The sequence below is a fragment of the Priestia sp. VA7 genome (assembly GCF_055710015.1).
Genome location: NZ_JBVQPN010000001.1, coordinates 1,202,307 through 1,253,776, shown reverse-complemented (window position 1 = coordinate 1,253,776; position 51,470 = coordinate 1,202,307). Strand labels below are relative to the sequence as shown.

At 34.0% G+C, this 51,470-nt stretch carries 49 protein-coding genes and 5 pseudogenes; 17 read left to right on the top strand and 37 right to left on the bottom strand.

The window, feature by feature from the left end:
• Positions 1–734: magnesium/cobalt transporter CorA (gene corA / locus AC0C45_RS06665; protein WP_472927975.1), on the top strand; the 734-nt coding region annotated here is incomplete at its 5' end.
• A gap of 128 nt (positions 735–862) precedes the next feature.
• On the opposite strand, the gene AC0C45_RS06660 is transcribed toward corA, so the two are convergent.
• Both AC0C45_RS06660 and AC0C45_RS06655 read right to left on the bottom strand, forming a co-directional pair.
• The gene (locus tag AC0C45_RS06660) at positions 863–2,218 is read right to left on the bottom strand and encodes a TrkH family potassium uptake protein (protein WP_034649972.1); all 1,356 of its coding nucleotides are present in this window, start codon (positions 2,216–2,218) and stop codon (positions 863–865) included.
• A 772-nt stretch (positions 2,219–2,990) separates the two neighbouring features.
• On the bottom strand, positions 2,991–3,422 hold the full coding sequence (locus AC0C45_RS06655; RefSeq protein ID WP_013056457.1) for an ASCH domain-containing protein: 432 nt from the start codon (positions 3,420–3,422) through the stop codon (positions 2,991–2,993).
• A gap of 172 nt (positions 3,423–3,594) precedes the next feature.
• On the opposite strand from AC0C45_RS06655, the pseudogene AC0C45_RS06650 reads away from it, so the two are divergent.
• A pseudogene (locus AC0C45_RS06650) lies at positions 3,595–3,702 on the top strand (M4 family metallopeptidase); the annotation flags it as partial.
• 950 nt (positions 3,703–4,652) lie between these two features.
• Here the strand turns inward: AC0C45_RS06650 and aroQ are convergent.
• The 13 genes and pseudogenes from aroQ to AC0C45_RS06585 all read right to left on the bottom strand — a co-directional run bounded on the left by aroQ (position 4,653) and on the right by AC0C45_RS06585 (position 18,157).
• Complete coding sequence (gene aroQ / locus AC0C45_RS06645) at positions 4,653–5,126, bottom strand: type II 3-dehydroquinate dehydratase (protein ID WP_047933882.1); 474 nt, start codon at positions 5,124–5,126, stop codon at positions 4,653–4,655.
• A gap of 29 nt (positions 5,127–5,155) precedes the next feature.
• Entirely contained in the window at positions 5,156–5,548 is a 393-nt protein-coding gene (locus AC0C45_RS06640) for a VOC family protein (protein WP_016766258.1), read from the bottom strand.
• A gap of 20 nt (positions 5,549–5,568) precedes the next feature.
• On the bottom strand, positions 5,569–6,507 hold the full coding sequence (locus tag AC0C45_RS06635) for a ketopantoate reductase family protein (RefSeq protein ID WP_034649970.1): 939 nt from the start codon (positions 6,505–6,507) through the stop codon (positions 5,569–5,571).
• A gap of 22 nt (positions 6,508–6,529) precedes the next feature.
• A complete protein-coding gene (locus AC0C45_RS06630; RefSeq protein WP_013084300.1) occupies positions 6,530–6,958 on the bottom strand; it encodes a MaoC family dehydratase in 429 nt (142 codons plus the stop codon).
• Between the two features lie 44 nt (positions 6,959–7,002).
• Positions 7,003–8,565: an acyl CoA:acetate/3-ketoacid CoA transferase gene (locus AC0C45_RS06625; protein ID WP_472927974.1), complete on the bottom strand. Its 1,563-nt coding sequence runs from the start codon at positions 8,563–8,565 to the stop codon at positions 7,003–7,005.
• A 35-nt stretch (positions 8,566–8,600) separates the two neighbouring features.
• Positions 8,601–9,496, bottom strand: a pseudogene (locus AC0C45_RS06620) (shikimate dehydrogenase).
• A 286-nt stretch (positions 9,497–9,782) separates the two neighbouring features.
• Positions 9,783–10,673 (bottom strand): LysR family transcriptional regulator, encoded by an 891-nt coding sequence (locus AC0C45_RS06615; protein WP_016766261.1) that lies wholly within the window; start codon positions 10,671–10,673, stop codon positions 9,783–9,785.
• A 547-nt stretch (positions 10,674–11,220) separates the two neighbouring features.
• Positions 11,221–12,219, bottom strand: a pseudogene (locus AC0C45_RS06610) (NADP-dependent oxidoreductase).
• Positions 12,220–12,619: 400 nt separating this feature from the next.
• The gene (locus AC0C45_RS06605) at positions 12,620–14,236 is read right to left on the bottom strand and encodes an FAD-dependent monooxygenase (protein WP_237892706.1); all 1,617 of its coding nucleotides are present in this window, start codon (positions 14,234–14,236) and stop codon (positions 12,620–12,622) included.
• A 604-nt stretch (positions 14,237–14,840) separates the two neighbouring features.
• Positions 14,841–15,272: a VOC family protein gene (locus tag AC0C45_RS06600; RefSeq protein WP_472927973.1), complete on the bottom strand. Its 432-nt coding sequence runs from the start codon at positions 15,270–15,272 to the stop codon at positions 14,841–14,843.
• Between the two features lie 224 nt (positions 15,273–15,496).
• On the bottom strand, positions 15,497–15,865 hold the full coding sequence (locus AC0C45_RS06595; protein WP_016766264.1) for a hypothetical protein: 369 nt from the start codon (positions 15,863–15,865) through the stop codon (positions 15,497–15,499).
• Positions 15,866–16,525: 660 nt separating this feature from the next.
• A complete protein-coding gene (locus AC0C45_RS06590; RefSeq protein ID WP_237892707.1) occupies positions 16,526–16,693 on the bottom strand; it encodes a helix-turn-helix transcriptional regulator in 168 nt (55 codons plus the stop codon).
• 363 nt (positions 16,694–17,056) lie between these two features.
• Positions 17,057–18,157: a major royal jelly family protein gene (locus tag AC0C45_RS06585; protein WP_237892708.1), complete on the bottom strand. Its 1,101-nt coding sequence runs from the start codon at positions 18,155–18,157 to the stop codon at positions 17,057–17,059.
• A gap of 425 nt (positions 18,158–18,582) precedes the next feature.
• Between AC0C45_RS06585 and AC0C45_RS06580 the strand changes: the two genes are divergently transcribed.
• Both AC0C45_RS06580 and AC0C45_RS06575 read left to right on the top strand, forming a co-directional pair.
• A complete protein-coding gene (locus tag AC0C45_RS06580) occupies positions 18,583–19,368 on the top strand; it encodes an SDR family NAD(P)-dependent oxidoreductase (RefSeq protein WP_237892709.1) in 786 nt (261 codons plus the stop codon).
• 374 nt (positions 19,369–19,742) lie between these two features.
• On the top strand, positions 19,743–20,231 hold the full coding sequence (locus AC0C45_RS06575) for a CBO0543 family protein (RefSeq protein ID WP_237892710.1): 489 nt from the start codon (positions 19,743–19,745) through the stop codon (positions 20,229–20,231).
• Positions 20,232–21,011: 780 nt separating this feature from the next.
• Here AC0C45_RS06575 and AC0C45_RS06570 read toward each other — a convergent pair.
• From AC0C45_RS06570 to AC0C45_RS06530, 9 genes and pseudogenes are all read right to left on the bottom strand, one after another.
• Positions 21,012–22,289, bottom strand: coding sequence for an MFS transporter (locus AC0C45_RS06570; protein ID WP_237892711.1), 1,278 nt, complete (start codon positions 22,287–22,289; stop codon positions 21,012–21,014).
• Between the two features lie 129 nt (positions 22,290–22,418).
• Entirely contained in the window at positions 22,419–23,390 is a 972-nt protein-coding gene (locus AC0C45_RS06565; RefSeq protein ID WP_034649937.1) for a sugar phosphate isomerase/epimerase family protein, read from the bottom strand.
• Positions 23,387–24,565 (bottom strand): Gfo/Idh/MocA family protein, encoded by a 1,179-nt coding sequence (locus AC0C45_RS06560; RefSeq protein ID WP_171776820.1) that lies wholly within the window; start codon positions 24,563–24,565, stop codon positions 23,387–23,389. Before AC0C45_RS06560 ends, AC0C45_RS06565 begins: the two co-directional genes overlap by 4 nt.
• 187 nt (positions 24,566–24,752) lie before the next feature.
• On the bottom strand, positions 24,753–25,934 hold the full coding sequence (locus AC0C45_RS06555) for a levoglucosan dehydrogenase (protein ID WP_016766273.1): 1,182 nt from the start codon (positions 25,932–25,934) through the stop codon (positions 24,753–24,755).
• A gap of 131 nt (positions 25,935–26,065) precedes the next feature.
• Complete coding sequence (locus AC0C45_RS06550) at positions 26,066–26,887, bottom strand: sugar phosphate isomerase/epimerase family protein (RefSeq protein WP_237892712.1); 822 nt, start codon at positions 26,885–26,887, stop codon at positions 26,066–26,068.
• A gap of 352 nt (positions 26,888–27,239) precedes the next feature.
• The gene (locus AC0C45_RS06545) at positions 27,240–28,241 is read right to left on the bottom strand and encodes a LacI family DNA-binding transcriptional regulator (RefSeq protein ID WP_237892713.1); all 1,002 of its coding nucleotides are present in this window, start codon (positions 28,239–28,241) and stop codon (positions 27,240–27,242) included.
• Positions 28,242–28,434: 193 nt separating this feature from the next.
• On the bottom strand, positions 28,435–29,145 hold the full coding sequence (locus AC0C45_RS06540) for a LytR/AlgR family response regulator transcription factor (protein WP_034649929.1): 711 nt from the start codon (positions 29,143–29,145) through the stop codon (positions 28,435–28,437).
• Positions 29,120–32,107 (bottom strand): substrate-binding domain-containing protein, encoded by a 2,988-nt coding sequence (locus tag AC0C45_RS06535; RefSeq protein WP_472927972.1) that lies wholly within the window; start codon positions 32,105–32,107, stop codon positions 29,120–29,122. The genes AC0C45_RS06540 and AC0C45_RS06535 overlap by 26 nt, the downstream gene beginning before the upstream one ends.
• 334 nt (positions 32,108–32,441) lie before the next feature.
• Positions 32,442–32,721, bottom strand: a pseudogene (locus AC0C45_RS06530) (arsenate reductase/protein-tyrosine-phosphatase family protein); the annotation flags it as partial.
• 258 nt (positions 32,722–32,979) lie between these two features.
• Here AC0C45_RS06530 and AC0C45_RS06525 point away from each other — a divergent pair.
• From AC0C45_RS06525 to AC0C45_RS06505, 5 genes are read left to right on the top strand one after another with little or no spacing between them, the layout of a single operon-like run.
• The gene (locus AC0C45_RS06525; protein WP_034649925.1) at positions 32,980–33,225 is read left to right on the top strand and encodes a hypothetical protein; all 246 of its coding nucleotides are present in this window, start codon (positions 32,980–32,982) and stop codon (positions 33,223–33,225) included.
• 16 nt (positions 33,226–33,241) lie between these two features.
• A complete protein-coding gene (locus AC0C45_RS06520) occupies positions 33,242–33,610 on the top strand; it encodes a spore coat protein (RefSeq protein ID WP_047933511.1) in 369 nt (122 codons plus the stop codon).
• 18 nt (positions 33,611–33,628) lie between these two features.
• The gene (locus AC0C45_RS06515; RefSeq protein WP_128820072.1) at positions 33,629–34,765 is read left to right on the top strand and encodes a zinc-dependent alcohol dehydrogenase; all 1,137 of its coding nucleotides are present in this window, start codon (positions 33,629–33,631) and stop codon (positions 34,763–34,765) included.
• Positions 34,766–34,782: 17 nt separating this feature from the next.
• On the top strand, positions 34,783–34,977 hold the full coding sequence (locus tag AC0C45_RS06510; RefSeq protein ID WP_013084323.1) for a hypothetical protein: 195 nt from the start codon (positions 34,783–34,785) through the stop codon (positions 34,975–34,977).
• An 18-nt stretch (positions 34,978–34,995) separates the two neighbouring features.
• Positions 34,996–35,295: a spore coat protein gene (locus AC0C45_RS06505; protein WP_029324473.1), complete on the top strand. Its 300-nt coding sequence runs from the start codon at positions 34,996–34,998 to the stop codon at positions 35,293–35,295.
• A gap of 381 nt (positions 35,296–35,676) precedes the next feature.
• Here the strand turns inward: AC0C45_RS06505 and AC0C45_RS06500 are convergent, their stop codons facing one another.
• From AC0C45_RS06500 to AC0C45_RS06490, 3 genes are all read right to left on the bottom strand, one after another.
• Positions 35,677–36,495 carry an STAS domain-containing protein gene (locus AC0C45_RS06500; protein WP_013084325.1) on the bottom strand — a complete coding sequence of 273 codons (819 nt, stop codon included), beginning with the start codon at positions 36,493–36,495 and terminating at the stop codon, positions 35,677–35,679.
• A gap of 78 nt (positions 36,496–36,573) precedes the next feature.
• Positions 36,574–36,756: an STAS domain-containing protein gene (locus tag AC0C45_RS06495; RefSeq protein WP_236691144.1), complete on the bottom strand. Its 183-nt coding sequence runs from the start codon at positions 36,754–36,756 to the stop codon at positions 36,574–36,576.
• Positions 36,757–36,934: 178 nt separating this feature from the next.
• Positions 36,935–37,309, bottom strand: a complete 375-nt coding sequence (locus tag AC0C45_RS06490) for a hypothetical protein (RefSeq protein WP_228459503.1) — start codon at positions 37,307–37,309, stop codon at positions 36,935–36,937.
• 489 nt (positions 37,310–37,798) lie between these two features.
• Between AC0C45_RS06490 and AC0C45_RS06485 the strand changes: the two genes are divergently transcribed.
• The gene (locus AC0C45_RS06485; RefSeq protein WP_237892718.1) at positions 37,799–38,359 is read left to right on the top strand and encodes an MEDS domain-containing protein; all 561 of its coding nucleotides are present in this window, start codon (positions 37,799–37,801) and stop codon (positions 38,357–38,359) included.
• A 378-nt stretch (positions 38,360–38,737) separates the two neighbouring features.
• Complete coding sequence (locus tag AC0C45_RS06480) at positions 38,738–39,169, top strand: CBS domain-containing protein (RefSeq protein WP_237892720.1); 432 nt, start codon at positions 38,738–38,740, stop codon at positions 39,167–39,169.
• 88 nt (positions 39,170–39,257) lie between these two features.
• Here AC0C45_RS06480 and AC0C45_RS06475 read toward each other — a convergent pair whose 3' ends face one another.
• On the bottom strand, positions 39,258–39,941 hold the full coding sequence (locus AC0C45_RS06475) for a YsnF/AvaK domain-containing protein (protein WP_330898823.1): 684 nt from the start codon (positions 39,939–39,941) through the stop codon (positions 39,258–39,260).
• Positions 39,942–40,448: 507 nt separating this feature from the next.
• On the opposite strand from AC0C45_RS06475, the gene AC0C45_RS06470 reads away from it, so the two are divergent.
• Together AC0C45_RS06470 and AC0C45_RS06465 are read left to right on the top strand one after the other, a co-directional pair.
• Positions 40,449–40,724, top strand: a complete 276-nt coding sequence (locus AC0C45_RS06470; protein WP_047933518.1) for a hypothetical protein — start codon at positions 40,449–40,451, stop codon at positions 40,722–40,724.
• A gap of 262 nt (positions 40,725–40,986) precedes the next feature.
• Complete coding sequence (locus AC0C45_RS06465) at positions 40,987–41,331, top strand: YflT domain-containing protein (RefSeq protein WP_047933519.1); 345 nt, start codon at positions 40,987–40,989, stop codon at positions 41,329–41,331.
• 274 nt (positions 41,332–41,605) lie between these two features.
• Here the strand turns inward: AC0C45_RS06465 and AC0C45_RS06460 are convergent, their stop codons facing one another.
• Both AC0C45_RS06460 and AC0C45_RS06455 read right to left on the bottom strand, forming a co-directional pair.
• Entirely contained in the window at positions 41,606–42,292 is a 687-nt protein-coding gene (locus AC0C45_RS06460) for a TrkA C-terminal domain-containing protein (RefSeq protein WP_047933520.1), read from the bottom strand.
• Positions 42,293–42,479: 187 nt separating this feature from the next.
• The gene (locus tag AC0C45_RS06455) at positions 42,480–43,937 is read right to left on the bottom strand and encodes a hypothetical protein (RefSeq protein WP_237892722.1); all 1,458 of its coding nucleotides are present in this window, start codon (positions 43,935–43,937) and stop codon (positions 42,480–42,482) included.
• 205 nt (positions 43,938–44,142) lie between these two features.
• Between AC0C45_RS06455 and AC0C45_RS06450 the strand changes: the two are divergent.
• A pseudogene (locus AC0C45_RS06450) lies at positions 44,143–44,373 on the top strand (DUF421 domain-containing protein); the annotation flags it as partial.
• Positions 44,374–44,534: 161 nt separating this feature from the next.
• On the opposite strand, the gene AC0C45_RS06445 reads toward AC0C45_RS06450, so the two are convergent.
• From AC0C45_RS06445 to AC0C45_RS06430, 4 genes are all read right to left on the bottom strand, one after another.
• The gene (locus AC0C45_RS06445) at positions 44,535–44,789 is read right to left on the bottom strand and encodes a hypothetical protein (protein WP_230586520.1); all 255 of its coding nucleotides are present in this window, start codon (positions 44,787–44,789) and stop codon (positions 44,535–44,537) included.
• 83 nt (positions 44,790–44,872) lie between these two features.
• On the bottom strand, positions 44,873–45,097 hold the full coding sequence (locus AC0C45_RS06440; RefSeq protein ID WP_237892723.1) for a hypothetical protein: 225 nt from the start codon (positions 45,095–45,097) through the stop codon (positions 44,873–44,875).
• Positions 45,098–45,366: 269 nt separating this feature from the next.
• The gene (locus AC0C45_RS06435) at positions 45,367–45,594 is read right to left on the bottom strand and encodes a hypothetical protein (RefSeq protein ID WP_034649913.1); all 228 of its coding nucleotides are present in this window, start codon (positions 45,592–45,594) and stop codon (positions 45,367–45,369) included.
• A gap of 158 nt (positions 45,595–45,752) precedes the next feature.
• Positions 45,753–46,604, bottom strand: a complete 852-nt coding sequence (locus tag AC0C45_RS06430) for a YihY/virulence factor BrkB family protein (protein WP_034649912.1) — start codon at positions 46,602–46,604, stop codon at positions 45,753–45,755.
• A gap of 183 nt (positions 46,605–46,787) precedes the next feature.
• Here AC0C45_RS06430 and AC0C45_RS06425 point away from each other — a divergent pair, with 183 nt between their 5' ends.
• A complete protein-coding gene (locus AC0C45_RS06425; protein WP_171776808.1) occupies positions 46,788–47,849 on the top strand; it encodes a mechanosensitive ion channel family protein in 1,062 nt (353 codons plus the stop codon).
• Positions 47,850–48,002: 153 nt separating this feature from the next.
• Here the strand turns inward: AC0C45_RS06425 and AC0C45_RS06420 are convergent, their stop codons facing one another.
• Together AC0C45_RS06420 and AC0C45_RS06415 are read right to left on the bottom strand one after the other, a co-directional pair.
• Positions 48,003–48,209 (bottom strand): hypothetical protein, encoded by a 207-nt coding sequence (locus tag AC0C45_RS06420; RefSeq protein WP_171776807.1) that lies wholly within the window; start codon positions 48,207–48,209, stop codon positions 48,003–48,005.
• 328 nt (positions 48,210–48,537) lie between these two features.
• Positions 48,538–49,491 (bottom strand): cation diffusion facilitator family transporter, encoded by a 954-nt coding sequence (locus tag AC0C45_RS06415; RefSeq protein WP_047934102.1) that lies wholly within the window; start codon positions 49,489–49,491, stop codon positions 48,538–48,540.
• A gap of 388 nt (positions 49,492–49,879) precedes the next feature.
• Between AC0C45_RS06415 and AC0C45_RS06410 the strand changes: the two genes are divergently transcribed.
• Together AC0C45_RS06410 and AC0C45_RS06405 are read left to right on the top strand one after the other, a co-directional pair.
• Positions 49,880–50,158 carry a GlsB/YeaQ/YmgE family stress response membrane protein gene (locus AC0C45_RS06410; RefSeq protein WP_034649906.1) on the top strand — a complete coding sequence of 93 codons (279 nt, stop codon included), beginning with the start codon at positions 49,880–49,882 and terminating at the stop codon, positions 50,156–50,158.
• A 502-nt stretch (positions 50,159–50,660) separates the two neighbouring features.
• Complete coding sequence (locus tag AC0C45_RS06405) at positions 50,661–50,915, top strand: hypothetical protein (protein WP_034649904.1); 255 nt, start codon at positions 50,661–50,663, stop codon at positions 50,913–50,915.
• Positions 50,916–50,960: 45 nt separating this feature from the next.
• Here AC0C45_RS06405 and AC0C45_RS06400 read toward each other — a convergent pair whose 3' ends face one another.
• Positions 50,961–51,437, bottom strand: coding sequence for a hypothetical protein (locus AC0C45_RS06400; protein WP_034649900.1), 477 nt, complete (start codon positions 51,435–51,437; stop codon positions 50,961–50,963).
• Positions 51,438–51,470 lie beyond the last annotated feature (33 nt).

The following is a 51,470-nucleotide window of genomic DNA, read 5'->3' as shown; positions in this document are numbered from 1 at the left end:
TTTTAGTTCTGCATTATTTAAATAGCAACACGTTAGATGTTGAAGAAGTAGACTTGTTTATTGGGGAAAATTATCTTGTGACCTTTCACTTTAAACCGGTACTCAGTATTGAAACAGTACGACAACGCCTTTTACAACATCCTAGTGGATTTAATAAAGGAGTGTCCTATATTGCTTATGCGGTTCTAGACCAATTAGTGGATGATTACTTCCCAATTGTGTATGAAATTGAGGATAAATTAAATGAAATTGAAAGCAGAGATGCCAAAAAATCAATTGCTTTACTGATGAATGATGTTTTTGATATCCGAAGTGATTTATTAAAGCTCAGAAAAACCATTCTTCCTATGCGTGACTTGCTATATCGAATTATTAATTCTGAACGTTTATATATACCTGCGGAGCAGAAAGCCTATTTCAATGACATCTATGACCACTTGATAAAATTAACAAGCATGGTGGAAGCCAATCGAGATATGACATCGGATATGAGAGATAATTACCTTTCACTTAACGCCAATCGGATGAACTCCATTATGATGACATTAACGATTATTTCCTCTATTTTCATCCCCCTTACATTTGTCGTAGGGTTATATGGGATGAACTTTGATCATATGCCAGAACTTCACTGGCACTACGGGTATTATATTGTTTTAGGAATTATGGCTTTAATGACAATTGGCATGATTCTCTGGTTTAAACAAAAAGGCTGGTTTAATGTAAATAAATAACCTCAACAATATGCTGACGTATCTTCCAAAAATGCTTAGTTAAAAGCAGCCCTAAAGAAGGGGGCTGCTTTTTAAGATTTCCAATAATTACGAATATGTTGACCAAAGCATATATTTAAAATAGATTTTTAACCAATAAGAATCTTTTCTTCTGCATACCGAATTTTAGCTTGCTTATTTGAGCGAATTGCAAGTACGAACCCAATAGTAAGAGGACCTACTCTACCAATAAACATCATAACCGTAATGAGAATTCGGCCGATAGGACTTAAGTCGCCTGTAAAGTTAGCACTTAATCCAACTGTTCCAGAAGCAGAAAACGTTTCAAACAAAAGAGTAGCCATATCTACACCTTTTTCTGTAATTGTAAGTAGAAAGAAAATAATAGAAACAAAAATAATTCCAGAAGTAGTAATAGAAAAAGCTCTATAAACAAGTGATTTAGGAATTCGGCGTCGAAAAACATTAATCTCTTCTTTATTTGTCAATACTGACCATAAAGCAAACAATATTAAGACAAACGTCGTTATTTTGATTCCACCACCTGTCGAACCTGGCGCTGCTCCAATAAACATAAGCCCCATCATATACACTTTTGAAGGTAATGTGAGCGCCCCAATATCCACGGTATTAAAACCAGCAGTACGAGGAACTACTCCCTGAAAGTATGCTGCCCACCATTTATCGCCCATGCTCAATTCACCTAAAGTATGAGGATTATGATATTCTAAAGCAAAAATAATCAGTGTGCTTACGACATTTAAGAGGATAGTTGAAACTAATACAATTTTAGTGTGAAGAGAAAACTTCCTTATATTTCGTTTTCGAAAAATATCTGCAATGACAAAAAATCCAGTCCCTCCTATTATGAAAAGTGACGTAATCATAATATTTACGGTTGGATCTCCTACCCATTTACTTAAATTATCTGGTTCCAAACCAAATCCTGCATTGTTAAAAGCAGAGACAGAATGGAATATGCCATAATAGATTGCTCTTCCCCAGCTCATTTCTTGTGACCAACGAATAGCTAGGATAAGGGCTCCAATCCCTTCCACAGCCAATGTAATTAGCACAACACGTTGGACTAATGCAATAACGCCTTGTAGCGAAAAAGCATTTAGAGATTCCTTAAGTATTAGCCTTTGTTGTAATCCGATTTTTTTACCTAGCACAATAAACATGAGTATACCAATAGTCATGAATCCCCAGCCACCAACTTGGATGAGCACAAGCAAAATGAGCTGTCCAAATAAAGTAAATGTAGTCCCCGTATCTACAACAGCTAGTCCGGTTACACATACAGCAGAAGTGGCTTCAAAAAGAGCATCAATAAAGCTTAAATGATGTCTATCACTCGTGGCAGCAGGAATCATTAATAAGCAGGTGCCGAGTAATATTAATCCTAAAAACCCGACGAACAAAATACTTGCAGGTTCCAGATGCTTCACTTTATGTTTTTTACGTGGCTTAGAAATTATCATATTACATTTCCCTTCAAAATATTTTGAGTAAAGATTTATTATATATCATACCCATTTATTTCAAAAGATGGTCATTGCTTTTATTGCCTTCAGTGCTTACGGTAAAATCCATTGTGCAAACTAATTTTTGTATATGATATATGTTTGATTACACTCAATATTTAATTAAGAGAACATAAAAAAAGAGCACATCCAAAAGGTTTGCTCTTTTTTATTGTTTAAATCTTACGCTGTTTGTACTCATTTCTTTTCTACTGCTTTTTGTTTCGTTATATAAGCAGCAGCTAAAAAAAGAAAGAACCACTCGTTCTTTGCCAAAGGCAAACAGAACGTTCCTTTTTTAACATTGCATTTTATCTGTTTATGTACTATTTCATTTAGTATCTATATTGCTGTTAGTTTTCAAGGATTTGCACCTTAAGAAAAATTTATTAGAATTGGGGAATACGTTATTAGTCTGGCCAGATTTGTAGATTCATATACATATATCTTCAAAAATAAATCTTGTATCCGACTATAATTTTATAAAATAACTTTAATATTTATCATAATCTGTTATGTAAATATTAAAGTATTTTATATATTATTAATGTTTTGTCATTTACACTTAATGACGACAAATATGAACTTTTTCGAACTTTATTATTTTCTATTAATTCACGAATCACAATATATAGATGTCTGAAAAAATAAAGAAGGTAGAAGATTTTATGCGTGAAAAGTGGGTTCCTGAAGGAGCCGATTCAGGGCATCGTGTGCAATGTATCAGCTCCTATAAAATTAAAACATGCTCCCATAATCCTAGCTTTCCCTTTGCTGGAATAAATTCATCCAGCATCTGCATATCCTCAACTACCCAGGCATAACCTCCCACTATAAAGTTACCCATAAAATAGTCATTCCCTGATACGATTCGACCATCCTCCAGAATGGCCCATGTCTCATTGTTTTCAGTTACCTTCAAACAATCTACAAGTTTGCATACAGCAATAATCTGGCCAGTTGGAAGATTCTCTGGTGTGTATCCGTGCTTACCAAGCAACGACTTTATGGCTATATGGTTAGAGACGTCTTTATCTATTTTTTTACTTGTGTGAATGGCAAGTGGCCCCCGATAATTCGTTCTCCATGACCTTGTTTCATATGTTGCCTCTCTAAGGACAAAAAGGCTTGCCCACGGCTGGATCATTGATAAAACCTTCATTCTGACAGCCTCCAATCTATAGAAGTTTATTTTGAGTATAGAGTGTCCCTTTCAAGGAATATTATGAACAAAAGGCAGAATATCAGTTCACGGAGATCCAATTTATGAGGTATGAGTCATGACTAGTGATCATTAATATCATATATTAATCAGCGAACTATTTTTGTTGGGTTTTACAAACTCACTAGATGTGATTGGGCACGAACTTACACATGTAGTGACCCAGTTCACAAGCGGGCTAGAATATGAAAAGCAACCTGGAGCTTTAAACGAACAGATTTAACATGATTTTTTATACCAATTGTGGAAGTTTACGTAACGGAAGGAATTCAACTTGTGAATCGGTTCAACTAGGCGTAAGTAAAATTAATATTTATAGTGATATGAAGTATGCATATTTTGCAAAAGCACGCGAAATTCTAAGTACTACCGAATACTGGGATCCACTTTATTTTCCGAAAAGCCAAACAAAAAGCGTTTGTCAGGTTGAAGGGTGCAATGGTAAACACAAGAGTTTAGGTTATTGTTCGAAGCATTATAAACGATTTAGAAGTCATGGGGACCCTTTTTTAGTTGCAACAACACATGGAGAGATTAAAAGGGTAAAAGATTAAATTTGTCATAATTAAGGTTCAGAAAAAGGGAACCTGAAAAGGGTTCTCCTTCTTACTATGAATTATATTATATTGGTCCAGTAGTACAATATTAGATATGTAAATAATAAATTATTTACGATATATTTATGGTTTTAAACTTTACACTTATTGAAGAAAAATAGACGCTTTTATTTCTTGTTAAATACTATCTTATCTTCTATCTTTCTTTTAATAAATTTATATATTAAAAGTAACTAAACAGTAATTATATAATTACTTGATATTAATATGTTTTTAATAAGATAAATTTAATTAAAAATACAAAATCAATGTACTTTATATATTTACTCCAGTTAGCATAAAAGGTTGTATTATAATATACACAATAGAAAATCTCCATATTTACCCATAAAAAAAGTAAAGGTTTAACCTTTACTTTTAACAAGATACTTTATCATTTACTTGTAATAGATGATACAGCAGCATGGATTTGGAAAGCATAAAAGTAAATATGGCTCTGGTGTGAAAAATTCAAAGTGCTTGAAAGTAAATTGAATTTTTTACACCAGAACCAGATAGATGATTAACTTCTTCATACTATTTGAAATTAGACTTGCCCATTTCTTGTTTGCTTCTAAATAGAAGTACTAAGTTCTCCTTTTCTATTTTTTTCATCCATTAAGGTTTTTGCAGCTCTTAACGCTAAAAGATAGCTATCAAAGCCAAAACCGCAAATTTGTCCCTGCGCAATTTCCGCAAATACAGAATGATGTCTAAATTCATCTCGGGCATGAATATTAGACATATGAATCTCAATAAACGGGACTTCAAGAATGTCCAAAGCGTCTCTTAATCCATAACTATAGTGGGTCCATGCACCAGCATTAATGATCACTGCATTCACTTTATCAAAATACCCTTGATGAATTCGATCAATCATTTCACCTTCTGAATTTGTTTGAAAAACCTCTAATTCAAGTCTCAGCTCTTTAGCTAGTTGAAACATACTCTCATTAATTTCATCAAGAGTAATAGATCCATAGATTTTAGGATTTCTTTTTCCAAACATATTATGGTTTATCCCATGCAACATCAGTACTTTCCCCATCATAATCACTCCAATGCTATTTAAAATAGTTAGTCTTCCATCCATGGATATACAGTTAATGCTTCTTCAACGGAACCTTCTTTTGCCTGGATCAGTTCCAGATTTAAACCATCCGGAAGGACCACCCAATTATGTCCTTTAGGTAATTCGGTAACATTCCATTTATAAACTTCTTCCATAGCAGCCTCTAAATCTTCCACCATGATTCCTAAATGCGCCAGTCTTCCTTCGACACCTGAGAAGTTAGGATCTGCGATCAGTTGAACTCCACCAATAGTCCATATTTGTCTAGGGTTATCTTTTCCCCCATCCATTTTACGAATCGACATATTTAATGCCTCTTTAAAAAAACGAATGTGCCAATCAATATCCTTTACACGAATAGCTGAATGTTCAAGATATGCTTTTTTCTGATAGGGCAAATTTCAGTCATCCTTCCTTATCAAGAATTTATGTATTTTTCCACCCAAGTTTCAATCCCTTTTACGTTCGCAACCAACGCTTTATTAACTGGTGTTGCGACATTACTTTTCTCTCCCCATCGGACAATTGCTCCATTGATATAATCGATTTCTGTTTTTTGGCCTTTTTCAAGACTTTGCAGCATGGATGTTTTAAATTCATATGGTAATCCTGCTGCTGCTTTCAACCAAATATCTTCGGGGTCCTCCGTTGATAAAATAATGCCGTTTGCTTTAGCAACATTTATACCCTCTAAAATAGCTTCAAAAGCACAATCTCTAATTTCAGGAATTTGGTATAAATCTCCATATGGTAATTTCGTAATACCACATAAAGCCCCCGTTGCCACATTAATTAAAAGTTTGTCCCAAATCATTCCTGTGGTATTACTACTAACCTCTGTTAATAACCCACATTTTGTCAATATATCTGCGACTCTCTGAATCCTTTTTGTTTTTTCGCCATTCATCTCACCAATAAAAGTAATCTTTCCCTTTGTTCCGGCAATCACATGTCCTGGTCCAAGTAATACGCCGCCAACATAAGTTTTTCCACCGATAACACGATCGTTGCCGATAACCTCGGCAATAGTTTCCTCATTTCCAAGACCATTTTGCAATGACATGACCAATGTATCTTCCCCAATAATGGATGAAGCATTTTCAATCGCATTTCTTGTATGAAAAGACTTCACCAATACTATTACAAGATCCACTGCTCCAATTCCCTCACAGTTTGTTTGGGCATTTACCCTAACAGCCCTATCATTCGTTCCATCCCTAAGAATCAGCCCCTTTGTATTGATTGCATTCACATGATCAGCCCGTTGATTTATTAAATAAACATCTTGCCCTCCCTCCGCCAGAGTGCCACCAATGGAACTTCCTAAAGCACCTGCGCCAAGTACACAGATTTTCATTTATCTCACTCCTTTGCATTGTTTAATTTTCAAAAAACTTTAATATATGCTGTGCCACCACGCACAATTCTTTATTTTGATTGTAAATTTCAACCTTGGCATATGACTTCAATGATTCTTGATTAACTTCAGTAATCGTATATACAGCTGTAACTGTATCGCCAAAATATACTGGTCTTGTAAAACGTAAACGATCGTAGCCATAGGACACACTTGGCATTTCTGATCTCGCTTGGGTTTGAATTAATGTTGATGCCGTACTTCCAAGTGCAAAAGTTAATACCCCATGTACAATCCGCGTTTTATATGGCGTTGTTTTCATAAATTCTTCATTCATATGCATTTGACTAAAATCCCCGGTAATCCCAGCAAACAAATAAACATCTGATTCACTAATTGTCTTGGTATAAGAAACCGTATCTCCTACTTCAAAAGGAACTTTCTTACTCATAATCTTCCTCCTAGCAATCATTTAATATAGTATGAACAAATCTCTTATACTTTCATTTGCTCCCAATCCTTTTTAATTCCCATATCCTCTGCAAAAAATAATCTGCTATGCATTTCTTTTAACTCAGCAGAAATTTGAGGTCTAAATGACATTTTCTCAATGATTTGAGTTTCTATATCAATTCCAGGTGCAACTTCACATAATTCCAGTCCGTCTGTTGTTAAGCGGAAAACAGCTCTTTCCGTGATATAGAGAACTTCTTGTCCTCTTTTTAATGCATCCCTTCCATTAAAAGTAAGCTCTTCAAGTTGAGGAAGAAGTTTCTTAAATCGGCCTTCTTGTTCAATTTGCAGCTTACCTTTTTCAATCTTCGTTTTAAGGCCGCCGGCTGTCAGTGTTCCACAAAAAACAATCTTTTTTGTATTTTGACAAATATCTATAAACCCGCCTGTTCCCATGATTTTCCCATTAAATTTATGCACATTGACATTTCCTGCTTGGTCCAGTTCTGCAAAGCTTAAGAAGCAGACGTCAAGACCACCGCCATCATAAAAGTCAAACTGTGAAGGCATATCTAACAATGCATGGGTATTGATGCTTGCTCCAAAGAAAATGCCTTGTGCTGTGACACCGCCGATTGGTCCAGTTTCCACCGTTAAGGTAAATTGTTCATCAACACCTTCTTCACGAGCTACACTTCCAATTCCATCGGCAATTCCAACACCAACGTTTCCCACATTTCCTGGTTTAACTTCAAACAATGCACGCCGAGCGATCATTTTTCGATGATTAAGCGGAAGCCGGGTAACTTCACTTGTTTCCGCGATATAATCTCCTGACATAAAACGATTAACTCCACCCGTGTACAGCTGTGATTGTTCTTCATCAACAACGACAATATCGACGTTGTAGCCTGGAATTTTTATCGATTTTGGATGAAGAGTATTTGACTTTACTACCCTTTTTACTTGTGCAATAACAAGCCCTCCATTGTTATGGACAGCCTGGGCCATCGCTAAAGTATCCAGATACGCAATTTCATCTTCCATACTGATATATCCTTCACGATCTGCAGTTGTTCCGCGGATAATGGCAACATCAGGTCGAATCGCTGGATAGAACAGCCACTCTTCACCATTAATTTCCATTAATTTAATAAGATCTTCTTTGGTACAATCATTTAGTTTTCCACCCTTTTGCCGTGGGTCAATAAATGAACCTAAGCCGACATGGGTTAATATTCCAGGATGTCCAGCTGCAGCGGCTCTAAATAATTGACAAAGTACGCCTTGCGGGAAATTATATGCTTCGATTTCATTATTTTCAGCCATTTCACAGAGTCTAGGGGATTGTCCCCAATGTCCTCCAACTATTTTTCGTACTAGTCCCTTTTTGGCAAGTGGTGACATTCCTCTGTCCGCCCGGTCGCCTAATCCTGTTGTATGGATAAACGTTAAATCTTTTGGCAAGTGTGTTTCTTCATATCTTTTTGACAATGCTTCTATAAGCTTAGTAGGCTCTAATAGACCCCCACCAGCTCCACAGATAGCAACTATTGCTTCATTGGGGATATACTTTACAGCCTCTTCAGCACTAAGTACTGTCACTAAATTCCCCTTTTTCTTTGGCTTTTCCAAGATAGTCACTTCCTTTCTGTTTTTTGAAACATTTGTTCCTTTACATAATCAACAGGCATTTCTTCACATGTCCAAAGTTCGAATGCTTTAGCTCCCTGCCATAGCATCATGCCCAATCCATTGATTGCTTTACAGCCAACAGATTCAGCCATTTCAAGCAATTTCGTCTTTCGGGGATTATATTATAACGTCTGAAACGATTAACTCTGGACGAAGCCATGATGAGTCTAGGATTATACTCTGTCCTTCAAGAGGATTCATCCCAACCCCGGTTGCATTTGTTAAAATATCACTGCTTCCAATAGACGATCTAAGAAGTTCTGTATCTTCGATATGATGAACCGTTGCCTTACAATTACCATCGATTTCATTGTTAATAATGTCCGCATTTTTTAAAGCCCGTAGATATGATTCATCCTCGCGGTTGAAAATGTAAATTTCAGATGCACCGTCAATAGCACATTGAATCGCTACAGCGGAGCCAGCACCTCCCGCGCCCATAAGTGTCATTTTCTTTCCTTGAATGTCTACACCACTTTCCTTTAATCCACGTACGTACCCTATACCATCTGTGTTATAGCCAATTAATTTTCCATTTTCATTCACGACGGTGTTTACCGCACCAACAAATCTTGCAGCTGGTGTTACCTCATCTAAGTAAGGTAAAATTTTCATTTTGTTAGGCATAGACACGTTAAAACCACGCATGTTTAGTGCACGGAATCCTGCCAATACCTCTTCTATTTGTTGATTCGCCACTTCAAAAGCCATATAAACGTAGTTAAGACCTAGTTTACAAAATGACGTATTATGGCATCACCGGTGATAAAGAGTGTCCAATCGGGGTTTCAATTAATCCTATTAATTGAGTTCTTCCATCAATTCGTCCTTGATCTGCCATAAAAAAACTTCCTTATTTAGATTAATCTAACTTCTTCATAACCAATACCTATGAAAACGATTACAAGTTGATCATTTAAAAAACTTAATTAAATATGAGCTTACTGCCTTTTGAAATCATTTTATTATACGTTGCAATCAATAATCCAATTGGTAATTATTATTCACTTATAGGTTTTGTCTATAATTTATCAAAACAAAGTGTATTTATTACTAATGAAACAGAGAGAGCTAATTATAACAGTTTATCTTTGTCATAATTAGCTCTCTTTTAATTACTATTTCAATCAAATTTGCTGATTATTATTTTCTATGATAAAGTCTCGAAACTGTTGAACAATTGGAGGCAAATATCTGTTTTTTCTAACTGCCATGTAAATAGACTGCTGATAAATAGGCTCTTTAGTAGGAAGGATTTTTATATCAAAATAGTTCAATGTGGAAACAAGCGGAAGAATCCCAATACCTTGATTTGCTTCGACTAAACCTATCAATGCATTATCTTCTGCTACCTCACAAGAAATTTCAGGGACAATCCCTGCTCCTGCAAACAATTTATCTAAAATCGGTCGCAGGCCACTGTTTTTATTAAAGCAGACAAGCTTGTAACCTGCGATATCTTTTAATTCAACAAATTCGCGTTCTGTCAGTGGATGATTCTTATTAGTGATTAACACGATCTCTTGTTTGGCAAGCGGTAGCAATTCAATATCTGGTTCATTTTCAATGTTAGTGCAAAACGCAATATCATAATTTTCTTCCTTGAGACCTTTAATGACCATTTGTGTTGTCCCCTGATAACAGGAAAAAGCAATTTCCGCATTAGAGTTTTCATTTACAAACTGTTGAATCAATGACGGTACAAAATTGGTTCCCAATGAATAAATAAAAGCAAGGTCAATTACACCAGAGGTTGTACTTATCAATTTTTGAAGGTTTCTCTCCCCCTTTTCAATTTCAGTTAGTCCTTTCTCAACATACGGTAAAAACGATTGTCCAAATTTGTTTAACTTTACATTACGCCCTTTTCTTTCAAAAAGCTTAACACCTAACTCTTTTTCAAGTTCTGAAATAGCTTGGCTAAGACTGGGCTGTGTAATAAATAGCTGCGAAGCTGTCCTTGTAAAATGTTCCGTTTTAGCTAATAATCGAAAATATTGTAATTGTTTAAGATTCAAACGTGCCAATCCCTTTCAAAAGGATTAATCTCACAAAAATATGTTATTAATCACTTTTTATTTTTTTTCTTCTCTTTTTATTATTTTACTATGATGTTTCAAATACAATAAATTTTCACTAGATTGATCTAAAGTGGTTCTTTATTAACATAAAAATCAAATCTCAATATGTAATTAAGTAGATTTGATGCTATCTGTAAGAACAAAAAAAACACAAACCACTATATATGGTTTGTGTTTTTGGAGCTAAGAAATAGCATTAAAAGAAAGATTGTCTAATAACATAGTAACAATTTAACGCTTTAAAGAATTATTGTATTCATAAAAATTGTACAGAAAATATATAAGCATTTAATGTTAACACATTTTAAATAATGTAATCTTTATTAAAGACACAAGATGAAAGTTTTTTATTTTCAATTTTATTTATCTTATTAAAAACACATTAACGTTACATACTGGTATTTTTTCTATTATTCCTTTTTTCTTTTTCATGCCTAAAAGAAAAAAAGGAAAGTTAGGATATATTTTTTGCTCCGTTTGACAACTATCTTATTTTTAATATTATTTTCCCTTTCGCCCTTCCTGACTCCGCATATTCCATCGCTTTTTGAGCATCTTTAAAAGAAAAAACCTTATCAATTATAGGTTTGATTTTACCAGTCTCAATAAAATTTGCGATTATACGTAGTTGTTCTCCACTTGGCTTCATAAACAAAAACGTATATTGAACATTATGCTTTTTTTCAAGCCCAGTAAGTTTATGACTTGCTGCTCAAAACAACAACGTCTTAAAAAAACCGGAACCATATTCTTTACCAAAACGAGCATTCGGTAAACCCGAAACGGAAACAAGTTTTCCTCCGTCTTTTATAATACCAAATGATTTTTCGAGTATCTCGTCCCCAAGTGTATCAAATACTGCATCATAGTTTTTCAGTATTTCCTCAAATTTTTCTGTCTTGTAATTTATAATTTCATCTGCACCAAGAGATTTTACTAAATTCGCACCAGCTTCACTGGCAGTCGTTGCAACAGTGGCACCCATTAATTTAGCCAGTTGAATAGCAAAGGTACCGACACCACCAGCCCCAGCTTGAATTAAAATCTTTTGTCCCTTTTTTAATTGCAAAATGTCTGTTAGCGCTTGATAGGAGGTTAACCCGACCAGTGGAATCGATGCTGCTTCTTCAAAGTTCAAATTTTTAGGTTTTAATGCGATATCATCTTCATGAATAGCGATATATTCAGCAAAAGTACCGATTTTACTCTTACGTGGACGTGCATATATTTCGTCACCAGCTTTAAAACGAGTCACTTTTGCGCCAACCTTTGCAACGACACCAGAAAAGTCATTCCCTAAGATAATAGGCATCTTATATTTAACTAATAATTTCACTTTCCCATCGCGTATCTTAAAATCAATAGGATTAATACTAGCTGCATGAATTTCCGCGAGTACCTCATACTCACCAATTTCAGGCGTGGGCATTTCCGCCAAATGCATTGGAACTTTCCCATACCTATCAATAACCATTGCTCTCACAGCCTATACCTCCAATAATCAGTTTAACGGTTTAAGTTGATGAACCATATAACTGAATACAACAATATACTATTGTTATATTAGGTGCAATATTGAGAAAGCAAATCGAGACGAATACATCTTAGAGGAGAAGCAACATTAACTTTTTATGATCAGCAACTAAAAAAGGGGACTATGTTTGATGATTGCTCTAAGAAATAAAGCATTTTAGTATTCCACTTGATCCGTTAATTAAGATAAATGCTAGTTAACATAGTCACCATCTTAGGAACCAGACAAAAAATAACCCTTGTGACAAGGGTTATTTTTTATCTCAACAATTTTTGTTTAGTTTAAATATTTAATTATCATTACTTAATCTTTAACTAATTTTAAATCAGGAACATGCTTATTAATTTATCTACCATAGTATGCTAGCCATGACCTGCTTAAGAAGCAGATGAGGATTTGATGCCCCCTCTTTTGTACGCCATGCTACAAAACCGTCTGGTCTTATCAATACAGCTCCTTGAGAGGTAACATCGTACAATGCTTCCCAGCTATCCTCATACTCAACACAATCTCCTTGTGAACCGATTCCATAAACGTTAATAGGGACACCTAAGTGAGAAGATACATTTCGGGCAGCAGTGCGCCACGGGCTATTATCTTTTCCCGTAAATAAGACGAAATTTTCTCCTATTAAATCCAAGGTAGATATACGCTTACCTTGATACCTCAACCACATATGTGGAGCACGTGTACCTGGTTTTCCGTTTAGCTCTAATTGGTCCATTCTATGTGTTGTATCGGAGTTTTCCTCAATAATGGCTGTTGAGTTATATTTATACCCTACAGTAACTGCAAGATGATCCATATTATTGAGGGTGCTTACACCTTTCTTAATAACACTGAATAACAAATTACTTGCATATTCCGTTGTTACTTCTGCAGCATAGTGTCTTTCATCATGATAAGTTTGGAGCAATCGTGAATGGGCTTGTTTGTGTATCACTGCAGCTAACTTCCAAGCTAAATTATGAGCATCTTGAATACCTGTATTCGAACCAAATCCTCCCGCAGGTGGCATAAGATGCGCTGCGTCTCCAATTAGAAAGACTCGATTATCTTGAAAACGAGTAGCTGTCTGTTCTGCAGCTGCCCAAGGTAAAATACTGAAGATGACAATATCAAGATTTGAAACCCCTATAGCTTTTTTTAAAATCTCACAGCATCGCTCTTCAGAAAAATCTTCTGGACTTTCGCCATTTGTGGGATTATAGGCCACGTGGTAAATCCATTCATCTCGATTGTTAACGGTGATGAGCGCACCAAATACCTCTGGATTTAGGATTTGAATCCAGCCAAACTGGCTAGGCTTTAGAAAGCGACTTAGATCAGCTTGAAAATAGATATTAATATAATGTCCGCCGATGACTCCTCTTCCTGTAGTTGGAATTTTTGTATGTTGACGTATTGTGCTTTTAGCGCCGTCTGCCGCCACTAAATAATCACTTCGAATCTTTTCTTTTGTTCCTGTCTCTCGGTTTATTATAGTGGCTGTTACTCCTAAATCACCTTGTTGATACTCTATAAGTTCAGTATTATAGCGTATATGCCCTTTTCCCTCTTTAGCAGCTTGAAGAAGGATAGGCTCTAGTTCAATTTGATAACAAGATGCTGGCTTTGAAGGGCTCACCTTTTCAAAATTTTCTATTCTCTCTTTCTCAAGAGCCTTTTGGGAGTTCTCCGCAGTTTCTAATTTCTCAGGATCTATGCTTTTGATTGTCTCTACCGCAATCCTTCCGCGAATATTATCTAATGGTTCACTAGCAGTCCGAATAGCTGCCTCCAATCCAAGTTGTCGAAATATTTCCATTGTACGAAATGTAATCCCTCCGGCTTTTGGATGGATAGCTGTACCAGTGTGTTTTTCAATGAGTAAATAATCAACGTTATGACGTGCCAAAAAGAGAGCAGAGGTGAGTCCACTAAGACCTCCCCCTACTATTAAAACAGGAACATGTTTGTGTATCATAGAAATTTTCCTTTCAATTTTAAATGTACCCATGGGCCTTACTGAATTCAGTAATCAAACTATAATATAAAAAAAAATGAAATTGTAGACTGTTTTTAGGTTATGTTTTATAATGATAATAGAGTACGCCCCCAAATTAGGGGCGTTTTTTTCTATGACTTTTAAAAGAATACTCATTAATGTTAACGGAAACAACAGACACTTCCTGACTTTATACATATTCCATTCCATATTATCTTACTGTCTGTGTCCTTATATTTTATACATGTTAAGTTCTCATAATGGATTTTATCGGTATGAAATAGAAAAGAAACCGTTTAATTTTAATAAAAAGAAACCGTTTAATTTTTTTGCTTTCTCAAAATGATTTAATAGGTTATAATAAATACCTACAAAAATATTAAATGATATGTAAGTAACAAGCAATTACACCCTTAATATTTAACTAAAAGAAAAACCCACCATTCAAATTAGGTGGGTTTTTCTTCTTTAAATATATGTGATGCACATCCTTAGTTAACATAAAACACATTCCGGAACCCAACCAAGAAAAGCTTGCAGGAGAAGAACTCTTGAGATAATAAGAATAACGGCTTTTCATTAATTACTCATTATCAGCAGATTGTGTGGAAATTTGCCAAGTAACACCGAATTTATCTGTTACTTGTCCATATGATGGGCTCCAAAAAGTTTCTTGAAGTGGCATTCCTACTTGACCACCTTCTTTCAGCTTTTCGAACACTTCTTTTGATTTTTCTACACTGTCTATAGTGATAGCTACCGTTACTTGTGATCCAATTTGGTATGGTTGACCCGGGGATGTATCAGAAAGCATCAAATCATTATCACCAACTTTTAAGTGCGCATTCATTACACGGTCTATTGCTTCTATAGGAGTAGGGAATTCTGGATTTCCGGGCATTTCTCCGAACGTTTGAACTCCAATAACTTTTGCATCCAATGCTTTTTCGTAAAATTTAACAGCTTCTTGTCCATTACCGTTCATAACTAAATAAGGATAAATTCCTAAAACCATTAAAAACACCTCTTTTAAAATTTTAGTTAGACTTTACTAAATCAAAGTTAGATGAAAAAAGAACTCACGTTTGATTTAGTCATAACTCTCACTACGTATCTATACAACAAATTCATTGGGTTATCCTGCAGCGTTAGTTTATTAAGAAAAAAAGATACACGTACATCTGCAAACGTAGAATTCTATGTACACCATATACAAACCTAGTTACCATAAAACCATTTCTAGGAATCTAAAACCTCTTTTAGTACAACTTTAAATTTTGGTCTAAATACTAAATCCATAATCGTTATAAAACGGTCAATTCCTTGATCTATAAATAATCGAATTGCTTTGCTTTCTTTATTATCATTCATGATCTCAATCTTTGTAACCGATTCGAGACTGTAGTAAAAGATCTCATCACCTTCTAAATCCTTTACTGAAAGCGAGAAAGAATTATAAAATGGTGAGATTTTCACTTCAAACCTGTTCATTTCGCTCGTAAAGATAAAAGTGGATTCATCGTACAAAAAGCTCTCATTTTGGTCTTTTTTAAGTGGAATACATTCAAATAATGAAATAAAGTCTAATTCTTCGGGACAATCTCGCATTTGTTTCCTCCTTGGTCGTAACTATCTATTTAATTAGCTCCTTTTGCACAGTATTAAAAAACAAAAATCCCTCAATTATTTTCCCATATACTTTAATACTCTTCGATTACCTTATGGATATTCCATACAAAGTTATTTAATATAATCACAGTGATTGGTAGCATTTCTAAAATTAATGTTTAAAATGGATGGTTTATGAAGGAATAAAACAGCCTACGTATAGTAGGCTAATCATCATTAAATACTTATTTTACCTTACCTATTATAAGTAAGGCCAATGCATAACAAAAGCTAGCCAATAATGAAATAGCAGCTAGTGTTAGCTATTTAAATGAAAGTGAAAGTAGTAATGGCAGCTTTGAAAAAGCTAGTACAGTAGATGCAATTGATTTGTTATTGCAAAATCCAAAAGACCGTTCAAAACGAGTGTATCGAGATTTTTATTTTGATGATGATGTGTTACGTATTATTGATCGAGTCCCAAAAAATTATAAATCAGAATTAGTGAATGAAGCTCTGAGAAAAGTGTTTAAGGAAAAGGGATTAATAGACTAAAAAAAAGCAGCATTAATCCTGCTTTTTCTAGCCTTAAAGGCATTTATATGATTATGAAATGCGTATTATCTTCTGTGAAGGTTCTTGATGTAGATTTTGAAATTGCTAAACAGCGTCTGTCATCGATTCAGTATTCAATTTCTTTAAGATACTTTTTCTTTGATTGTTAATGGTGCTTTCTTCTGTATGAAAAAGGCTTTGTATTTTTGAAATAGAATAACCATCAATAGCAAAAGCAAAGACTTCTTGTTCTACTTTAGTAAATTGGTTCATAAAGAATTTCTCTTTAAGGATTTTGCATTCTTCTTCTACATTCTTCAGTCGAACAACTTCATTAACTAAAGAGGTGTTATGTTAACTAGATATGTATGCAGTATTCATGTTATTAAATAAGCTTATAAGGATTACCATGCTTGAGATCCAAACGAACAGATCCGTTTGGATTTAAATAATATTAATACTGCATTGAATTTACCAATATTGTAAAAAAATTCATGAAGCAGTTTAACACTAACCAAATAAACTGTTTCTATTAAACCATTTTGATGTTATTTGGCAGAAGTAAATAAAGCTAATACTTCTTGCTTACTCGTGTTTGTTTTACACTATATAATGAAAACAATTAATTGACTATTTTTATGATGAAAAGGTTGGAGCAGGAAATTCATCAATTTTGATACGAAGTAAACTATAAGGTTTCTCTCGTAAGTCTTTTCCATAATGAAATCTAGGCTGTCGATGTAATTGGTTCACAATGACATACAAATATTGATCCGGACCGATTGAAAAAGTATCCGGCCACAAAATTCTCGGATCATGTGCGATAGTTTCCATTATGCCATTTGGAAATATCTTACGAATACTGTTGTTTTCGTAATCTCCAGCATAAACAGTTCCCTTTGCATCGGTGATCATTCCATCAGAAGCACCTTTTTCTCCCCAATACTCCACATGATAAATTAAATCTTTATCTGGTATAGTTCGGTTCCTTAGAACTTCTGTTGGAATCGAGAAAAGATGACGACTGGTTAGTGGACAAAAAAATAAAACTTTGCCATCGGGAGAAATCGCTATTCCATCAGAAGCCAATCTAAATGGGGAAGTTGAGCCATCTATGTTTCTATTCATCAAAATTTCACCTTCTACCTTCGGTAAAAAATAGGGATCGGGTGAAGTTGATTTTGCTCCATTTAACCGTCTAAACGCGTTTCCATTTGATAAATCTACGACAATAATAGCTCCTGGTCCTTTTGAAGAAGAATCTGTTATATAGGCATAACCTGCTTTTCCAACACGAAAATCAAAACGGACATCATTCAGATAAGTTGTAGGTAGAACAACATCTTCTGTAAAGGTATATACTTTTCTTATTGTATTGGTTTCTAAATCAACAGCGACTAATTTCGCTCCCCCCTTAATAGGTTCAGAAAAATTGGGTGCTGCTGTATCTAATATCCAAAGCGTTCCCCTTCCATCAGCGACTACACTTTGGACACTGATGAAAGTCATTGTGATATTTCCGGAGTTAACCAAATTGGTTTGTAAATTGGGATAAGACTGCAATTTATCTTGAACAATTTCCGCCACTGTAAATTTAACATCGTCTCCCCATTTCGGAAAGCAAATGAAAATACGACCGGTTTCTGAAACAGTAACACCTGTAGGCATAGCCCCATAAAATGCATAAACTAGCTCTAAATTACCGAAATATTTTTCACTAGGTAACATAGGTTTCATAATATCCTCCTCAAACATTCAAACGGGATATCTCATATATATGATTTATATTTTTTCTAATGCATGTTTCTTAATAAGGTTTTCTATACGAAAAGATGATTGAATTAATTGTTTTCGAAATTTAATAAGTCTCTCAGAAGGAAGGAAACATTTTAATTTAAAGGTCTCCAGATGAAGTAGAATTCAATTAGCAGGTAGCGAAGTTCAATATTCCCAAATCAACGGTAAGCTGTTATAAATAAGAAATTAGGAAAATTTTCTTTTTTGACTTTATGAAGAAATGTATTTAAGCTAAACCGCCTCTTTAGCAATTTAAGTCCCCTACTCTTTTATCATAGCTTTGCTTTTTAAAGAAATTTTGTATAAAGTGATGATTACATAGAATACTGTATCAGTCAGTGGTTTAATAACATTTCGGAGGGAAAATGCCAATGAATACAAAAGAGTTAAGAAATATCCATGCACTCGTAACAGGTGCTTCAAGCGGCCTAGGATTTTCCATGGCGGAGGCTTTGCTTCAAGGTGGCGCCACGGTGGCGTTAGCTTCTAGAGGTGGAACTAAATTGGATCAAGCAGTAGAGAAATTAAAGCGCGAGGGTTATCCTGCTGTTGGAATTCCTTTAGATGTTCGATCAGAACAATCCGTCAATAACGCGGTCGAATGGGTGAAAAGAGAATGGGGGAAACTCGATGTTCTCGTCAATAATGCGGGAATTGGGATGAGGACAGTAAACCCGCGTTTTTTAGTCGAGCCTCAGCCATTTTTCAAAGTAACACCAGAGGGGTTTCGAGATTTAATTGACATCAATCTCACAGGATATTTTTTAGTAGCTCGAGGGTTTGCTCCTTTAATGATGGAACAAGGTCATGGGCGAATGATTAATATTTCTATGAACCATGAGACTATGAAAAGAAAGGGTTTTGTACCTTATGGACCATCGAGGGCAGCTACTGAATCACTCTCATATATAATGGCCGAAGATTTAAAGGAATATGGAATTATGGTGAATATGCTTTTACCGGGTGGTGCCACTACTACCGGGATGATTCCGGACGAAGTTCGAAAAGAGATTGAATCAAAATTCCAGCTATTAGATCCAAGTGTTATGGCCGAGCCGATTGTTTTTTTAGCCTCAGCTGCTGCAGAGGGAATCACAGGTGAAAGAATAATTGCCACCGATTTTCAAGACTGGCTTCTTAAAAGAAAATAAGTTTTTAATCACAGGGGCGGATCCTTTCCTCTTTGAAAAAGTAGAGCTGTCCCTATGATTATTCTTTTATATTTTATAGAATGTCCAGCTCCAGCACGGGTATCAGCCAATCCGTCAAGAAGACTAAAGAGCAAACCTTCTCGCCAGCTTGTCTAGAGTCACGGTGACCGTTTCTATTTCAAATAAGTGGGAAAGCGATTGTACATATTAAGCATTTGCTACCCGTTAGTTTAAGTAAAAATGTTCATAACCAGGAAACAATTTTATATCAAAATAGAACCTTGCTTATTCACTGTTTACTAACCTAATTATGGAATTTCCTTAGTATAACCTTCTGCATTAAAGATAAACTATCTTTGTGGAGGTGCTAAACATTGGGTCGAAAATTTGAAATAAACCTTATAAAATTCCTTTATCTCTTTGGTATTAGTTCTTTTATATATTTAATAAAAAAACCACTTGCAAAGGAATGGCTCCTTGTTTTCTTTATAAAAAGTTACTATGCATCATTGGTCGATAATCTGATTGTAAAAAGAGGCTATGTTCAATATCCCACCCGATTTCCAAAACAAGTTAAAACAAGCGTGTTGTTTGATTACATACTTTTCCCAATTACTTGTGTCTTTTATAATCAACTAACTAAGGATTCCCGCATCATTCAGTGCCTTTTAAAAGTTCTGTATTTCAGTATACCTATGACTATTGCTGAGCTGTGGCTAGAAAAAAATACACGCCTTATTAAATATAAAAATGGATGGAATTGGACAACTACTTTTTATTCTCTCTCTTTTTCCTTATTATTGGTTAGATTTACAATGTCTGTTATAAGACGTATTTTTAATAATGAGTACGATTTATCTTAGATAGTGCTTGTTAATCAACAACAAGAGGCAAAAAAATATAGGAACATTTGAAGAATGATTAAATCTGCCTATTTGTTTCAATTATTCGCAATTTCTTCTCTACATTAACTTAAATATCCTACTGATTTTCTGTTAATAAACACCAAAAACGGTCAGTTGTATGGAGAATTTTTTTTAATGCGTTAAAGATATCAATCGTTTCTTTAGTCACTTCGATAATTTTGTATGTAGTTACAATTCGATTGTTTCTTTTATCAGTTGATACAGCAAGTACTTTTGGTATTATAATTAAGGTTACTGTGCCTATTCTAGCTTTAGCTACAATCTTAGAGTTTATTTATTCTTTCTCTATCAACAATAGAAGAAACACATCAAAAAAGAGAGCTTTACTCTACAAGAGCAAATAGGTAATTGCTTTATTAAATGTGGAGGAGATCGCTGACTAAGAATTAGAGCAGCAGGGCTAAGAAAGAAGAGTTATTTATTAATTTTGCATATGAACAACCTTAATACAATGGATACTTTATTTCTGCAATTATCTCATTTGATTCACACACTTTAGGCAGAGATTCTTTAAATGGGAGTATAAAATAACTCATGCATTGCTAACATCTCTAAAGAATTCACCTGTTAACTTGTCCATTAGGAAAATAAAAAAATCCATGAAATCATTTGAATTTCAAGGACTTTTTTATTATGTTTGTTATATGATATCCACTCACTTTAGTAATTCGTTAAAACAGTATAAAATCCTGTCTGCCATATTGATTGTCCTTACTTTCAACCGACTTGTTTCTCAGGTGAATAACTGCTCTTGTTTTGTTTTTCTTCACCTGGTAATTTCATAAATATCATCAAAATAGCACTAACAAAATACAAACCAGCAAATATCCACATGACTCCGTGTACACCCATGCTACCAATGAATGTTCCTACAATTGCAGGTGCAATAAAGTAAGACATTCCAGCCCCAAAACTTACAATAGCCATAGCTGAGCCTTTCTTTTCGGGTGCTAATGAACTTACTAGAGCAGAGAGTGGTACATAACCACATAGAACGATTCCAAAAATTATGCCTACCACAGTTAATGCCCAGAAATTATGCCCGAACATTTGAGGAGTATAAAGCATAACCAGAGTCATTACACCGCAACCGACACTGCCAATCCACATAATTGTCTTTCGCCAACCTAACCATTTGTCACTGATATAAGGAATGACTAAGTTAAAAGAGATATTGGCCACCCACATAGTTCCCCATACTTGTAACCATTCTTCTGTACTGTATCCATATTCAGAGGACAAGTATAGAGGGAAAAAGATTGGAAGAGCACCTACGCCGGTGGAGTTTATTATACGAACCACTCCGCCTATTGCGATTTTTGGCTTTTCAATACAAATAGTTAGTCCACTGAGTAAACTTTTCAATTTTTCCTTGCCATTACCCTCACGTTCATGTACTTGGCCTTTTACAACAACAACTCCAATTAATCCACCGATTAACACCCATACGACCGCACTCCACATTAATCCGATATATCCGATTTTCGGAATCATATAAGCTGGAAAATAACTTCCAACAACATAAAGACCGCCACTCCATGCTGCCCAAAATAGCCCTATTGCCGTAGCTAAAATACGTTCAGGACTGCGATACGTAACCCAAACTAAAAACGAATAGCAAAATAAAGGATAACCAAATCCTCTAATAGCATAAGTCGGTAACATAACTGCATAATTATGCGGTTTTAGACCATATTCAATAAAAAGAATTTGACCTAATAACCAGATAACCAAGCCTGCTATCATAACCTTTCTTGGTCCCCATGCTTCTGTAAGGACACCAGAAAAGTAGGAGGCGATTGCTAATATAGCTCCGTATGCTGCAAAGAGAGTAGAAGATTGTTGAACGGTTAAGCCATGTTCAATAAGATACGGTGAAAGCCAACCATGTTCGAGACCATCTCCTACCATAAAAATTAGAGTTGCGATATAGCCCCAAATCATAGCTGATGGAAGACCTTTGGTGTTTTTCTCTCTTTTTGAAATCGCATTCATTTTAATCACCTCAAAATTATATATTTAACAATGCTGATAGTCACATTTACTCATTAGATGGTTTTCTTCAATGGTTAATGATAAATACCCGGATGGGTATTTATCATTAATTATATAGAAAATATACTGTTACGCCCACCACATTTCAGTTAATTGTTCTTTAAATTGTGCGCCTTTTAATAAAGAGATGGCCTTACTTAATCCTTCATCTAACGAAGCTAGCATATCTTCATGTTCAATAGATATCACATAGTCATATCCTACCGCACGAAGCGCACTCACCATATCTTTCCATACTTTTTCGTTTTGCCCATATCCTACGGATCTAAATGTCCACGAACGATTCAAAGTATCACTGTAATGTTTTGTATCTAATACCCCATTAACACTAATATTTGCCTGATCCAAATACGTATCTTTTGCATGAAAATGAAAAATAGCCTCTTCTCGACCAAGTTTTTTAATGGCTTCTACTGGATTAATCCCTTGCCAAATCAAATGGCTTGGATCAAAATTAGCTCCAATACTTGGCCCAGCATGCTCTCTTAATTTCAAGAGAGTTTCAGGGTTATACACAACAAACCCCGGGTGCATTTCAAGCGCAATTTGATGGATACCGTGTGACTCTGCAAATTTCACTTCCTCTTTCCAGTAAGGAATGACTACTTCATTCCACTGCCAATCTAGGATTTGTGTATATTCCTGTGGCCAAGAGCAGGTTACCCAGTTCGGATTTTTGGCACCTGGGTGGTCACCTGGGCACCCAGAAAATCCATTAATCACCGGCACTTCTAAACGTTCAGCTAATAAAACTGTTTTTCTCCACACGTCATGAGCCTTTTTGGCAACCATCTTATTTGGATGCAGTAAATTTCCATGACAACTTAGACCACTTATTGTAAGTCCTCTACTTGTAAGGGCAGCTTGAAATCTTTTTAATTTCTCTGGGCTCTCTAGTAATTCATCGGGATTACAATGACTGTTTCCTGGATAATTGCCTGTGCCCAATTCAACGGCCTCTACACCCATTTCACATAGTTTGTCCAGCATCTCTTCAAAAGGCAAGTTTTGATAAAGAACTGTAAACACCCCTAATTTCATGCACGTACCTCCTGCTTTACCTTCACTTTCATCCATTTTTGTTGTTCATGACTTGCCAAAATGGCGTCGGTAATGCACATGGACATATGTCCATCTTCAAATGTCGCGAAAGTGGCTTTATCACTTAAAGGATTTTTACCTTCTCGAATAAAGGTATAGAAATTCAACAATCCATTTTTTAATGCATCTGGCCAGCCTTCATTATGGCCCCCCGGATGATGAATGGACGATTTTGCTTCAGGATTAAATAAAGTAGGATCTGCAAGAAGAGTTTGATTTGGTTGATCTCGATAGCCAATCCACAGCTTTTCTGGTTCTTCTTGATTCCAAAAAGCAGAATTTTGACTGCAAGCGATTTCGAAGCTTAGTCTATTTTTTCGCCCTGCACTTACTTGAGACACAGTAAATAAGCCTTTTACCCCGTCTTCAAAACGTACAAGAACAGATGCATAGTCTTCTGTGTTAATCGGAACATCTTCATATGCTTCTTCTTGTCCTTTTTGTCCCCCAAAAGTAGATCCTTGAGAAGTAGATTTTTTTCTTACTGGTATAACAGTTGCTAAATCAGCAAAAACTTCGACGATTTTTTTACCTGTTACATATTGAACTGTATCACACCAATGAGAACCGATATCCGCTACCGCTCGTGATTTCCCTCCGACTTCGGGAGCTAAACGCCAATTAAAGTCTGTTTCGAACAATAACCAGTCTTGTAAATAACTTCCGTGCACTAAGTTGACTTTCCCTAACTCACCGTTTCTGATCATTGTTTCTAATTGTTTTACAATCGGAAATTGGCGGTAGTTAAAGTTTACGCCATGTACGACCTGGTGCTCTTTAGCTAATTTCAATAGCTCGGCTGATTCTTCACTAGACATAGCTAATGGTTTCTCCGATAACACATGTTTGCCTGCTTGAATAATTTCTTTATTAATTTGAAAGTGAAGGTGATTAGGTGTACAGTTATGAACAACTTGAATATCACTGTCTTTTAACATGTCACGATAATCCCCATAAGCTTTCGGAATTCCAAGTTCAACCGCTTTTTGTTCTGCTACTTCCTGGCCATGTTCTGCTAATCCAACTACTTCTACAAAACCGAGTCTTCTGATAGCCTCAATATGAGTAGGTCCAATAAACCCTGTCCCAATAACTCCAACTTTTATTTTTTCCATTTCTTTCTCCACCTTAATAAACTGTATTTTCCATGATTTCTTTTACTTACGTAGTAGCTAAAAAGAGAATTAAAACCTTTATATATAGCCGTTTGCTGACTTGCCTCTATTGATCCGAATCACAAATCAACAACTCTATTTCTAATAAAGGCTAGTCTACTAGGACTAGCCACTACTAAACTATTGCTTAAGCTTTCACTAAATTTTCTGTAAGATTAACCCATACACCTTTTTCAGCTGATTCAAGGATAGCATCTGAAATAACGGCGATTTGATAACCGTCTTCAAAATCTGGTGATACGCTTGTATCTTCAGCGATTGATTTGAGGAAATCATATGTTTCAATAATTTTTGTTTCCCCGTACCCAATTCCTAATGCTGGGATTGGCCATAGACCTTCTCCATATGGATGTGCAGGTCCTGTATAAACCGTTCTGAATCCGCGGCTATCACTTGGATCATCGGAGAAACATACTTGAAGCTCATCACGGCGTTCATAGTTAAAGTATAATGAACCTTTCTCTCCGTGAATTTCAAATGTTAAGAAGTTGTTGCGACCCCAGGCATTACGAGTCGCTTCAATGCTTCCAACTGCGCCGTTATCAAATTTAATTAAAGTTGAAAACTCATCGTCTACATCAACTTTACCTTTTGGTACATCAGTTTCTGCTTTTACAGTTCCTAGTTTATCTACCCCGCCACTTTGAATCGGTCTTTCACCAATCCATGTCTTTGCAATAGCCATTACTTCTGAAATGTCACCCACAAGATATCTTGCAAAGTCAATCACATGTGTTCCGATATCACCTAATGCACCTGAACCAGCTCGCTCTTTTTGGAAGCGCCATGATAAAGGCGAGTTAGGATCCGCAGACCAGTCTTGCAGGTATGTGCCTCGGAAGTTTAAAATCTTTCCGATTCTTCCTTCCTCAATATATTTTTTTGCTAGAGCAACGGCTGGTGTTCTGCGATAGTTAAATGCGACCATATGTTTAACACCTGCTTCTTTTACTGCGTCAAGCATTGTTTTTGCTTCTGCTGCAGTTCGTGCTAACGGTTTTTCTGAAATGATATGTTTACCTGCTTTGGCAGCTGCAATGGCAATCTCTGCATGAGAGTCATTTGGTGTTACAATATCAATAATATCAATTTCAGGATCTTCTACTACCTTTCTCCAATCAGATGAATAGTTTTCAAATCCTAAACGTTCTGCTGCATCTTTTGCTAACTCTTCGGTCACATCAACCACTGTGTGTCGTTGAGGAACTGCTGGCGCCGGCCAAAAAAACATTGGCATACCTGCGTAAGCGAGTGCATGCGCCTTCCCCATAAATCCTCCGCCAATCATACCTACGTTTAACTTTTTCATTTTTATTCTCCTCCTATGAAAGTAGTCTATTTATTCTGATCTACTATCTTTTAAATAACATCTGCTATATCGTTATGGTAAATTAGACTTCAAGTTTCTAATATATTATCTCTGCTACTTTCTTCTTGACCTTAAGACTTATTTGCCGTTTCAAAACTTAATAAGAAGTTAAAACTGATTTCTGCTCCTTTTTTCGGATCATTATAGCTATCTAATTCTACTGTAAGCCATTCATCATATCCAATTTCATCCAGAACTTGGATCATTTGATCAAACTTTTGATGTCCTTCTCCTAAAGGAAGAAATTCTCCATTATAATAATCTTTGAAATGAATATATTTAATGCGATCTGCATATTTTTTAATTACTTCTACCGGATTCCCTCCACCTGCTTCGATATGCGCTGTATCCGGACATAAATTAATCGTTGTTAGTGCCATTAATTTGTCCAGCTGGTCTGGGGCCTCTACGTTTGTTCCTAAATGCGGGTGATAACTTGGAATAAGATTATATTTCTCTGCAATTACTACTACTCGATTAAGAGCATTGCCTAAATCAGTGTAATCGCTTTCTAAAATACCATTCGCACGGATAGCTCCTCCGCCAATTACTAGATGCTTCGCTCCTAGTTCAGAAGCAAGAGCTGCAACCTCTTCAATTTTTAATAATTCTTCTTCCAAAATATCTGGAAAAATAAAATTCCCTCCAGTGTAAACTCCAATAAAGTCTAAAGAGTAACGCTTCAGCAATGCTCTAAATTCTGCTTTTCTATCTTTAAATTCCATTAGATTTCCGTCAAACATTTCAAATCCTTTATATCCAACTTCTGCAATATCCTTTAAAGCTTCTTCTGTTGATCCATTTGCAAGGTAATAAAGGTCTTTTATCGAAGTGACTCCGGCAGGATGCCCTACTACCCCGCCCCACGTATTTGTCTGATATCCTAGTTTCATGGTTTCTCTCCTATCTTTAAAGATTCCTTATGAGTACATGGTGTATTAATACTGGGATTTCATCACCTCCCTAAATTAATTTAGATAAGAAATAATTGAATCAAAATACATGTAATCGATTACAAAGTATTCTAGAAAAAGACTATATTTTTTAATTTATTATAAGAAGAAGCTGTGTTTACTACCTGTATTTGTAATTGATTGTACTTATCAAGAACCCAAACTAAAAATCCCTTTTTAATCGGATATTAAGCAATTCTTTTTCCAACCATTTGTAATCGATTACATCTTAATTTTAAAAAACAAGAAGATTTAAATCATCAGACACATTTTCAAAAGAACTCTTATTCCCTTATGAAAGATGTGTTGAGCATGAATCACGTATGATAAGCTGATCTTCCATTAAATATTGATGTCTTTCAATTTCTTCCTTATTCATCAACTTTATAAGTAATTTCATTGCCATCGTGCCCATCTCAAAAGCTGGCTGTGAGATGGTTGTAAGAGCCGGTTTGAAAATAGATGAAAATTTTATATCATCAAATCCTACTACGGAAATATCATGTGGAACACTTAATCCTTTTGAAGAAATAGCATTTATAGCTCCAAATGCCATCTCATCATTTGCTGCAAACACGGCTGTTGGAGGATGATTAAGATCCAAAAATTGATTCATTATATTAAAACCGCTTTCATAAGAAAAATCACCCTCCTGCACTAGAATGGACTCAACTGTCAGGTTGTATCGTGTCATTGTCTGATAAAATCCTTTTAATCGATCCTGGCCTATCACTCCACCTAGGGGACCTGATATAAATCCTATCCTTTTATGTCCCAGCTTAACCAAATATTCTGTTGCTTTTTGAGCCCCGCTGATATTATTAATAGAAACGGTGGGGATGGCTGAACCTTCTATATATTCACATGCCAAAACTACAGGGTATTTGAGAGCCATTTCCTCAATGTTCTTCGATTTCATTCTCGCCGTTAGTAAAACCATTCCATCAGCTTTTTTTTGCAGAAGTATATTTAAATACCCATTTTCTCTTTCCAAATCATTGCCCGTATCCCCAAGCAGAACTTGATATCCGTTTATGACGGCTACAGACTCAATTCCTCTTAATACCTTCGAAAAAAAAGGATTTGTTATATCAGGTACAATGACTAGAATGGTTTTGGTTTCTAATGTTCTTAACTGGCGAGCTAATGCATTTGGCTGATAGTTTAATTCTTTAATTACTTGTAATACTTTCTCAGTCGTTTCTTCCGTTACAGTGTTAGTTTTACTTAGCACTCTTGACACTGTAGCAGTTGAAACATTTGCTTTTTTTGCTACATCTATTATTCGCACCATTTTACGACTCTCTTTTCTTGTTCTTCTCTATAACAGAATTGTAATCGCATACAAAAATATTGTCTAATTGGATTCAGACAACATTTTCTGAGGTTCAAACTCTTTAAAAGTCCTTTTAAGCGTCGTTTTTATCCATATAAACAAAAAAACAACAAATTAAAAAAACTCAGCACTTATTGCTGAGCTCTATGTTTTATAATAATTTGTACCTTTGCAGATTGTCTACTTTATGCTTGGAAATCCTTGCAGTTTCCTTATAATCTTTAAAATAGGCTTTATACATTTGACCCGTTGCTTCAATTCTTGTTAAAAGTTCCACATTTATAATATAAGATCTATGAGATATCATAAACCTAGAATCAACGGCACCTTCCAAGCTAGTTAAAGCTTCATTTGTCTCGAATTTACCATTTTTAGTATGAATAACAGATTTCCGATCAAGTCTTTCAATAAAGATAATTTCTTCTAATGGAATAAACATTATATTTTTCTGCTGTTTAATCATTAAATCCTTTTTAAATGAATGTTCTTTATCGACTAGTGAAATAGACACTTGGGAAGCTCTCTCTAAAGCACCATATAAACGATTTCTATCAATTGGCTTTAAAATATAGTCTACTGCCTTTACGTTAAATGCCTCAAGTGCATAATTATCATGACCAGTAATAAAAATAACTTGTAAAGTCGGGAAAAGTTCTTTACATGCTTTAACCGCTTCCATCCCATTCAATAAGGGCATTCCGATATCGACTAAAGCAAGATCCGGTTTTTCTTTCGTAACATAGTGTATCAATTCTTCACCGTTGGCGGCCTCTCCAACAATTTTATATTTGGATAAACTCCCAATAAAGTACCTTAACAATTTTCTTGAGGTAACATCATCGTCTGCGATCAATACTTTCATCTTGTTGTTCCCCCTTTTCCCTAGCGTTTCTTGATTTCGCAACACTTTGAATAATATCTGGAGCATCTTCATTATAAACGAGCTGCCAAGCATCAATTACATTTTCTTTCATTACTTTTAGAGACGGAACGGCTACATAGGGTGGCGCTTGTTTTCCAAGTAGGGCATACCCTGCTAGAATCGCTTCGGCGACTCCTTGCTGGTATGGTAGCTGGGCACCTAGTCCTTTAATAGGTCCATCCTGTGCAATTTCCAAGGCGACGTTCATACCCAAATCCATTGTCGTAATGACTAAATTGCTTTTTTTTGCAGTACGAGTTGCCCTCAAAGCTCCTTCAGCCGGTACATCCCATACAACAAAAATACCATTTAAATCCTGATGTTGAGCAATCATACCGGATGCCACTTTTTCTCCATCATTCGAATCAGTAATTCCCCTGCGATCGACAATTTGAATGTCAGGGTACCTTTCCTTTATAGTTTTTTCAAATGCTTCCGTTCTTTGTTTGGTTGCAAAAAAATCAGCATCATGGTAAATAATCCCGACCTTACCCTTTCTATCTAATTTCTCAGCCATGATATTAGCCGATTCAATGCCATTTCCATAATTGTCAGCAGAAACAATACTTACATAATCTTTCCCATGCTGCAAACCATTCGGTGTATTGTCCATAAACACCAGCTTGACACCAGCTTGGGCTGCTTTTTGATATACACTTGCAGTTAATTCTGGATCAACTGGAATGCTCACCAGGATATCCGGTTTTTTGGCTAAAATGCTTTCAATGTCAGCTACTTGCTTTTTCCATTTAAATTCTGCATTTGTCACGGCTACTACCTCAATGCCCATTTTCTCAAAAGTAGTTTGCATTCCTTCCAATTGAGAGCTTGACCAATCACTTCCAGTATAATGCATAGCAATAGCAGCCTTATATTTCTTTTTCTTAATTTTTTTTAGCTCTTTCAAAGATAAACGAAGTGTTTTTGCTGAGGCAGCTTCCTCGCCATGTGGTCCCGTACTTAAAATTTTATGATCTGGAATATTTTGATTAATTGTATTGTTTAGCGTTTCACTTAGGATTGTCAAAAACTCTTGTACATGAATGGGCTTTGTTAAATAGTTATCAAATCCTTTATCTAATGTATATTGAATATCCTTTGGCATTGCATTCGCACTTACAGCGATGACAGCAATATCTTTCGTTTCTTTGCCTGCTTTTAAAATTTCAAATACTTCATATCCATTAATATCTGGGAGGTTAATATCAAGAAGAACCAAATCTATTTTTTCGTTTGCTACAATTTCTATTCCTTCTTTTCCTGTACGAGCTGATAAGAGCGTATAGGAAGGCTGCGATTTAATGATGTTACTTACTAAGTGCAAGTTGGATTCGTTATCTTCAATATATAGCAAACGATAGTTATCTTCCTTCCTATTATTTGTTGGAGGAAATTCAGTTTGTTCACCCCATTGTATGACAGTCTTTGAATCATTTGGAAGAGGAAGGCTAAAACAAAACTCACTTCCTGTTCCTTTATTGCTTGTTACATTAATATCCCCACCCATTAGATGCACCAGCTGTTTAACTAAAGATAACCCAATCCCTGTACCTTCTTCTTTTGTATTTTCGATTCGATAAAATGGAACAAACACTTTAGTATATTCCTCTACAGAAAAACCTACACCTGTATCTACGATATGAATGTACTGCTTATTCTCTTGTAAACGACAGAAAACGATGACTTTTCCATTTTCTTGATTGTATTTAATAGCATTATCAAGTAGATTCAGCAATATTTGTTTAAGACGTATAGGATCAGCAAGAACCATCATATCTTCCCATTGATCCAGTTGGCTATAAATACTAATATTCTTCTTCTTAGCCAATGGTTGTACAATATTGATACATTCCTTGATGACAGTTAAAAGATGAACTTCCTCTACAGAAATCTTTAAATTTCCCGTTTCTATTCTTGACACGTCTAAAATATCATTAATTAAACTTAATAAATGGCTTCCTCCACTTAAAATCTCCTGTACAAAATCACGCTGTTGTTCATTTAAAGATTCATCCATCTCCAATAATTGAGCAAAACCCAGAATTCCATTCAACGGAGTACGCAGTTCATGACTCATCTTAGACAAAAAACTTGATTTGGCCATGTTCACTTTTTCAGCTTCTTCTTTTGCCTGAACAATAACTCTTTCCATTTTTTTTTGCTCTGTGATATCCTCAAACTCCCACAAGTAGCCTACAAAATTATTTTTCTCATTTAAGGGAAAACAATTGTAGCGTAGTGTCATACCTGTATCTATTTTAATTTCTTTCGTAATTTTTGTTAGTTTTTCTGTATTTCCGAGCTTAATTTTATTAATTTCTTTATCAAAAAGGTAATGTAAATCCGAAGCGTGCATCCCAATATGGCAATCAATTTCACCCTTCAACTGGAAAAGTTCATAAAATTTCCTATTTAAAAGCCTTATTTTTTTATTGCAATCTGTTACTACAATCCCACTATCTAACCAATCAATCAAACTACGCTGGAATGCATAGGAATTCATTAATTTTTGTTCTTGTTCTTTTTGAAGAATGTCCTCTTCCATAATCTTTTTGTTAGTAATGTCCACACAAGTTCCGACTACTTCAGCTACTTTATCCTTATGAAATAAAGGTCTTAAATAAATTACATAATAAATACCTCTAAATTTACCTTCATATTCAATGTACTGTCCTGCCCATGCTTTTTTGTAATAACTGTTTAGCAAATTGGCAGTGTCAATATCATCCCAATACAAATCATGAAGCGTCTTTCCGACGATATCCTCTCGATTAACCCCCAACGTATACAGTAATTCTCCCTCGGCAAAAGTATGAATAAACTCGTTACTTCTTTGTACAAACTTAAAAATCATCCCGGTATCAGTAAAGCCTGGCTGTGAAATATATCTGAAATCCTTCATTTGTTTCGCCCCTAGTTAGTTAAAAAAATATAATATGGATTCTATATGATAAATCCCTTACTTTACGTTCTTTACAGTGCTTGAAGATTAATTTGAAACCAATTATTCATTCTAATGATTATTGTAATCGCTTTACAAATTATACTTTTATTATTATAAGCTTCACTATATTGATTAGTCTAACAATACTTACCCATGAGGCTGTCACGCTTTTATTAAAGAAGGAATGGATCAAAACAGGGGGGCGTCTTTTTGACATTCTTAAAAGGAAAGATATGGATGTTGTTAATCCTTCTATAGAGCGTTACATAAAAGCATGGAATTATAAATGTCATTTTCCTTCATCTATTCCTGCTGCTGTTGACGGGTTATCAAAGCCCCCAGTGAATTCGTTCCACATGTAAATAATTTACATATAGGTACTCTACTGCGTGTCCGCATAGTATCACAACTAAAGCAGCATTATTAAGAATTTCAGGATTAATTACATGAGATGTTTGGTTTGAGATAATGATTCCTACTTCATTCATTGTTTTTACGGCATTAGGATTTAAAGCATGAACTTCAAGTCCAGCACTTTTTACCTCCCACTATTTCCCTTGATACTTTTTAGCCTAACCTTCTTCCATGCCATATTTAAATCAAAAAGTTTGATGTAATTAAAAGAGTTCTTGTTCGACTAACCTATCTGTTAGCTAACAAGAAAAAGGACCACCAAAGCATTTAACCCTAATTATTACCAATTAATTTTCCGGATTATATGTACATTATAACTACTTAATATAATTCACCTATAAAAACATTACAGAATGTTTCCTCCAATATTCGGAACACTAACATTGTATTCACGTAAAAAAGGAGGGTAATCAGAAATGGATATTCAAAAATTAGCCGATCATGAGTCATTGGATCTACATGAAGTTATTAATTTTAAAACCCTTTGCTTAGCGAAATCAAAGCTAATGCAAGGACTTGTATTTGATGATGATTTGAGAGCATTGATGAAAAAAGATGTTGAACAATCGATACAAGCGCTGGGAGAATTACAGGCAGTTTATCAACGTGCACCTTTTGAAGCCCCTGTTCCTCAAAACCGGCCAACACCAATAATCAATTGAAAAGGAGGTAAATTCAGTGAATCATGACTATTTAGATCCTATAAACTCGCTACACGTACCAGAGCTCGCCGATACCACATTTGCGATGGACTTTCTTCTTCGTGCCAAGGAAGGTGTTCGCAATATCGCAGTCGCATTAACGGAGTCTGCATCACCTGATGTTAGAACTCTCTTGCGAAAACAGTTAATGCAAGGGATTGCCATGCACCAAGAAATTACAGAACTAATGATTAGTAAAAAATGGTTCCATCCATACGAATTAAGTGAACAATATCAACTAGACCAGCTCTCTGCCAACAATACATTGATGATTGGCAAAATGAATCTATTTCCTGTTGAGACCAATAGAAAAGGTATGTTTGACCGGACACCTGATGAACACTAACACTGGAGGATATCTATCATGAAGGCAGTAACGTATCAAGGTATTAAAAATGTTGTAGTCAAAGAAGTTCCAGATCCAAAGATTGAAAAACGAGATGACATGATTATTAAAGTAACCAGTACAGCTATATGCGGGTCTGATTTACATTTAATTCATGGCATGATTCCTAACCTGCAAGAAAACTATGTGATTGGCCATGAACCAATGGGAATCGTTGAAGAAGTTGGTCCAGATGTGACGAAGGTAAAAAAGGGAGATCGTGTTATTATTCCCTTTAATATAGCATGTGGTGAATGCCTTTACTGTAAAAACCATTTGGAAAGCCAATGTGATAATTCTAATGATAATGGTGATATGGGTGCCTATTTCGGATATTCTGGTACGACGGGTGGCTATCCAGGTGGGCAAGCTGAATATTTAAGAGTACCGTTTGCTAACTTTACTCATTTCAAAATTCCAGAGACTTGTGAAGAACCAGATGAAAAGTTAGCAGTTATTGCCGATGCAATGACTACTGGTTATTGGAGTGTTGACAATGCAGGCGTGAAGGCTGGAGATACAGTTATTGTTTTTGGCTGTGGTCCGGTTGGCCTTTTTGCTCAAAAATTCTGTTGGCTAAAAGGAGCAAAGCGTGTCATTGCCGTAGATTATGTAGACTATCGTTTGCAACACGCTAAACGTACCAACAAAGTTGAAACTGTAAACTTCGAACACTTTGAAAATGTAGGAATGCATTTGAAAGAAATAACGAAGGGCGGCGCTGATGTTGTCATTGATGCAGTTGGTATGGACGGTAAAATGACTGATATGGAGTTCCTTGCGAGTGGCATGAAACTGCAGGGCGGAGCATTTAGTGCGTTTATCATGGCTTCACAAGCAGTACGCAAATGCGGGACAATTCAAGTTACAGGCGTTTACGGTGGCAGATATAATGGATTCCCAATGGGAGATATTATGAACCGAAACATCAATATTCGCTCTGGACAAGCACCTGTAATTCACTATATGCCATATATGTTTGAATTAGTTTCAACTGGAAAAATTGATCCAGGAGATGTCGTGAGCCATGTACTTCCACTGAGTGAAGCAAAGCGTGGCTATGAGATTTTTGACACCAAAATGGATAATTGTATAAAAGTCTTGTTAAAACCTTGAGGAAGGAGGTAGAAAAAATGAATTACGCTTTACATGAAGTTCTTGAGGTCCATGAAATGGCTGCATTTAAGACCAATTGTTTGACTAAGTCCAAAACGATGAGAGGATTAGTTACAGATCAGCAATTAAAAGATATTATGCAGCAAGACATAGATGTATCTACGAGACAATTACAAGAATATACTTCTATCCTTTCCAACGCTAAGCAGTAAAAGAGGAGATGAATGAACATGAATCCAATTATTGAAAATTTAACTGGCATGAATGCCCTATCGGATCAAGTGGTTGCAATGGATTTATTGATTGCAGCTAAAAGTGGAGTTAGAAATTATGCCATGGCAGTTACGGAGGCCGGAACGCCTGAAATTAAAGAAATGCTCACTCGCCATTTAGTGGAAGCTCTTGATATGCATGAACAAATTTCTGCATACATGGTGGAAAAAGGATGGTACCATGCTTGGGATACAAATGAACAAATCACTTTAGATTTAAATAATATCGATACAGCGTTGAACTTACCTACTCTATAAAAATAAAATAGGAGCAGTTTAACATTACCAACCTAAACTGTTCCTAATAAACCATTTATATTTAAATAATGGAATTCTTTAAAGAAAAGACATCCAATACGATTACAAATTTGATGTCTTTTCTTTTAGAATTAGAGATAAATTAAGCCAATTACGAATTATTGGCTTCATGCTTACCCGTTCAAATATAAAAAAATGAACCAATTATTCTTTATACTAAATAGTAGTATAAGGAAATTAATGAATTTTCATATTAAGTAAACTATAAGGTTCGTGTCCTAAATCTTTTCTAGAATGAAATCTAGCCTGCAGATCTAATTGAGTCAAAATGACATACCAATTAAATCAACTTATTATAAAAAAGCCGAGACACGTAATTCCCTAGCTTTTTTGAGTTTCTATCGCTTGTTTAACCGTTGCATAGGTTTTAATAGATGAGAAATCAATTCCATTTCTAACAATGGTTTGGGCCAATTCAGGTCCTATACCAGTCATCATCACCTCAATACCTTGTAAGCGGAGAACACTGTAAATATCAAAGAGGTAACGTTCAGCTATAGCGTCTATAGTTAAGATACCTGAGAAATCAACAATTAGATACTCTACCCTCATTTCAAGAATTTTCAAGATAACATTATTCAAGATATATTCCGCTCTTTCTGAATCAATAGATCCAATTAATGGGAGAACGGCAGTTTTATCTTGAATGGGGACCACAGGAACAGATAATTTCAATACTTCTTGCTGCGTCTTTTGAATAATTTTATCTTTCACTTGTTCAAATATTATAATGGTTTCATTAATACTTATATCGAGCAAATAGTTAAATCGTTTATTAATAAATACCAATTCTTCTGAAGAAAGTCCATGCTCTATACTTATTTTAGTAAGGTAATCGATGAAGACTAGGCGCGTAGGAGGATAGCGTGCAATAATAATAGAGACTCTCTCCCCTTGAGATGCTGTACGCTTACCATTGGTCTTACTCCATTCAACAAGCCCTTCAGGTACGTTGTTTTCGCTACTAAAGAGACTCTTTCCTAAAAACTTAATAAATTCAGTATAGACGATAATTGCTTGTTCAAGTTCCTCTTGTAAAGCCTCAAAATTGGGTTTCTGAGAAATTTCTTGCACAATTTCATTTGCTAACATTTCTGCATTATCATCTAAGTACTTAGCAACGCCTATAATCCCTTTCAATAATTGTCACTCCCTCATTTTCTTATTCATGAATGCATTTAGGCAGTCGTTTTATTTCTTGCTTTCCTATTTATTGTTTTAAAAACGAATAAGGAGATTTTCTGTCGCCTTTTGTAAACTTGATTTTATAGTCAAATTATTGAGATCAATAGCAATACTTACAGTAGTCTGTGCAACTTCCGGACGAATTCCTGTTAAGACTGTTTCTACACCTAGAAGCTTTAACGCGTCTATCACTTTGAAAATCCCATCTGCTACCATGGTATCTATAATATAAACACTCTATAAATCTACTATTAAACGTTGAAACTGTAGTCTGTTCGCTGATTTCAACGCTTCCTCCATTGGATAATTGGCTCTTTCCGTATCTATATTTCCAATGAGAGGCAAACTAAAAATAGCCATTCCTTTAGCTAAAGGGACAACTGGGACCGATAATTCAAGAAAGGCGGCTTTGCGCACGTTCAAGGGTTAATTGATAGAAATGCACATAACTTAAACTAAAGGAATAAGCAGCATGATCTAGCAGAGGATCAATAATTCCGCCGACTTCAAATACCGTATCTATTGATAGATTATTTTCCTTTATTACTTCCTTCAATATCTTCCATAAGAAAGTGCGATAATCTTTTGTATCTTTTAATGCTTCATCCAATGGCACCTTCAAATTGCAAAACATTTCCTCTGTTTCTTTTCCCCATTGGGTAAATTTTTGGAGTGCTCTTTCTTCATTTAAGTAATCCCTAAGAACTTCACCAAATAGAATTATAAAGTGAGCTCGGATATTAATAAGTTCCACTTCAAGAGGAGACAATTGTTTCTTTTATTCTTCTGTAATATCATCTATTCTATTTTCATGTACTTCATTAGCGATTTCAAATCTATATTCTAAGATTTTATCCCCTAAAAATCCTATTTCATCTTTCATGATCTCCTCCGAAAATCCTGTTGAGGCTATTATTCAGTTTTTATACTAATTATACCACCACGTGTCAAAATACTTATTTTTTTGTTAATTTCTCAGTATAAAGTTCTCTACTCTAATCTTCATAATTTATTAAACAATTTGTTACAAAGGATTAAAAAAATCAAAGCCGAATTCGCCTTCTGTGATATGATTAATCCAATAAATAGAAATCTTGTATGCTATACACATCTTAAAACAGAAAATTACTAATCCATTAGTTTTTCTGTATATTAAAGGACATTTAACGTCGGAATATGTAAAATTCACACAAATAAGAATACCTTATTACTCTGTAGATTTTTTAGAAATTTTACTAAAACCACTCTGAGGTGAACTATGAAAACAATTAACTCTATATCTAGTTTTAAAAAATTTGATAAAGGTCATGTCTTTTACCGTTTTGAAGATAAACAATTTTACATAAATAATTTAATGCGTTTTATTAAGAATGGATTAGAGAGTAAACAATGTATATTGATAATTGAGAATATGAGGGCCCTTCCCCTAATAAAAGCTACTATTGATAAAAAGTTTAGTCATAAACAAAAAGAATCTATTCGTTTAGTTAATAATTTTGATTATTACTTGGCAAATGGTGATTTTCACACAAAAACTATTCTTACTCATTTTCAAGAAGATTTGTCTATATTGAAAATGAAAAATACGATGATAAGAACATGGGCTCACGTAGAATGGGCTTCAGAGAAACCAGATATTCTTTTACTAGAAGAATTTGAATCAACTGCCGATAATTTTGTTGAGGAGGAGGGTATAGTTTCAGTTTGTGCATATGCTGCTGAGTCTTTATCTTCTACTTTGGATACTACTCTGCAACAATTACATCAATATATTATGACAGATGATAACCTTTTTATTTCTCCCTTTTACAATGGATGAATTTATTAGAAGTGTGGCCATGAATTCACTTTTTCTACAAAAGGAATAATAGTTAAAATAATTTTAACGAAAATATTTTAACTATTTCTTTTATTTTTAAAGTAGTTTTATTCTTTTATTTATATTATATTTTAATATTTTACCTTTTACAGTAAATGATTGTTCTATGTATATAAAGCTTCTATCTTTCCCTTTATAAGTTCCCTATCCATAATATAAACTCTAAAGACATTTCCTGTTTTTTAAATTCCTTCTTCTTTTTATTTCGTTGTCTATAAAAAATTCTAAAGATATTTTATACAATACAAAATTAAGTTTTTTAAAAATGTATAAGGGAATAAAGTAAAATAAGAAAATTAGTTAATAGGGGATTTTGTGGTGAATATAACAGAAATAATGACCAAAGACGTTGAGACTTGTGATCTTAAAAGCTCTTGTGGCGAGGTAGCTAATCTGATGAAAAAATTAGATGTAGGAGCTATTCCAATTTGCGAAGGCAATAAGCTAGTTGGATTAGTAACAGATCGTGATTTAGTTGTGAAGGGGCTAGCAAATAACTGTAACGCTAATACACCGATAGCTGAAATAGTAAAACCGCACGTAATCAATGGTACTAAAGAAATGTCCCTAGAACAAGTTGCAGAGATAATGACTCGTTATCAAATACGACGATTACCTATTATGGAAGGTGATAAACTGATTGGCATTGTTTCTCTTGGTGATATAGCAACAAGTATTGAAGAAAGTAAAAAAGCAGGTACAGCTCTTGAAGGTATTTCAACCTCAATTAAAACTGAAAATTTAAAATAGAGATTAAGAAATTTCAAATCAAGAAAGAGAACCACTGCTTCTGTAGTAGTTCTCTTCTTTTTATAGATAACATTTATTACCCTATGGTTCATTTAGCTCTTTTATTATTTGATGTTACATGCTCGCCTTGTTCTTTAATATTCACTTCTTCTTTCCTTAGAGTCTCCGATACTTTTTCATTTTCTTCTTTACGTCGTTTGCCCACCACTACTTCTTCTGTTACCACAGGTTCTTTTGATACGGTCACTTTCTCTTCTTCAAGGGGGATACGAACAGATTCTTCATCTTCAATAATCTGTGTATTGGCTCGTTTATCCGATACAGGACGACGCTCCACATATACTTCATCATGCTCTACAGGAATATTGACCGTTTCCTCTTTATGAAGAACCTCCTTATCGACTTGAACTTCTCCGGTTTGGACTCTTTCCTTATCTACATGTAATTGTTCTTCTTTTAACTCAATATGTTCTTCTGTATTCTTTGGAACGCCATGTTCATGTTCACGATGTTCCCCATATAATGATTTATCATAAACAGAGTCACCTTTGGCAAAAGCAGAATCCCCTCTCTTTTCTAAGAAAGAATTTGTTTTTGTCTCTCGATTAGCATTTACTAACAATAATACCTTTCCTTTCTGTAAATCATCTGCATAAGGACCTGCTTCTGTGAGTGGAACACCCAGGTTAATTAAACGTTGTTCCACTTTAGCTTTGTCTTTATGAGGCTCTTGATAGTGATCTGGTGAAAATACATGTTTAATTTTCTCCATAATCGATTCGTCTTGATGACCTGTCTCCGTCGTTTCAATTCTCTTTATGTCAATTCCCTCTTTGTTTTCTACTTCTAGATAATCCTCATTATCTATATCGTTAGTGGTTACGAGAGAAAGATTTTTCTCTTAAAATCCTTGAGTCTTTAAGTTTTGAATCGCTGTGACCACAGCCTCCTCATTTTCGTAAGTACCTATCACATTTTTTGTCATTAGTAACTCCTCCTTCTATTATAAAAAGCTATTTAGAAAACTAATTTCATCTGTGTTACTTTTAATACCCGCATGTCCTTTTATAAAACTTTTTTTGGAATAGTAAAAAACATCCAAATTTGAATTAGAATACGATTAAGGGATAATCTATAAGTTAAATTGAACGAGGTGCTTTTTAAATTTAATGGATAATCCTTAAACCAGTAACCGACATCTAAAAATACAGGTTTATTAAGCTATCACATAGGGAAAATGAGTTCAAAGTTTAAATAAAAATAGAGAGGAGCAAGTGGAATGCGACAAAAAGCACTTATTTCTGGTCTTGCTATTTCAACAGTAAGCGTAGGGATTACAACTTATTTATTGAAGGATAAATCAAACTTAGATAAGGTAAAAGGGTTTGTTCGAAGTGTAAAAAAAGCTATTCCATATAAGTCATCGACTCAAAAATTGACTTCGTTCCCTATACACAAAGCTGGTCATCCAGACCCTATGGACATTGAAGATAATAAAATGGTCTCAGAAGGATCTATGTTTCCTGTACAATATTATAATGAAAAGAAACAGTGAATTATCAACCTATATCACTAACTATATTAATATACTTGTAAAACAGTTTAGTTGCATCTCGAGCAGATTTTAACTATTTGAAAGAGGTATGTTTCATCATAGTTATATCTGCTATTTCAATTCCAATAAATATATTTGTAGGTCTCATATCTTAACTTAGAATGTTTAAATCATAGTTGAAATGTCCAAGAAGATAGGTAGCTAGTTATTCATATCACAAACTTCAATTAAATAGCCTGTATGTGATTAAGGAGGTTTTTTAATGGAGAAAATAAGAGCTGTAAAGGATGGTTATGAAGTAAAAGAGGCTATTGAACAATTTTTAAGTCTGGGATTCAGAAAGGACAATATCTACTTATTAGCACATGAAAGAGATCGCACTGAGGAATTGACAAATGTGTTAAATACAAATGATATCAGTATATCAGAACCTGGAGACAACAAACCAATGGCAAATTCACTTCATTTTTGCAAAGATGAACTACACACTAAGCTTTACTCCTTAGGATTATCAGCTGCAGAAGTTCAACAATATGAAAAGGAATTGAATTGGGGCCGTATACTAGTGATTGCAACAAAGGCAGATGATGTTCCTCCTATTGAGTAACATCAGAAAAAAAGCTGTACAAACTTTCTTCACCGGTTAATTAAAGAAAGTTTGCATAGCTTTTTTAAAAAAATATATATTTCCTCTGAAAATATTATGGCCTTCATCAAAATGCAAAGCATTATCATTAAGCAAAAATATAAAAATAAAAAGTTGAAATTTGTTGTGATAATAAAATTACCTTGTGAAATATAGGTAAAGAAGTACTCTAAAACCTTAAGCGTTTTATAAATAGTTTTTAACTTTAAATAAATATATTTTCACAAATAACGTCTTAGGACGTTTCCTTTTCGGCTTTCTCTATTTCTCCCCTAAACTTCTCTTCAATTAACTGTTTATCCCCATACACCAATAAACGATCCCCTGCTTGAATTTTACAATGAGTAAGTTTCTTTCTTATTCTTAACTCCCCTCGCATTAAGAAAAGTACTAATATGTCTTCATCTTCATTTATGCATTCATTCACTGACTTTCTAATATAGGATGACTCCTCATCAATTTTTATTTCTAAAAGGCAATCTGCTTCATTAGTTAATAAAATTTGATTTACTGGTAATTCGTCTATTTTAAATGATTCCTCTGATTCTTCCTCAAATTTATCTGCTAAAACTTTTTGAAAGAATGGAAGTTTTAGAAGAAAAAATATGAGAAGCAGTGCTCCTTCTATATATAATACTTTTGGGGTTAGCACATTATTTGATAATATACTACTTAAAGAAGAGATAATAACGGCAAACGAAAAAGCACCAAATAGTATTAAAAAAATACCTAATCTTCTTCTAAAAGGATGACCTAAAATCAATTCGGATTCTCCTGTGGTAAAACCAGTTCCTGTCATTAGTGATATTACTTGAAATCGAGAAACAGGCTTTTTTATTCCAGTTATTGTAAATAAAATAGTATTAATTTCGATTATGGTAGCTATGATCACTAAATAAATAATTGTAAATGTAAATTCCATTTTTTCACCTTTATTTTTCAATAAATTTTCTATGGGAAATTGGACTTATTAATAATCTCTTTGTATGTTACTTTTATCTAAAATAATAAGAGATAAACTTCTCACATCCAGGATTGTTTGATAAATGTTCTTTTCATTTAACATATATAAAATAATGACTAATATAGAATAATTAAGAATGGAGTATTTATAGATAGTTTTTCTTATTCCGTTTCTTTTCTTTAATATAGGACTTAACAGCTTGAATAGCTATTACGCTAGAAATTCCAATTCCTGACAATGCTACAAGTAAAGCGATATCTTCAAAAATCGTGTAGTGTAGAACCTTATCCCATTTAATTTTCCCTTCCCAATTTTGAATCACTAGATTCATTCCATAAATTCCAGATACAACAGTATATAGAGTTAAGATTTGCAATAAAGAATTATGCCTTTTTGAGGTCATTCTCTCCTGATTTTTATATAAGTCGTTAAGGGTTTTATTTACCTGGGTAAATAAGTTATCTATGCCTAGAGATTTTTTGAAATAATTAGAAATCTCTTTTCCAGCTAACCTGCTGTTTATTTCAGGATTGTATATTTTAGCAGAAAATTCAGTTATTTTAACAATAAGAGTATCCACTTCAACCTCATTTTGTCCCTTATGAATTCTTCTTTGGTCATATGTGAGTTTCATAAGAATGATTCGATAATAGTAAAAAAGAAGAAATGAGTAATAGTATTGCCCAAACATTTGGTTGGCGAGCATGTGGGCAAGTTCTCCTTGAGATTTGGTTATACATGCAAACATGTAATCTGTTACCACATAATACGTTTCATCTGCCCACCTATCGTACACATGATCATCATAAAATCGCTCCATGTAAGCAGGGTTTTTTGCTCCGATAAATGGATGACCTTTGTTGTCAAATCCACTTATGCTTCCTAATCGGTAAAGGTCTTGAACTTCGAGTTTGCTTTCTTCTTGCAATACTATACTGCCTACTACATATAGCCTTTCATCTATATAGAATGGTAGGCTTCCAAAATAAGAAGAGTTCGTATTTTTTTCATCAAGAAAACTTTTCATAAAAGGACATAATGATTCAAAAATGAAAGATTTTATCATTTTATAAGATTGATTTTTTGTCCCTATCTGGATATCTGAATCTTCCTCTACAAGAGGTTCCATCACACGAAATAAATCAGTGAATTCTATTACTTCTGAGTAAGACATGTTATCAGGTAATTCAACGCGTATATTCATCATGCCTATTTGAAAAGGACAAATAATAATATCTATGGACAATAGTTGAAAAATTGTTTGAAGGTACTTTCCTTTTAGGAAGAATTCCTGATTGAATGCCTTAGAGAATCTTCTAAAACCTTCTTTTTTGGTTGAGACGGATGGAAAGATAATAGGTTCAATATTAGGTAGAAAAATTCTCTCCATACGATAATGTGAAACGGTATGGTGGTCACCATAGTATTTATCTTGTAAATGGGAATTATCAAGTGTAAAAAAATCATAGCCTTGTTGTTGGAGTAGTTGGGATAAGCTATCTGAACACTCTTCTTTTAAAGTAAATGGAAAGATAAATTGCAGATATGCCTTTTCGACCTCAAACTCCTTTATAGATTGGTCTTGTTCGTTGAAATTTGGCATTTTTTGCTCCTTTCTTCAAATTAAAGATTGATAAATTTTTCACTTTAATTTATTAACCCTTCTGCAAGAGAATTTCCACCTCATCAAGAGAAATAGAATAATTATATAGATGAACAATATGTCTTAGAAAATTCTTAGTGCATCGTTACTTTCATATTCATTTTTCTAATTCCCGTTTATCCTATCGTAACAAACTGGTAAAAAGAGGATAGATCAGTTAACCCTCTTAGATTTTATAGCTACATTGTTATTGAGTAAGCTCTTGGGTAATGCTATCTATGACAAAAATGTTAGAATCACTGAATTTTTATTTGCTACATCATTTTGGGGAATTATTGTTTTCTTAGTAGAATTTTTCTCTTATAAATATAAAAAAATTAGAAAAATAGCAGAGGGCATTCCTTCAATCTTAATTAACAAAGGAATGATAGACTGAAAAGAACTTAAAAAAATAAAATAGAAATGCAAGAATTAATGGAAATGTTATGGGCCAATAGTGTATTTTTCAATCAAGACGTACAATATGGAACTATGTAAAATAATGAAAAAATAAGTATCATGAAAAAATCTCGACATAGTAAAATGTCGAGATTTTTATTAAGTCGAGATTTCTATATAAGTCTTTTTTACAGCATCCCACTGAAATTTCCCTTCTTCTACAACAAGGTGATCTTCCGGATTCCAGGGTAAACTTTCTTTAGCGACGTCTAAACGTAAATGTTCAATACTTGCTGGAGGAAGTTCACTATCCCACTCATTTAGCCCGATAAAATAAATACTACCTTGTGCTAATACATCTGGATGTAAATGAACAAAGATTGTTTGAAATTCTATCTTATCCAACTGTTCCATTTTTCCCACCCCTTTAGAGCACTTTTTACCTTTTAGTCTAGTAGGTTGTTAAAGTTTTAGTATCTTATACTATTGGTTTAACATTAACTCTTCTTATATTTATTTTCAGTTGAGGATTCATTTTTAGTTTTCTTTTTATTTCTTTCGTCTTCCTTTTCTATCTTTATTTCTTCAATTGGTATGGAGTCGACTGTTTGTTCAATTTTAAAGCGATCAAATAAGGTTTTATTCTCTGTAGAATAGTGCTCAGCATGATCCCTGCTTTTTGTCTCTTGGGGATGAGGGGACCTTTTTCTTGATTCTGTCATTCTTTTCTCCCCCTGTGTTGACTGTATACGTTCATATTAATCTCCTCCCATAAATTAAGATATTTTACCTTTATCCTAACAGGGATAGCTTTAAACCTGGGCCTATACTTATTAAAATTTAAATTCAATTACAAAAATAGATAATGGGGGTGTTTTCAGAACTATTTTTCCTGATCTATATTGTAAGCTGTTTCTTTATAACATCATGCATCGTAAATAACATAACTTCTATCTCAATTTTGCTGTTGGTACATGGAATAATTTATATTTTACAAATGAGCAAGCTCTTCAGATAATTTTTTTGCTTTAGCTTTTAATTGTTCTTTTTGACCTTCCAAATCCGCCATTACAGCTAGAACCTCTTTATTATCAGGTTCTTCTCTAAATTGATTTAATACAGCAACAAGGGATTCTGAGACTTTGATTAAATTCTTGTTCACTTCATCCTGCTTTTTTAAATTAATAATTTCAAATTTCTTTTTTTCTATATTATTCATCTTCCTACTTCCTTTCTTTTAATATATAACTGGGGATTAATTACTTAGCTTTTAAAAATTTAAAGTCCGTATCAAAAATATTGTAAATATAGGTTCTAGAGAATACCCGAACTATTAAAAACTTGTAATAATATATAATATAATACGGTTTTCATCTTTTACATTGATGTATCTTGAGCTTGGTTTTGAACTGTAGAGATTTTGCTTCTATGATATGCTGCATTTATTTCTCCACCTATAACAAGAATTAAGCCTGTTAGGAAAAGCCATAGCATAAGCACAATCACTCCCCCTAAACTCCCATATGTTGTTGAATAGCTGCCAAAGTTATTTACATAGAAAGAGAAAATAAGAGATGTTAATTGCCATAAGATAGTTGCCACAACTGCTCCCGGCCATACATGTGCAAAAGGGAATGTCTTGTTAGGAGCAAGATGATATAAGATAGAAAGAATACATATCATAATCCCAATTGCAACTATCCACCTAAGTATGTCTAAAATAATAGCCGTCCCTGGTGGGAAGGAAAGCCATTCTCTTAACATTTTTAAAAGAATACCTCCAAAAACAGGAAGAACAAGGGCTACTAAAAGCGTTAAGATTAGCCCAATTGTTAATACAATTGATAGTAATCTTACTTTTATAAACGAACGAGTTTCTTCCACATCAAATGCTTGATTTATTGCTTTTATAAAAGCATTTATACCATTTGAGGCAGACCATATAGTTCCTAAGATTCCGAATGTTAGAATTCCACCACTGGGTTTACTAATAAATTGCACTACATTTTCTTTGAAAATAGTGGCAGTTTCCCCTGGCATTACACTTTGTAATATATGAATGGCTTCCTTCGTTTCAATAGATAAATAGGGAACAATGGATAAAAGTAAAATAAGCATGGGGAAAATTGATAACATATAATAATAGGCCTGTTCAGCTGCAAGTTCAGTTGCACGGTCTTCTTTCATTTCTAGTATGATTTTTTTACTAAAAGATATAACCTTATTCATTACACCCCTCAACTTTCTGAAGTATTATTTAAAATTCTTTTCCCATTATTTAAAATTTTCAATCTAAAAATTATATAATGCTTCAAAAAATCCACATTTAAATAAAGAAACCTTTTAAGAATAGGGTTTGATCATTAAATATAACAGGAATGGTCTTATATATCTTAAAAATAGGTGATCTTTATGATTAATGACATATTAAAAAATTTATCAATACTCAATGTTTTTTGGTTCATTATTGATTTGAGTTTAATCCTTTTGGGAAATCGATTACTTCATTGGACAGTTAACTTTGTTTCTAAAAAGAAGACATATCCATCAAAGAACTTTTTCAATTCTATTGTTTCTTTGTTAAATTGGATTACTATCTATGCTGTAATTTTTTTATTCTTATTCTCTTTTCCTAATAGAAAATGGATGTTCCGCCCCTTATATTCTCAAGGAGGAATAGATGTATCATTCTTCCTTATTTTAATTGTAATTATGAGTATATTATTTGCTCATAAACTCATTAAATTATTGACTACGCATGTATTGAAGCCAGTTTATAAACACTACAATATTAATAACGGTTTAGGTTATACATTTAATAAAATTATTTATTATACATTGATGATTATAGCCTTAGGAATAAGTTTTAAGAGCGTCGGGATTGATCTAACCGGATTAGGGACAATCTTTAGTGTGCTCGGTATTGGAATTGGTTTTGGAATGAGAAACATAGCAGGAAATTTTGTGTGTGGAATTATTATTTTATTTGAAAGACCAATTGAAGTAGGAGAAGTTATTCAACTTAATGAGGGGATTGGGAGGGTGGAAAATATCAGACTTAGATCTACAATTATTCGAACTGCTAAGGAAGGGACTTTAATTATACCTAATCAATATTTTATTGAGCACATTATTAAAAATCGAACTGGATCTGAAATGATAGCAGAAGTTACTGTAAGTGTAGAATATGGAGTTAGTACAGAGAAAGTTGATAAGGTTCTCCACGAAGCCGTATCAAAAGTTAAAGGAAAATCTGAAGGGATATTAAATGAACCAAATCCTACTATTCGATTTGTGAACTTTCGAAATAGAACTATGGATTTCTTAGTTGAGATTCCAGTAATAAATTTTGAGATTAAAGAACAAATAGAAAGCAAGCTAAGACACTCTATAGTTCAAAGTTTTACAGAAGAAGGAATTCATCTTGCGCCTTATGAATTTAGCCAAGTCCTTTTAAATAAACTTGAAAAGTAATAGCCGAGAAATAAAAAGAAGACATTCTAAATTTGAATGTCTTCTTTTTATTATAGATGCACGAGCTACATCAAATCCATCAATCTTAATATCCAATAAAAGGAGAGTGAACTTTTAAATAAATTCATGGTTTTAAATTTGAGAGTTTATTCATTATTTACTTGTTCTTTGATTTACTATTGCTTTTTCAATAGTGTTATTCAATGCTTCTACAGTAGAAAAAATTCTTTTAATTCCACTTATACAATTTCTCTTTGCCTCTAAAGGGTTGTTTTGTAATATAAAAGATTTATTTGTAGTTACTTTTTTTATATCCTTTACAAGTTTATTTACTTTAGTCCTTGTTCCTTCATTGAACATAGATATAGCTGCTCCTCCAATTATAGTACCTATTGTTAAACCTTTTATAAAATCTCTATTTGCAAATTTTTAGGTCTTATATACCTGTTCTTTCATAAATCTGTTACCTCTCTTTATATAATAATTATTTGTATTTTTAAGCTGTTTGTTTCTTTCTCTTTTAATTGAAAGTATTTGCTTAAGTATCGCATAGAGGTTATTTATTAATATGTTGAGTTTTCATAAACGAATTTTACTATATTTTCTATATAAAAGCCTTCTTATTATAAGAATGCGAATAAAATGGCCTTGTTTTTTCTATCAATAAGGTTTTAATAATACGTTTAATTTATTTTTTCCAGTTTAATAATCCATCATCTTCATCAAACTCGATTAACACATCAGTTATTCCTTTTTCTGTTAAAATCTTTTTTTCTAATCGATCTTTTATATCATCCGCAACGGCGACTGTCAAGGTAGGATCAATTTCAATTTCTATTTCCACATGGAAATCTTCTCCTTCTTTAATAACATTTATCCCTTGTATATCTTTGACATCGGGATCCCTCATTACTAAAGAACCTATCTTGTCTTCCATTTTTTCATCAGCCTCTCCTATTGCTCCAGCAGCGTTATCTAGAAAAACCTTTCCAACCACAAAGAACATCATTAATCCAATTAAAATTGAGGCAATTCCTTCAGCTTGATGATAAGATGTGAAATTAGAAATTATTACTGCAATAATAGCTAATATCCCACCTCCTGTTGCTACTAAATCTTCCATAAAAACCAGCTTTGTTGCCGGTTTTGCATTTCTTAACCTTTTAAAGCTTTGGAATAATATGTTTATCCCTTTAACTTCAATGTCCTCATCATAAACAATCTCTTTCATTGCTTTATATAGAACCGTTGCTTCAAGCATAACGGCGATGCCTAACACGCTAACATTTAAAATAAAACCCGAAGATTCCGTGGGATGTAGTATATGACGAAAACCTTCTCTTATGGTTTCAAATGACATAATTCCTACAATTAATACCGCACCAAGTAAAACTAAATTTACCAGCCTTCCAAAACCATTTGGAAACCGAGCTGTTGGTGTTTTTTTGCTAAGTGCTGAACCTATAAAAACAAAAAATTGATTGGCAGCATCCCCCAGACTATGCATTGTTTCTGCAAACATAGCAACATTACCCGTTAGTATAAAAGTCGCCCCTTTAATGATTGCAATAATGGCATTAACTATCCCTGCTAACAGTGCAGACTTATTTCCTTTTTTTAATAATCGAAGCAATTCTCCCATTTTCTCACGCTCTCTTTGGTTTCTTTATATTTAAGTTTTTTATCCTGCAATGAATAACTACTAAGTAAAATTCTTCATCTTTCAATTTCCTTTTTTCTGAATAGAATTGTTATAGATTAATATGCTTTTACATGAGGTGGCCTTATACAGAAGTACAATTTAATTAGTATTCGCACTCATTTTTATATGTTACTTATTCTCTTATTTACACATGTTTAAACGATTAATTAATAATAACCATTTTCAAATCTAATTAAGCAAAAATGGTTATATAAATTTATCTTTTTAACCAAGAAATAAGAATTCTACATAAAAAAATTCCATGGTTAATTTGTTTTAGATATGGGTAAAAGTTAATTAAATATTTTAATAAAGGGGTGAATTAACAATGGAAATTCTATGGATGCTAATTGTTGGCGGAATTATTGGTTGGCTTGCTAGTTTAATTACAGGACGAGATGTTCCTGGGGGGATTATTGGTAATATTATTGCTGGCTTTATTGGCGCGTGGTTAGGCGGCCTTATCTTTGGAGATTGGGGTCCAGTCGTTGGTGGCTTTGCAATTATCCCTGCAATTATTGGATCAATTATTTTGGTGTTAATTATAAGCTTTATTTTACGAAAAGTAGGAAAAAGAGGTAATCAGACCCACCATGATCATGCATAAAAGATAGAAAAGTTTCAAATAGGAGTGGCTAAAACTGAGAAAGAAAAACCAATTTATAATATCGGACTTTACCGAAGAAAATTACTTTGAACTAGATTCTTATCTTCCTTATTTGTTTAAACAAATTAATAATCATGCTGAAAATGTATCAGAAGCTTAATGATAGTTAAAGTGCTTTATAAAGAGAAAAATAAAAAGAGATTAAATGAGGGTATAAAATAAGCGACCTTATATTCTAAACTAAACGAATATATAAGGTCGCTTACTAACTATTATGGTTAATTTTTTAAAAAATTTCGATTGTTCTTCTCTACAGGCGACGATTCGAAAATTATTTGCACCTTTTCAAAATACATATGCATCATTAAATGAACCGTCCAAATCACATACCTCTAATGAATCACCTATTAAAATGATGATGTCGAATCCTTGTCCTAGAACCAATTCTTTCTACAAAATTAATTTAATATGCTAAAACCAATTTCTGCAAGGGCTTGTTCCAATGTGGCAAGAAGATCAAGTATTAAAAAAAGCGATGGATGAATGGGAACGTGTAAGTCAGGATCCTGAAGTGCTATTAGCATATGAAGCTCGAAGAAAAGCGTTATTAGATGAAAAATCTGCATTAAAAAGAGCTGAAAGAAAAGGTATTATAAAGGTAGCTCTAGGGATGATTCAAAAAGGAATAGATGAAGAGACTATTATCGAACTAACAGGACTTACAAAAGAAGAAATACAAGAACTTCGTCGACAATAAGTGAAAAGAAATAAAAAGAGCATTGTTATTAATACAATGCTCTTTTTATTTCTTTCCTGTTAATAACTTGTTTTCTAGCTTTACTACCCATTTATAATACCCTAATGCAATAAGTAGAAGTACAGGATCAATGATAGCTGAATACCATAAATTCCACCAACCATAGTGGAAGTATCCCCAAGGTTCAGGGAGTAATGTAATCATTTCATAAAGCAAAATGGCTACCATCCAAAAGATAAAATAGCAACCCTTGTGAATGATTGACATTTTAAAAGGATACCAATTAAGAAATATCATATTAGCAGGTGGGAGTAATACAGTATGAGTAAGAACTCCCCTCCAATCTGCGTTTTCTGTAAAATACCAATAGGCATGATATTTGAGATCTATAAAGACATCAAACATATGTTGAAAAGCAATTGTAAACATCCAAATATGAAGAATCTGATTTGCTGTTAGTCTTTTATTTGTTTTAAATGCAATAAAATTAAATACAATAATGGCAATAGCAAGTCCTATCATGGTTTTTTCCTTTTTAATTAAATATACCATATA

Excerpts from the sequence above, each read along its gene's own strand:
- AC0C45_RS06430 (WP_034649912.1), bottom strand. The coding sequence starts at position 46,604 with ATGAATAAGGTTATATCTTTTAGTAAAAAAATCATACTAGAAATGAAA.
- AC0C45_RS06550 (WP_237892712.1), bottom strand. The coding sequence starts at position 26,887 with ATGAAACTAGGATATCAGACAAATACGTGGGGCGGGGTAGTAGGGCAT.
- AC0C45_RS06570 (WP_237892711.1), bottom strand. The coding sequence starts at position 22,289 with ATGAATGCGATTTCAAAAAGAGAGAAAAACACCAAAGGTCTTCCATCA.
- AC0C45_RS06535 (WP_472927972.1), bottom strand. The coding sequence starts at position 32,107 with ATGAAGGATTTCAGATATATTTCACAGCCAGGCTTTACTGATACCGGG.
- AC0C45_RS06435 (WP_034649913.1), bottom strand. The coding sequence starts at position 45,594 with ATGAATAATATAGAAAAAAAGAAATTTGAAATTATTAATTTAAAAAAG.
- AC0C45_RS06545 (WP_237892713.1), bottom strand. The coding sequence starts at position 28,241 with ATGGTGCGAATAATAGATGTAGCAAAAAAAGCAAATGTTTCAACTGCT.
- AC0C45_RS06590 (WP_237892707.1), bottom strand. The coding sequence starts at position 16,693 with ATGAACCAATTTACTAAAGTAGAACAAGAAGTCTTTGCTTTTGCTATT.
- AC0C45_RS06565 (WP_034649937.1), bottom strand. The coding sequence starts at position 23,390 with ATGAAATTAGGGGTGTTTACAGTTCTTTATCAAAACTTGCCTTTTGAA.
- AC0C45_RS06580 (WP_237892709.1), top strand. The coding sequence starts at position 18,583 with ATGCCAATGAATACAAAAGAGTTAAGAAATATCCATGCACTCGTAACA.
- AC0C45_RS06555 (WP_016766273.1), bottom strand. The coding sequence starts at position 25,934 with ATGAAAAAGTTAAACGTAGGTATGATTGGCGGAGGATTTATGGGGAAG.
- AC0C45_RS06425 (WP_171776808.1), top strand. The coding sequence starts at position 46,788 with ATGATTAATGACATATTAAAAAATTTATCAATACTCAATGTTTTTTGG.
- AC0C45_RS06470 (WP_047933518.1), top strand. The coding sequence starts at position 40,449 with ATGCGACAAAAAGCACTTATTTCTGGTCTTGCTATTTCAACAGTAAGC.
- aroQ (WP_047933882.1), bottom strand. The coding sequence starts at position 5,126 with ATGGGGAAAGTACTGATGTTGCATGGGATAAACCATAATATGTTTGGA.
- AC0C45_RS06660 (WP_034649972.1), bottom strand. The coding sequence starts at position 2,218 with ATGATAATTTCTAAGCCACGTAAAAAACATAAAGTGAAGCATCTGGAA.
- AC0C45_RS06400 (WP_034649900.1), bottom strand. The coding sequence starts at position 51,437 with ATGATAGGACTTGCTATTGCCATTATTGTATTTAATTTTATTGCATTT.
- AC0C45_RS06655 (WP_013056457.1), bottom strand. The coding sequence starts at position 3,422 with ATGAAGGTTTTATCAATGATCCAGCCGTGGGCAAGCCTTTTTGTCCTT.
- AC0C45_RS06465 (WP_047933519.1), top strand. The coding sequence starts at position 40,987 with ATGGAGAAAATAAGAGCTGTAAAGGATGGTTATGAAGTAAAAGAGGCT.
- AC0C45_RS06495 (WP_236691144.1), bottom strand. The coding sequence starts at position 36,756 with ATGGTAGCAGATGGGATTTTCAAAGTGATAGACGCGTTAAAGCTTCTA.
- AC0C45_RS06515 (WP_128820072.1), top strand. The coding sequence starts at position 33,629 with ATGAAGGCAGTAACGTATCAAGGTATTAAAAATGTTGTAGTCAAAGAA.
- AC0C45_RS06525 (WP_034649925.1), top strand. The coding sequence starts at position 32,980 with ATGGATATTCAAAAATTAGCCGATCATGAGTCATTGGATCTACATGAA.
- AC0C45_RS06540 (WP_034649929.1), bottom strand. The coding sequence starts at position 29,145 with ATGAAAGTATTGATCGCAGACGATGATGTTACCTCAAGAAAATTGTTA.
- AC0C45_RS06485 (WP_237892718.1), top strand. The coding sequence starts at position 37,799 with ATGAAAACAATTAACTCTATATCTAGTTTTAAAAAATTTGATAAAGGT.
- AC0C45_RS06455 (WP_237892722.1), bottom strand. The coding sequence starts at position 43,937 with ATGCCAAATTTCAACGAACAAGACCAATCTATAAAGGAGTTTGAGGTC.
- AC0C45_RS06420 (WP_171776807.1), bottom strand. The coding sequence starts at position 48,209 with ATGTTCAATGAAGGAACAAGGACTAAAGTAAATAAACTTGTAAAGGAT.
- AC0C45_RS06630 (WP_013084300.1), bottom strand. The coding sequence starts at position 6,958 with ATGAGTAAGAAAGTTCCTTTTGAAGTAGGAGATACGGTTTCTTATACC.
- AC0C45_RS06595 (WP_016766264.1), bottom strand. The coding sequence starts at position 15,865 with ATGCGAGATTGTCCCGAAGAATTAGACTTTATTTCATTATTTGAATGT.
- AC0C45_RS06410 (WP_034649906.1), top strand. The coding sequence starts at position 49,880 with ATGGAAATTCTATGGATGCTAATTGTTGGCGGAATTATTGGTTGGCTT.
- AC0C45_RS06600 (WP_472927973.1), bottom strand. The coding sequence starts at position 15,272 with ATGGTTTTAGGAATTTATCCTTATTTAGTTATGAACGGTAATGGACAA.
- AC0C45_RS06510 (WP_013084323.1), top strand. The coding sequence starts at position 34,783 with ATGAATTACGCTTTACATGAAGTTCTTGAGGTCCATGAAATGGCTGCA.
- AC0C45_RS06445 (WP_230586520.1), bottom strand. The coding sequence starts at position 44,789 with ATGGAACAGTTGGATAAGATAGAATTTCAAACAATCTTTGTTCATTTA.
- AC0C45_RS06585 (WP_237892708.1), bottom strand. The coding sequence starts at position 18,157 with ATGAAACCTATGTTACCTAGTGAAAAATATTTCGGTAATTTAGAGCTA.
- AC0C45_RS06440 (WP_237892723.1), bottom strand. The coding sequence starts at position 45,097 with ATGACAGAATCAAGAAAAAGGTCCCCTCATCCCCAAGAGACAAAAAGC.
- AC0C45_RS06605 (WP_237892706.1), bottom strand. The coding sequence starts at position 14,236 with ATGATACACAAACATGTTCCTGTTTTAATAGTAGGGGGAGGTCTTAGT.
- AC0C45_RS06505 (WP_029324473.1), top strand. The coding sequence starts at position 34,996 with ATGAATCCAATTATTGAAAATTTAACTGGCATGAATGCCCTATCGGAT.
- AC0C45_RS06475 (WP_330898823.1), bottom strand. The coding sequence starts at position 39,941 with ATGGAGAAAATTAAACATGTATTTTCACCAGATCACTATCAAGAGCCT.
- AC0C45_RS06460 (WP_047933520.1), bottom strand. The coding sequence starts at position 42,292 with ATGGAATTTACATTTACAATTATTTATTTAGTGATCATAGCTACCATA.
- AC0C45_RS06635 (WP_034649970.1), bottom strand. The coding sequence starts at position 6,507 with ATGAAAATCTGTGTACTTGGCGCAGGTGCTTTAGGAAGTTCCATTGGT.
- AC0C45_RS06415 (WP_047934102.1), bottom strand. The coding sequence starts at position 49,491 with ATGGGAGAATTGCTTCGATTATTAAAAAAAGGAAATAAGTCTGCACTG.
- AC0C45_RS06560 (WP_171776820.1), bottom strand. The coding sequence starts at position 24,565 with ATGGAAAAAATAAAAGTTGGAGTTATTGGGACAGGGTTTATTGGACCT.
- AC0C45_RS06405 (WP_034649904.1), top strand. The coding sequence starts at position 50,661 with ATGTGGCAAGAAGATCAAGTATTAAAAAAAGCGATGGATGAATGGGAA.